This window comes from Xylella taiwanensis (genome assembly GCF_013177435.1).
Classification (GTDB): domain Bacteria; phylum Pseudomonadota; class Gammaproteobacteria; order Xanthomonadales; family Xanthomonadaceae; genus Xylella; species Xylella taiwanensis.
In genome coordinates this window covers 137672-195342 of the sequence record NZ_CP053627.1, presented here as the reverse complement: position 1 = coordinate 195342, position 57671 = coordinate 137672, and the positions used below count along the sequence as shown (strand labels likewise).

Sequence of the window (57671 nt, the reverse complement as noted above, 5' to 3'; positions counted from 1 at the left end):
CAGCGGATAAAGGAACTCATGGATCACAATCGGCTGTTTAGCATTAAAGCGCTTAGCAAAGTCATCCCGCTCAAGCATGCGTGCAACAGTGTGCTGAGCCGCCAGCTTGATCATATCGACAGCGCTCATTTTTCCGAACCATTCGGAATTGAACCGCACCTCGGTACGTGTGCGATCCAGAATCTTAAATACCTGGTCCTCATAGGTACGGGCATTAGCCAACACATCCTCATGACTGAGTGGCTTGCGGGTGACGTTTTTACCAGTCGGATCACCAATCATCCCCGTAAAATCACCAATCAGAAAAATAACTTGGTGGCCAAGATCTTGAAACTGCCGCATCTTGTTCAACAAAACAGTATGTCCCAAATGCAGATCCGGAGCAGTCGGATCAAAACCTGTCTTAACCCGAAGTGGACGCCCGCTTCTCAAGCGACGCTCTAATTCATCGGATTTAAGTATCTCGTTAGCACCCCTCTCAATGAGGGCAAGAGAATTTGCAACTAAAGACATATGCATTATTCAGCAGCAGAAGTCGTCTGGAATTTTAATGATACGTTAATAGGCGATCAATTCAGCTCAAACATAAAATTACGAATGAGGTCAATGATTTGACGAGCCAGAGACGGATGTCTATGTTAACGCTGCTTGAACTTAATTCGTAGATATCGCTCTAAGGAAATTCCATAATGCAAAATACAGAACAGAGGTGCACTCATAAACAGCGCATCCATGAGCGGCTCCATGTCCTCCATGTTTTTAACCTACATCACAAACTCAAGCATAGGTTTCCTGCTGCATTCAACCAACGGTGGACTCGACGCCACTGGATCCACGCTGCCCTATTTGCCATGATCGGAGCGTTAATCGCCACCATCATCCCGGGCTTATCCAATAATATCTCTCCCCGACTATCAAGCCTAACAACATTAGCACTACCTCTACCAACACCATACACCTCAACGACGGACACATGGCAGGTGGTGACGATTAAACCCGGACAAACACTAAGCAGCATATTCAACGAACTTCAGCTCTCCAGCAACGACATGGAACGAGTCCTGAATTATGCTGATCTACGTAAGGTCCTCACACGACTCAGTCCAGGCAACGAAATCGCCTTCGATATATCCAACGACGGCCAGTTATGCGGCATGCGTTTTAATCGTGACGAAAACTATCGCATCGAACTGACTCTCGGCAACAACACCATCCATGAACAGGTTAGCAAACGCCAAACCAGCACCCGCACTGTAGTCGCGAGTGGCGAGATCAAGAGTTCACTGTGGATGGCTGCACGTGAGGCCGGTTTATCGCCGACAGACGTGATCACACTGACCGATAAAATTTTCAAATACGATATCGACTTCGACAAGGACTTGCAGACTGGCGACCGCTTCAGTGTGGCGATGGAAGAGACTTGGCGAGAAGGCGAACGCCTACCTGGCGCCAAGATACTGGCCGCGACCTTCAACACCGGAGGAAAAATCTATTCAGCCCTGCGCTTCATGCGCGACGGCAAAGCCGAATACTTCGATATGGACGGCAGGCCACTAAAGAAAAGCTTCATCCGGATGCCAATCTCATATGCACGGCTAAGCTCCACCTTCGGCTTACGCCGCCACCCGATTCTCGGCACAATCCGCATGCATAAAGGGGTGGATTATGCCGCTCCGACCGGTACCCCAATCATGGCCGCTGGCGATGCACGCGTCCAATTTATCGGCCAACAGCGCGGGTACGGCAATGTAGTGATCCTCAATCACGGCAAAGGCTACAGAACTCTGTACGGACATATGTCCCGCTTCGGCAAGATCAGAGCAGGCCAACAGATTAACCAGGGAACGGTCATCGGCTACGTCGGCATGACCGGCTTAGCCACCGGACCACATCTGCATTACGAATTTCAGGTCAACGGTCAGCATCGCAATCCACTGTCAGTCACGATGCCACCACCAGAACCATTACGCGGCACCAATCTAATCGCATTCCGCACGCAAACAGCATCAGCACTGGCACAAATTCAACAATATGAAAAGCGATTCTACGCAGCAACCAACAAACACGACACCAAATCTGAAGAGAAAAGCACACGCAGCTGAAACACACCGGCTTCAATACTAACTATCAATACTAACTATAAGACACCGTTAGCCACTTTCAGGTCTTTGCCTGTATGCCCGTGCATGATGATCACTGCAATCCAAAATCCAGCTCCGCTCTACCTCGGTCTCATGTCCGGCACCAGCATCGACGGCATCGACGCTGCACTGGTGCGGATTAACGCAAACGCGATACCGCCTTGTAAGTTGGTTGCTGCACAAACCTCCGCTTGGGAACCTAACCTACGCACGACTCTGTTGGAACTTAGCCAAGGACAGAACACCGCATCCCTTGACCAGCTAGGCTGGCTCGATGCCCAGGTCGGACTGGCCCTCGCCGCAGCAGCCAATGCACTGATCGCAAAAACAGGAGTAAAGCATACACAGATACGTGCAATTGGCTCTCACGGCCAGACCGTACGCCATCGCCCACTCGGCGATCTACCATTTACTTGGCAATTAGGCGATGCCCACCGGATCACCGAACTCACTGGAATCACTACCGTCGCCGACTTCCGCCGCCGTGACATAGCTGCCGGCGGCCAGGGCGCACCACTCATGCCAGCTTTCCATCTAGCCATGCTCGGATCGCCAACGGAAAACCGAGCAGTGCTGAACTTAGGCGGCATTGCCAACTTGACACTGATCCCAGTGACCGGCCCGGTACTCGGCTTCGACACCGGACCAGCCAACGCACTGCTCGACAGCTGGTATCAACGCCATCATCACGGGACCTTCGATCAAAACGGTGAATTCGCCGCACGTGGTCGGATCAACCAGCAGCTACTGGCACGTCTGTTAGCCGATCCCTGGTTCACACTGCCGCCGCCCAAAAGTACAGGACGCGAACAATTCCATTTAAATTGGGTCACCAAACAACTACAACCTGCACCACCATCGCCAGCCGATGTGCAGGCAACGCTGCTCGAACTGACCGCAGTCACCGTAGCAGACGCCCTACTACGCCAACAGCCCAAGACCCATCGGCTAATGATATGCGGCGGCGGCGCACATAACCCGGTGTTGATGGCACGCCTAGCTGCACATCTGCCCAACGTGGCGGTGGAATCGATTCACACCTATGGGCTCGACCCAGACTATCTGGAAGCAATGGGTTTTGCTTGGCTAGCTGCACAAATACTGGACGGCCAACCAGGCAACCTGCCAAGCGTCACTGGCGCACGCGGCCTACGTTTGCTCGGCGCAATCCACCCAGCCTGATAGAAAATAGCAAACTGGTCCAACCGTTTCACCAAACAAAAAAGCGAAGGAACATATAAAAAAATTTCCTTCAAAACTTTAACTGCTGCTGATATCTCATTGTTTGAATTCCTGGGGCATATGATCGGCAAACAGACACTTCCCATCCTCATTCATCCTGAAGACCGATAGATCATTGCATCTATTTCGGTACGCATACGCCACGTTATCGCCAAACCCGGCACTCCCTCCAATAAAGACACCAGGAAGAACGTTTGCCATCCACAAGCATCAGCCAGCACCCCAGCAAATGGTCCAACGAAAACTCGACCGAGTGCCGCAAACGCCGAAAGCAACGCATAGTGCGTTGCGGAAAATCGGGCATTACACAGATTACTCAGCAAAGCCACGAAAGCCGCTGTCCCCATACCTCCAGCGAAATTGTCCAAACTCAGGACAAATAACAATAGGCGATCCATGTCTGTTGGCATATCAAGATGCACAATCAACACATTGAAGCTGGGAATAACCGAACTCCCCCAGAACCCAGGACCAACACGTGCCAACGCATAAAACCCCAGGTTGGACACTAATTGCATTGCACCAAACCAAAACAGTGCCCGCGACAAACGTACACGCAGTAGAAAGAAACCACCGATCACCGCACCGACGATCGTCATCAACAAACCAACCGTCTTATTAGCAATTCCAACTTCCGTTTGGCTGAAATGCGCGCCATTGATCAGAAACGGGGTAGATAAACTCAGCGCAAAAGCGTCACCGATCTTATAGAGCACCACCAAAGCCAAAAATACCCAAGCACCTGGCATTTCGAAATAAGTCATCAATGAGCGATTTAAGGTCTCGAAACGCACAAACCGGATGCAAGACAACCCTAACATCATCCCACCGGCAATCTGCCCCATGACAAACAGCAAACGGATCCATCGTTCTTTGCTCTCCGGATCCAATCCAAACACCATAAAAAGATAACGAGTCAGCAGCGCACCCACCACCACACCAATCAGCAAGGCCAAAAACCCCAACAACTCACGCACACCATCAGTCGCAGGAGCTACGAAACGTCCCGACAGACGCGGCATTAACAGTAACGCGAGCAAACCAGAACCAAACATGAGCCCACCCATCACCCGGTATACCTGCGGCCAGCTATGCCATTGCTCAGCCCAAATCAAGGCAATGCCACCAGACAACACCATTGCTAACCGATATCCGAGCACAGCGAGCGAGCCTCCGAGTCCCCGCTCATGAGGCTCAAGCAAATCTGTCCGATAACCGTCGATCACCACATCCAACGTTGCAGATAATGCCGCAACAGACACCGCAACAGCGGCAAACAACGGTAATTCGTGAACCGGAGACAACCCCGCCATAAGAAATAGAGCGCCGCCAAGCATCCACTGTATCAAGACAATCCACCCACGCCGCCGTCCCAACCAGGGCACATCGAATCTATCGATCAACGGCGCCCACAGTATCTTGAACGTATAAGGAGCCGCGACCAATACCAGGAACCCAAGCGTGACAAGATCCAACCCCTCAACCGTCAACCATGCCTGCATGGCCCCTCCAGTCAGCGCAAGCGGCAATCCCGAGACGAAACCAAGCAACAGCACCGTCAAGAAACGACGTCCATCTTGCAAAACTGCACGTACATGGAACATCTCTGAATGCTCACTCACAACACATACTCCACAATGTAAGGGGCGTGATCAGAGAAGCACTGCTCACGGTAAATCGCACAGTGCGACAGGCGTTCACGCAAGCCTGGAGAGACGAACTGGTAATCGATCCGCCATCCCACATTGTTGACGCGCGCCGCGCCACGGTTGCTCCACCAGGTGTAATCCTCACCTTGTGGATGCAATACACGGTAAGTATCAATCCAGCCGCGCCCCTGAGCCGGGTTAACCTCATCGAGAGAGTCGGCACATAGGCCATTGAGCCAATCACGCTCCAACGGTAAGCAACCAGAATTTTTCTGATTAGATTTCCAATTACGAATATCCAATGCACTGCGCACGATATTCCAATCACCACACAACACATAATCCCGACCACTGATGAGCCACTCACACAGCATCGGACGCAACCAGCGCATGACCTGGAACTTATAATCCTGGCGCCGCTCCCCTGAAGAACCCGAAGGAATGTAAAACGAAACCACACTCAGGCTTCCAAATCGCGCCTCCAGATAACGGCCTTCTTCGTCAAACTCGACCCAGCCCAACGTGGTGCGAAGTTCGTCCGGCTCACACCTACTGTAAATCGCCACGCCGCTATAACCCTTCTTAGTCGTCGCATCCCGAAAACAGGCCTGATACCCAGCCGGCAAAAAATCTGGGCCCACCAGTTGATGTTTCTGGGCCTTGGTTTCCTGCACACACAGCACATCGATCCGCTGGGTAGCAAACCAATCAAAGAAACCCTTGCTAACAGCCGATCGCAACCCATTGGCATTAAAACTGGCGATTCTCAAAAGTCACCCACATTCATGATTTTTTCATTCAATAGCAATGCATCCCTGATGCATAGCTACTTTGTCTACCAATCCGCGCAATCATCGCAATGATTACTTACCGGCAGGCTGAATGCATTATATCGGCGCCACTTGCTGGCACTGGGACACCATCGGCACATGGCTTTGGCCACCATCACGGCAACCTGTCTACTGACAACACAGGTACAGGAAACCAAATCGCACTTCGAAAGTAAGCCTGACGAAAGCAAAGATGTATTCACGCATTCACCCGGTGTATCTCACCCACAGCGCTTCTGGCAACGTTCACCATAGACGCCGCGCTCTGCGGAACCATTGAGCAGTCCGAAGACGGCCGTTACTCTCTGAACTTGGTGACTGATAACAAAATTATGGACATCCACCATCCGGCCCGGCTCACTGACATCCGAGCACACATGGACGGGCTATATTCCCCCACGCACACCCACAGCAGTAACCATGGATGTGCCCATGTGGATCTCAAGCACCCAGACTACCTTGCAACGAAGAGGAAGGTGCTATTTCAAGATCAGAACAAAACACAAATACTCGCCAACGCTCCCCTAGCCAGGGATGGTAAAAACTCACGTTATCAGTTAAGCAGATGTCTTCAACAGGCTCGACAGATCACCTGATATCCCTTGTTCTGGATCGCATCACCCACGAAAGACTTGATGACATAACATCATTTGATGGTTTTCTCCTGAACAATGACGGGCACCTGATCCATAACGACAACATCGAATGTTCGTGTTGCTTTTTGCTAACCGTTACGCCGCCGCCGTACCCATGGCACGCCCCCACCAACAACGATACAGACCTAGCCATGCTCTTGCGCAGCCAACAACAGCACTTGATGACTGCCAAGCTGGACATCACCAATATCGCATTGCATGTTCTATTCGAAACAAACATCCTCATTGCATCGCTTCGGATCTGACGCTTCCAATCTCCCTCAATGAAAAGCATTGAATCGGAATAAGCATCCGAAGCACTACTCCAACTCTGCCCTACTGCGTCACATCAATCGAGAGGGGATTCGGCAGTGAACCACCCATCCTCCATCGACACCCAAAGCATGCATAGCAAAGGTCGACCCGGCATACCCATCCATCCGTGCATTGCTCGAACTCGGTGACGTAGATGGCACGCCCATCAAGCACGTTGCATCCTGTTTGATCCGGCACACGTCACATGATTGGATGGATATCGCCAGCCTCAATCGATCCGGATCTTGAGCACACCCATCGCGATCTGACCAAAGCCACCGATCACCATCCCGTCGCGAACACCCTAATCTCAAAGCATATCGGACCTTATTTTGAATCAAACACATGACATTCCCCAGATTGCTAACTAAAACATTGAATCCGTTGCAGCGCCAAACACCAAGGAAATAGTGAAGCAAACCGAAACCTTCCTTGCTGCCATGCACATCGCCTTCATGCAAGGCCATACTTCCGCACCCATAGTCCAGTTGCTTTACACCCTGGCTTTCAGATCAGCGAACATCACCACCAGCACCATTGCATCAAGCAGCGACCGTTCCAAGTCCATCCTCTGATAAAAATCCCCAACTTCATCTAAGCATGCAGCTACCAACATGCTTCGAATGCCAATCACGTCCGCTGTATACATGACCCGCAAAGACACCTCTCTCAGCAACACTCTCCACACCCATTGACCGTACAGTGACTGATCTACCGCCAGCCGCCCCAGAACCACTATCAGAATTATGGTTCGGCATCTTGCACCGCAATCGGCCAAGCGTTGGTCTCTACCGTGATGGCACTCAATACGAACACCTCATACCCCGACACCCAGTACAGACAACACACCTGCGCAAAGCACTTGTGGCCTGATTTTTCAATCCACAACGGTTCCACTACTACCGGGAAATCTCAGCGCCAAACGTGAACGACGCCCGCTCAGACAGAATGCAAGCGATTCTGCTACCCCGATCATCATCCCTTGTCCCGTGGCGCACCCATCTGCCGGATTTCGTGCAGTACTTCGTTCGGCTGCACACACCGCACACAAAAACTGCATAAGCATTCGGCAAGGGCATGATGATGGCCCGCTCAAGCAACTCCCTTGCGGCTACCCCACGGGCAGCCTCCAGCACGACATCTGTACGATTGTTTCCTCAAACCTTAGCGGTGCGATTGATGCAATTCCGTTCCTACAACTTGATCCGAATATTCGGAATTTCGCGTTTCACAGGATATGCATTTACTTACAGTAATCATCACAAGAATCCAGAACGACGAATTCTGAAATTCCAATACAGATGCCATGACATGGTCACTACGGCATAAACACCGGACCTTGAGATCAATTCAAAGCTATTGCAGCGGCTTTATTTTCACCACCGCTTACGAACCTTAGTCCAACAGCCAAATCATCCCTGCGCAAGCGTGCTTGGGGAATAGTCGATGAACATCACAGATGATCGCCAGGACACACCAACGGACAACAAAGACCAGAACCGTATTGAGCTCACGTCATTGCATCCTGATTAATCGCATCAACTTCATGTAAAACCGCTCAATGATTGCACAACGATAAAATGATCGACCCTGCCACCAAAGCAATTACTACCATGTCTTCATCTTGAAGAGCCGGCCACGTTCATCTTCATCATGTAACGTCACCACAATTTCATTGGTAGTAAACACTGGCAGATCTTCAGCGGTTCGCTCGGGCAGATCAGAATCAATCAGCGTCACGATGGACTGAAGTCCAAAGGACGCATAGCGCCGAATCACTGCCAGCAGATTTTCCTTCTTACGGTTATCCAAAGACTCGAACACCCCATCGTGATAAACAAACCGTGGGAACCGATCGTTTGAATAAGCGCGCAATATGGCCAGATCGAATGCCATACAGAGCAGCCTGCGGTAGGTATACCCAAGATCGGCACTGGTCGCCTGACCTGCGGCGTCGAGAATGTGTGCATTGAACTCCAGATGACCGCGTTTATTAATGGTCACACTCAATGACGCACGACAGTCGATGACCTCCTCGACAATCTCCTTGAAGAAAAAACGGATAGAAGAAAAGACGCTGTCTTGCTCCAATTTTTGCTGCTTCACATCGGCTTGGATCTTCTCCTCCAAATCACGGCATTCTTCTTGCAGAACGCCAATATCATGATCGAGTGTACGTAACCTCTCCAAAGGCTCGCGCTTATATTCCAATAAATATATCTCTGCACGCAATGTAAGTATCTCATTGGACAGTGTTTTGTACTTTATGAAAACTCCAGTTTCCTTTAGAAAAGAAAGCCCCTCAAAACACTGTTTATCCAAATCATCCAGTTCCGCATCAATCCCCTTGAGTTTGATTTCAATCTCGGCCAACTCTTCTTCCAAGTAACCACGGCGTTCTGCAGTGATGGCACGATTAAAAGCGATCAACTGCTCAAAATCCTTTTTTATCTGCCCTTGGAAGAGCACTCCTGCTTCATGAAATAACCGCTGCGCCTCATCCGGGTGGAACAGGATCTGATCTTCCCGCAACGACGCTTTTACCTTCTTCAAGTTCATGCGCATAAAATAGCGCGCCTCGTTAAGTTCGGCGCTACGTTGATCGATTTGATTGACTATCTTCTCGGTGAGCGTTTTGTCCTGCTCATGAAAGTCGAATGCATCTAATAATCGCTGCTTCTCCTCGACCTCATGTTACTTGAGTAATCGCATCTCTTCGATATTGCCGAGGCTATCTATTGAGGGATCCAACGTGTTCCTTATTCCTTTTGCTTCGTTTTTCTTATGGTCAAGTTCGGCTGTTTTCTTGTAATACTCAGTGACGGGTTTTTCATTGAAACCCAACAGATGTGCAAGAAACGGCTTCCAGTCGACATCTTTTGAAACGAACTTCCCAAGTTTGAATACATCACGAAAGTCCTCCTGTGACCTTAATAAATACCCAAGCACGTTTCGGTAGGGCCAGGAGTGCAGCGCGCGCCAGTCAAGCAGACCATCAAGCAACGCACACGCACGATTGAAGGGCACATTCTGATGATCCCATTCAGCCAACGGCAACGTCGAGAAATCCTGATCACCGGTCTGGTGCTTCTTGAATGCGATTTTTGTTGCATCTTTGACACTGCGTCGCAGCGTTATGAATGCTGCAGGTTACAATTCCACTTCAAGGAAAAAAATAAAATCCTTGAACAGATCCGCTGTTTAAACAGAAAAAATTTAGGATTTCTTTTTGATAAAAAGCAAAAATCTAGCAGACGCCCCAGGGTGGTTTTCCCAAGATTATCGGTATCCTTCTGCTTATTCTCTGGCAAGCGAATCTCAGCCATGATGACATTCAGACCAGGATTGAAGTTGACCGGACAGAATATGTCATGTTGATTCGAATAGAGTTTGGATAATTTCATTTTTCCCAACGTATTCCACCGCATCTGTCTTGGTCTGGTACTCAATCAGGCCCAACAGATACAGAAAATTCAGTGCCGGCAAAAACAACACCTCACGACCCATGATGTTTTTCTTGGCCAATGCACGCAGCACATCATATTTAGAGACAGGCTGCTTTTGCAGCGTTTCTAGCAATAGCAGTGACAGATTGATGACAGTAAGATCAGGATGCGAGTGTTTAGTCGGACGCAGCATCTTTCACCTCTAAGGTATCGTAGTCTTTGCGTTTGGCGATAATGTTGAACTTAAAATCATCAATGACGCATTGGTACTTCTGCATCAACTCTCTATTTTCCGGCGCCGCCAGAAAATCACGAATCTGCGTAGTATCTTTTAGGAAACTATTCCGCCATTCTTTTGCATACTCTTCGGTCATCTTATTAAGCGTATTTTTCCTTTCATAGGCCACGCGCATCGTCGGTGAAGCATCGCGTAGCAGCACCTCTCCTCCATCTTTTTTGAAACGCGCCAGTGCTTCAACAATCTCGGCAAGCAAGTCGGAATTGACCGTCAACGGTGCATCCATCAGATACAGATGCATCTTCTCCTTATCCGCCGCTTCTGGGAAGTCATTTAAATGTCGTTCCAGCTCATCCACGCCACACAGGCAAATCGACGCCACCGGGATGTCACATTGCTTGGAAATGTATGTAGTGATGTCTTTTTCCGCAATGCCAGATAGCCGCCGGTTCGTAAACAACATGTAGTAATCAAGCTGCTGGTCAGCGCGTAACTTTTTGATACGCGGAATTTCTTTAGCAATCACCGTATGTTTGCTTTTCTCGCTGTAGAAATCTGTATCGGAACAGCTGCAATTGTAGCCATTGGTGTGCTTGGCCTGGATAATCATCGTCCCCTTCCACGGGGCGGCTTTGCTTGGATAGCACTCTGCTGTACCTATGAATTTCGCATCGCAACCGCCATCGGGACCCTTTGTAAACCCCTTGACACCAATGCCGAGCATCTCCCGGCACAAGGACACAATCAAAGCTTCAAACTGATCCGGGCTCATGTCCTCGTAACGAAACTTCATTCTTGCTTACTATCCCTGTTTGATAGTGTTATTCACACGATGATCGCGATACCTGCAGCATGAGCACGGCGCGCCAGCAGCATCACGATCTCAACGCACTGATTCAACAACACCAGCACCTGCACTCAGACAGATATTTTAGAGCTTGAAGCAACGTACCTGAAACACATTGGCCTGAGTCATACCCATCATTGCAACCGCTTTTATCGGCTGAGGCCACACTAGGCAATCAATAGCTTCAGCGTAAGTAGAAACGCGCGCGCTACCTTCACCGGCAGTTCCGCAGCATCTTTACAAGACCCACCAACACATTCTCTGGACATGACGCGTTGCCTTGACGACACCTCAAATTCTCCTACTCGCCCCGTCATAGGCCACCATTGCCTTCTGTGCTTTCCCATCCGGGGATCCCTGGAGCGGGCTCCCATTTAGGCTATATAACAATTCATGCGGTCACGCTGCCGCTCTTCCAACAGCCTCGCGATGCCGTGTCCAAAACCAATCACATAGGGCAAACCACATCCAGCCAATGGCATTGGATAGCATCACTTTTTTGCCAAGAAAAATAAGAAAAATCGATCAGGCACTAACCCAGACTCCACCTCGTTGCTTCGTGGCCCAGGATGTCTACACGGGGGTGTCACCGCCTTCATCATCGATTCAATGATGCACATCACTACCGTGGCAAGCGCTATCGCTGGTGGTGAACAGGACACAGAGAGCCACAACCACGATAGAACATCGCCACCGCGCTTGATGATCAACCCTCCAAACGGCCGCCACCATTGATGATGTCACTGAATTGGAGCGGCACTCTATCGAACCCCGCGAACCGGATATCATTGAACGAAACGACGACTTTGCTCTGTAACCGGCACAGGATTTTGGCCAGACGTCCACATTCAATTCAGAGAACGTCCACACCGTAGCCCTCAATATCCCAGTATCGCGGGTCGCAGTAAAACAGCGTGCATGGACGCTGAGATCCGCCTCAATGCGCAGCAAGTTGAACCGTGGCCCGCTACCGGTGGTCACAACGCCCAACCCCTGTTCCTGGACCTTGCCTCAAAATGCAAGAAGAATAGAAACTCGCAGCACACAGGACACCCATCAACGTTTCCGTCCACTGCATCTGGCTCACTCGTCTATCTGCTGGCTAACCAAACTCCAGCGGCACATGCCCGCAACTAACACCGCGCTGACACCATCGCTCTGGGAATACGTCAACCTAATCTATTGTGGGTGATTCGACCTCAATATGAACACTAAACTCGGCCAAACGATGATCATTGACGTCAGATCAGCGTAGACGCTGCCGTTACATTTTCCACGACCCGCATCACAGACACCAAAGAGTTTTAATGTCACTGTTTTTCACTTTCAAGTAAAAACATAAGGTTATGTGAATATTTGTTAAAGCCACCTTGGAAATTAAATCACCCTTAAATTTTATTAGGATACATTGCGATGGCAACAGTCTTGAAAAGAAGAAAAAAATCAGGGTATGGCTATATTCCAGACATAGCTGATATTCGAGATTTTTCATACACCCCAGAAGAATCGATCATATCCGCATTGCCGCCCAAGGTCGATTTAACCCCATCTTTTGAAGTTTACGATCAAGGAAGGATTGGTTCGTGTACTGCCAATGCTCTTGCTGGCGCAGTCCAGTTCGAGCGTCTCCATGATCATCAGCAACCTGAATTTATTCCATCACGACTATTCATTTATTATAATGAAAGAACCGTTGAAGGCCATATTAAATATGATTCCGGCGCCATGATCCGTGATGGCATCAAAGTCCTTCACAAACTTGGAGTGTGTCCAGAAAGTGAATGGCACTACGACGATACACCCGCAGATCCGAAAACTGATGAATTTCCACCTGGAGCTCCAGCAAGTGAAAAACCGTCAACCAAATGTTACAACGATGCCCAAAAATACCAGATCACCCACTACAAGAGAGTGAATCAAGATATTGATCACCTTAAAGCTTGCCTCGCTGCCGGTTCACCATTTGTATTCGGCTTCTCAGTGTATAAAAGCTGGGTAGGCAATAAACCGTTGCCAGTTGAAATCCCTTTGCCAATCGATAAGGATGAACTTGAAGGGGGCCATGCTGTCTTGTGTGTCGGTTATGATGATGAAAGAAAACAGTTTCGTATCCGTAACTCATGGGGAAGCGAAGTGGGCGAAAACGGATATTTCTGGATGCCTTATGAATACATGTGCAATAAGCAATTGGCGTCTGACTTTTGGGTGATTAAGACCGTGAAAGCATAAGAAATTCGGGTCACAATCGAATGGGGAATTGGCGGCTTGCCAGCCGCTTCCAGTGAGCTGGCACCGCTTTACTTTGCCTCAGCATGCTCATTCCAGAAACAACAGTAAAATACGGTAGATCCTTCGAGCCCTGATCACCACGCTTCAGTCATGAATACATACGCAAGAGATCACACATCGGTAGTCATCGTTTAACCTCATGATTCCAACTCGACAACCAGAGTTCCGATCACTCTTCACAGACGCAAGCGCGTCTGCTACATCGGCTTCATGATTTAGCTTGTGATAAAAACTTCTATTCATTAAATGGGTCTTATCCCCGAAATTTCGATCGTCGCCTGCATATTAGTCATAAAAGGCTTAAAAGCATATCTGCTCCAACGTTGCAGAACAAACCAAATTCTGAATATATTAAAATAGTGAAACCTAAAATCAAGAATATCACCATCATCCAATCCAAAATGATCTTGCCCTTGATAATGAATACTAGCGCAGTAACGATTATCATGGATATGCAAAGAATTAATTGTAATATCCATTGAATTAATATTGTGGACAGCGAGTCCAAGCCCATTAAACGTATCTTGAATCCGAGTAAACTCTGGAAATACCGTGCTTCTGAGAAGTTCAATGATATGTTTCTTGCTTTCCGATGGTAAAAAGCCTATGTCCCAATCAATATAATCATCAAGGGCTGATTTAATTCTTGATATAGAACCATTCTCTGATTTTTCATTCAGTATTAGCTCTTTGAATGCCTTATCAAGTAAAGGATCACTAAAAGGCATTCCTTTATTATCTTGAAAATTCGATATAAGACTTTGCATCGCCCCCGCGTAACAACCAAATGATAATCTTCTGGTCCAGACACGAAATTCATTAAATAACATAATGCTTGCTTGGTTATCAGAAATTCTTTTATTTTTTCTTATTATAAATTTTTCCTCATTATTGAAAGGATCCACATGAAATGAAACAAATGAGAGTCCAAAGTCATCTATTAATTGTTTCTCGGTGAGATCACCGCATTTCATATCTGGAGCCAAATAATCATCCATTGGCAGTTCACTACGAAAAGCAGTAAAAGGAAAATCCAGGGGAACGGTGGCCATATAAATACCCTAAGAGAAGCCTAATATTGCTATCTTCTACCATAAAGACAGTCTGTAATTTCGAGTATTAATCGAAACTTCGAAAATCAGCAAAACAAATTCTCTCTAAAATCCACACAAGATCGCATCTGTCACCATACACGTAGGCAACGCATCACACGCGTATATTCCGACTCCTGCTTACCAGGGACATCTCCAATGTTTCATCAGGCATCCACGGGCTGCAACCATTCCGGGGAGGATGCCTGTCTTTCACAGGAAGCAGGGTCGTTACCCTATTTGGATAAGGTGATCAGTACCACGGCTAGTGTACGTCCCCATCAGCACCACTAGCACGATGGACACGCAGATCGTGTCCGATCAACCGAGCTGCCAGCACAGAAGACCTAACAGAGAAGAAAATGGCGTTCGTGCGATCAGAAAATCTCTCTCGTATTAAAACTTGTCATGCACGTGCAGAAATTGAAATGAGAACACCATCAATAAAATGGCCCTTGGCAAGATAGGGAACATCACGCCAGTCGCTATGCTTAGGACCTTACCTTCTCCACGTTCTCAGTGATTCATCCACTCATGTCCAACCACCACCAACGTTTCCTACAGCTGGCCTTAGACTCAAACGCACTGTGCTTTGGAGAATTCACGCTCAAGTCCGGTCGCATCAGCCCCTATTTCTTTAACGCTGGGCACTTTCATTCAGGTGCAAAAATCGCTGCACTAGCACACTGCTATGCCGACGCGATCGACGCAGCCAATGTGAACTTCGACCTGGTGTTTGGCCCAGCCTACAAAGGAATTCCGCTCGCTACAGCACTGGTCTGCGAGTACGCGCGGCGTAAGCGCGACCTGCTGCTCGCATTCAACCGCAAAGAAGTCAAAAACCACGGCGAGGGTGGCACTCTGATCGGCGCGCCACTGGCCGGACGCAAGATATTGATTATCGACGATGTCATCACGGCAGGCACAGCAATCCGCGAGGCATTGGGCATCATCCACAACGCTGGGGGCACCCCAACCGGAATCGCAGTAGCCCTGAACCGCCAGGAAATCGCTTCAGAAACCAACCGCCAATCGTCCGTTCAAACGTTGATGGCCGAAACCGGGATCCCTGTGATAGCCATCGCAACCCTTGGCGACCTGTTAGCATTTGTCGAGGGGAACGCCAACCTCACTAAATTCTGCACGCCTCTGCTGGCCTACCAAGCACGCTATGGGGCCGAAGTATCTGGCTGAGTAAGCAAAGAGAGTAACATGCGATGTACACAAACAAACACCACATCTACTGGAGTACAGTTTTATGTGTTGCCGTTACCGGATGGCCGCAACTTGGCAACACGCAAACATCGAAATCTAACGCAAAAAAGCTTTACTGCTGGCATCAGAACGGACAACGTATTTGCAGCGACACGCTACCTGCCGAAGCAGTGAATGCCGCACATGAAGAATTCAGTGCCAATAACGGCATACGCAAGAACGAGGTGCAACGCGCGCCCAATGCCAACGAGCGTGCTGCCATTGCGTCAGAAGAAGCACAACGGCTTGCAGACCAGACGGCCCAAGAAACCCGCAAACGCGCTGACCAAATCATGTTGACTGCGTTTCAGACCGAAGACGATCTGCGACAAGTATTCTTAAAACGCATCGCAACCATCGACAACAATGTGACGACCGCCCGCTACAACGCAACTAACCTGCGCCAAGGCTTGGTCAACTTGTTACGCAGTGCCAATGAAAGGGAACTCGCTGGACAGAAAGTACCAGACACACTCGCCGCTAATATCCAGCAACGCCGCCAAGATCTTCTGTCGCAGAAGCGGCTGCAAACCAACTTCGAGCAGGAACGTGCAGCACTGAACGGGGAAATCGAAGAAACCCTGCAACGTTACCGGGCACTAAAAAGTGGTGATATAAATGCCTCTCTACTAGCAGAGCCCGACCCTTAATAAGGGTTAAAATATCATTCTCTGGTCGGGCAATAATGCCTGTAGCTGGGTGCGGAATGCACTCTGGATCCGTTCCAACCCAACCTGCGTGTCAGCCTCAAAGCACAATACCAATGCCGGTGCAATGTCAGAGGCGTGTACCAGGCCCCAACCATCAGCGAAGTCGGCACGCAGACCATCCACGGTAGACAGCCGGGCGCCATCGAACAAAGTTCCCTCACCGCCGCGCTGCACCTCCTCGATAAAAGACCGCACCAATGCCTGCGCGTCACCCTCAACAGGCTGCTTGAGTTCCTGGGTGGAATAAGCGTCAGGCAATGCAGCGAACACCTCGGACGGATGATCCTCATGCTGAGCCAGGATCTCCAGCAAACGCACCGCCGCATACAGTGCGTCTTCAAAGCCATACCAGCGTTCTTTGAAGAAGAAGTGACCACTCATTTCACCAGCCAATTCGGCACCGGTCTCGCGCATCTTTGTTTTGATTAAGGAATGCCCAGTCTTCCACATCAACGGGCTACCGCCGTTGCGCAGCACATAGTCAGACAGCTTGCTGGTACTTTTGACGTCATAGATCACCAAAGCACCCGGATTGCGCTGCAACACATCAGCGGCAAACAACATCAACAGGCGATCTGATAAGACGATCCTACCTTGGCGAGTCACCACACTGAGACTCCCAGCGTCACCATCAAAGGCAATACCCACATCGGCATCGGAACGCTCAACCATCTGCATCAGTTGCTTCAGGTTGTCGGGCTCGCCAGGATCAGGATGGCGATTAGGGAAAGTACCATCAATATCACAGTACAGTGACACCAGATCCGCACCAATCGCCTCGAATAGACGCGGAACGATCTCGCCAGCCGCACCGTTACCAGCATCGGCAACAATCTTCAGCGGGCGATTCAATTGCACATCATCGGCAATACGCTGAATGTAATCGCCAACCACATCACGCTCATTCAACCTGCCTGGATCGACAGACACATGTAAACGACCATCGGCAATGCGCCGATACAGATCGTTGATCGCCTCGCTGGATAGTACCTCACCACCAATCACGATCTTGAAACCGTTGTAATCCGGCGGATGATGGCCGCCAGTGACCGCAACGCAACTGCCAACGTCAAGATGGCATGCAGCGAAATACACTACCGGGGTCGGCACCAAACCGATGTTTACCACATCGCAACCAGCATGACGTAGACCATCGCTTAATGCCGCGGACAATTCCGCACTGGACAGGCGACCGTCACGGCCAATCACAATTTCACGCAACCCTTTGGCCTGCATCGCGCTGCCGATCGCTTGACCGATCAACCTCGCCGCTGCTGGTGTCAGCTCGCGAGGAACTACACCATAGATATCCCAGGTATGGAAAAGACTGGGTTGAACAACACTTGCCGAGCCGGTCTGAAGATGCAGCGACGGCGAGGATGCAGCCGTGCTTTCCTCCTTTAACACAGCCACGCGCACCTGTGCTTCCTGCTCCAGACTTTCACGTAAAGTAAGCTGTTTTGTATTGGCCACTTGCGCATCGCGGCGGCTGGGCAGCACCACATGCCCACGCACAACTAACACAAGGATCACCACAAGCAGCACACACATCCCTGTCACAATCAAAGATGGCACCAACCCAAGATCAAGTAGAACAGTTTCCAACTGGGGCAGGGCAGCAGCTACACGCAGGTCAACCCAACCCAGCGGCTTAGCCAGAACCTCACCACCGTTCGCTAAGGCGGCGTTACCACGCTCGACCACCGTGTAACTACCCTGCCGCAATGCCAAGTAAGTGCTATCGGGGACATCGATCGCCTCCAACGCACTGATCAAGCCCCCTAGCGGCAGGCACAGGTAGACCACCGCCGGAACTTGGCCAAGCTTTACCATCACAGCCATACCCAAACCAGTCTGAGTGCCGTCACGCACCACCCATGCCTTCACACCATCGCCACCAAGAGCGGCCTCCATCAGCCCAAGCCGGGCATAACCAGAACGCGCCACATCGGCATAAGCGGCGCTCAGATCATCTGGCAGAACCTGCACCTTTTCAGCACCTGGAAATTGCTCGCGAATCGCTGCAGCGGCTACCGTGGTGTTACCGCCGCTCAGCGCCTGTACGATGGCTGGGCGCTGCAACACATTTTGCAACTGTCGGACCTGGCCAGATAACACCTGACGCAATGACACGACAGCACCATCGCGCGCCTGCTCAAGTTTCTGCGCCACCACATTCTGCCGCCACTGCATGTACGCCGCCCAACCAAACACGCCCGTCAACAGCAGGCACAAAATCGCCAACAAGAATGCAATCTGGTGTCGTTTAATCGGCAAAAGCAACGCGTTTCCAGTTGTCTCACTCATCTATCTTCCTCTGTCAACGCACGCCGGTGTGACCGAATCCACCCGCACCACGCCCACTGTCAGCAAAAGTATCCACCACCTGAAGCACGACTCGCACCATCGGCAACACAACCAGCTGGGCGATGCGGTCGCCCGGCTCGATAGTGAAAGCCTCGTGCCCGCGGTTCCAGATACTCAGCAGCAACGGCCCTTGATAGTCCGCGTCGATTAAACCTGTGCCGTTACCCAGCACAATCCCATGACGATGACCCAAACCAGAACGAGGCAATACCACTGCACATAAGCTCGGATCACCCAGATGAATCGCTAAACCACTGGATATCAACTCAGCATCCCCAGGAGCTAGAATCACCGGTGCATTCAGTACGGCCCGTAGATCAAGCCCGGCACTGGCTTCGGTAGCATAGGCTGGCAGCGGCCAAACGGTACCGAGACGGGAATCCAGGATCTTAATCTGCAGGGGCTGTAAGGCGACACTCATGCTTGCATCCTTTCGGCAATCAGTGCCAGCAAGCTCTCAGCCAACTCCACCTTGCTGCAACTGGGAAAAACGCGCTCGCCGCCCTGCCAATACGCAGTGACAGTATTGTCATCGCTCTCAAAGCCGTTTCCAACAACACCGACTTGGTTGGCAATAATCAAATCCAAGTGTTTGGCAGCCAATTTACCGCGTGCATAGTGCTCAACATCATGAGTCTCTGCAGCGAAACCGACCACCAATTTCAGGGTACCCGTCTGCGCTGCCACCTCAGACAAGATATCTGGGGTACGCATCAACTCCAGGATCAGTATCTCATCAGCCTTCTTGATCTTTTGGGGCAACACCCGTCTGGGCGTGTAATCGGCCACCGCCGCTGCACCAATGTAAATATCGGCAGGGAACGCACTGAATACTGCATCGCGCATCTGCGCCGCCGAGCGCACATCCACCCGGATCACCCCCTGTGGAGTTGGTTGATACACTGGGCCAGCCACCAACACTACCTCGGCCCCATGGCACACAGCCGCAGCAGCCAGAGCGAAACCCATCTTCCCACTGCTGCGATTGCCAAGGTAGCGCACCGGATCCAAGTCTTCGAACGTGGGTCCGGCGCTGATCACGATGCGCTGCCCCTGCAGCAGACCACCCCGAACAGGAGCAGGAGACAGTCCATGAGTTAACGCAGCAACGATCACCTCAGGCTCACTCATGCGACCCAGGCCAGACACTTTTTCGGCCAACGGACCGTCTTCTGGCCCGATCACCTGCACACCACGGCTACACAACGTCGCAACATTCGCCTGAGTCGCTGGATGCAACCACATCTTGTGGTTCATCGCGGGACATATCATCAGCGGTGCGGTTGTCGCCAAACACAGCGTAGTCACCAAATCATCCGCTAACCCATGTGCGAGCCGCGCAATCACATCAGCGCTGGCAGGAGCAATCAGAACACGTTCGGCCCAACGCGCCAATTCGATATGCCCCATCGCCTGTTCAGCGTTGCCATCCCACAGCGTGGTACGGGTCGATTGCCCAGACAATGCCTGAAAACTAAGCGGGGTGACAAACTGCTGCGCACTGGCAGTCATGGCCACCTGAACTTGGGCACCAGCACCGCACAGGCGGCGCACAAGCTCAAGCGATTTATAAGCGGCAATACCACCACTGACACACAACAGCAAACGCTGTCCGTTCAATGAGCGTGGCTGATGCGATCCAGTCACGTCGGTTGATTCCTACAGTTCATCAGGACGACTAGATTAGCCGATGATCCATACCACTCTGATATCCGAAACGCATGAAACTCGCCATCCTCGACATATGCACATCAACGATTGGCCTACTCATGAACGACCACGTGAAAAGCTGTTGGCCCGGGGTGCCACCACACTTTCAGATGCCGAACTGCTCGCGATCTTCCTCGGCTCTGGTCTGCGCGGCCGCGACGCGGTGCAAACCGCACGCGACCTGCTGCACACGCATGGCCCGCTACGCGAGCTGCTGGACCGACCTCCCGCCGATCTCATGCGCCTGCCAGGATTAGGGCTGGCACGCGCCTGCAAACTGACCGCAGCACTCGAATTAAGTGCTCGCCACCTGGCCGCCGCGCTGCAACGCGGCGCAAGTATCGAGGATCCGATCAGCGCCGGACGCTACTTCGCACAGCGCCTGCGAGCGCATCAACATGAAGTATTCGCCGTCCTGTTCCTGGACAACAGGCACCGCGCCATCAGCTTTGAAGAACTGTTCCACGGCACCATTGACGGTGCTGAAGTCCACCCACGCGAAGTAGTACGGCGTGCATTGACTCTGAACGCAGCGGCAGTGATCGTCGGCCATAATCATCCATCCGGTAACCGGGAGCCCTCACCCGCCGATCGAATAGTCACTAAGCGCTTGAAAGACGCCTTAGACGTCGTCGACGTGCGCCTCGTCGACCACTTCGTGATTGGCGACGGTGCGCCGGTCTCACTTGCCGAACACGGCTGGCTATAAACCAGGAAGGCGACCATTCAGGGTATGGTGAGATGCCAAGCAGAGCACAAGCTGAACGTCAGCAAGCTTCTCATACAGACGGTCAGATAAAATTACGCTGTCTATCGCCGCACACATACACCCCACGTGAAAGCTCAACTCCGCGCCCTGATCTGCCAAGGCATCGAAGCATTGCGTAGCAACGGCACTCTGCCCAGCCATACTCTGCCACCAGATTTCGTGATCGAACGTCCAAAGACGCGCAAGCATGGCGACTTTGCAACCAACGCAGCAATGCTGCTAAGCAAAGCTACTCGCAGCAATCCGCTCCTGCTGGCACAGGCTCTGGTCGCAGCACTACCAACCAGAGCTGAGATTGCGCGGGTAGAAATCGCCGGCCCAGGCTTCATCAACTTCCATCTGCATCCAGTCGCCTACCAGCGCGAAACGATCAACGTGCTTAAACAGGGCAGCGACTACGGCCGGAATTTGTCCGGCAAGGGTCGTACCGTCGGAGTGGAGTACGTCTCAGCCAATCCGACAGGTCCTTTGCATGTCGGTCATGGCCGCGCAGCGGCCATCGGCGACTGCCTTGCACGTTTACTAGAAGCGAATGGCTGGAACGTCAAACGCGAGTTCTATTACAACGACGCCGGCGTACAAATAGAGAACCTCGTCCGCTCGGTGCAAGCACGCGCACGCGGCCTTAAGCCTGGAGACACGCAGTGGCCAACAGACGCCTATAACGGCGAGTACATCGCCGATATCGCCAAAGCCTATTTGGTCGGCGACAGCGTCAATATGGCAGGTACCGTCATCACCGGCACCAAGAATGTGGACGACACAGCAGCCATCCACCACTTCGCCGTCAACTACCTGCGTAACGAACAAAATCAAGACCTAGCCGCATTTAAGGTCGATTTCGATCTCTACTTTCTGGAAAGCTCGCTTTACAAAGATGGCAAGGTCGAAGAAACAGTGCAGAAACTGATCGACTCCGGCCACACCTATGAAGACGGCGGCGCGTTGTGGTTGAAGTCGACCGATTTCGGTGACGATAAAGATCGTGTCATGCGCAAATCCGACGGCAGCTACACCTATTTCGTACCAGACGTGGCGTACCATTTAAGCAAATGGCAACGTGGCTACGAACGCGCGATCACCGAGCTGGGAGCCGACCATCACGGCTCACTGGCACGCGTGCATGCTGGACTACAAGCATTGGAAATAGGTATACCGCCTGGCTGGCCGGAATACGTACTGCACCAAATGGTCACCGTGATGCGCGGTGGTGAGGAAGTGAAGCTATCCAAACGTTCAGGCAGCTACGTCACTCTACGCGACTTGATTGAGGAGACCAGCACCGATGCAACACGCTGGTTTCTGATCGCACGCAAGCCTGATTCACAACTGACCTTCGACATCGACCTAGCCCGCCAAAGGAGCAACGACAACCCTGTGTTCTACGTACAGTACGCACACGCCCGCGTCTGCAGTTTGCTGTACCAAGCCCATGAGAAGCACTTAAATTACGACCAGACCAGCGGCATCGATTCGCTCAATCAGCTCTCAGACAACACTTCGCTGTGGCTGATGACCGAGATATCACGCTATCCTGAAATAGTGGAAATCGCAGGCGAGCTGCTGGAACCTCACCTGATCGCACAGTATCTGCGTGAATTAGCACATGCATTCCACACGTGGTATCACAACATACCGGTACTGGTAGAAGACGCGGCAGAACGCAACGCAAAGCTAACGCTGGCCTGCGCAACCCGGCAAGTACTCGCCAATGGCCTGAACCTACTCGGCGTCAGCACCCCGGAAAAGATGTGAATCAAGCACACCGCCATGCGCAAGTAATTGGAGAAGTCGATGGCAACACGGCGCGCTAAGAGTCAAGCACGACGCAACACGGATAACAGCCCTCCAGGGTGGGTATGGCTGATTGCCGGTGCGGCAATCACAGCCGTTGTATTTCTGGCAGCACCAAGCTTATTAAAGAAAAACGACGGTAGCCTTTTACATATCGGTCCGCACCCAAACCCAAACGCGCAACCGGCACCCGTGATCGACCCAGACACCGCCATTGGGCAGTCATCCAAACCAACTGTGAAGGCACCGGACAAACCAACCACAGAACAGCCGCAATACGACTTCTACACCCTGCTACCTGGCAAAGAAGTACCCAGATCCAATGCTGATCCGACAACGAAGACAAACACCGTGAGTACCACACGCGTGGTACCCGAAGACAAAACGATCTCTCCAAAGCCGGATGCCCGAACCACAGTGGCCAGCGGCACACCAGCACCAACGACAACAAACGATCCCAAACCGTTACCGGAACCACTCTCTCCCCGTCCAACGCCGGTGCCCATCACCGTCACGCCGACACAAGCACCCCCTGCAAACACACCACCCGCAGCGATGGCGAACACCACCCGCTACATGTTGCAAGCTGGCTCATTCGGCACCTCCAGTGAAGCCGAGTCGACGAAGGCCCGGCTTGCCATGCTCGGCCTGACAGCGCGCATCGAATCCGCCAACATCGGAGGCAAACAAGTTTACCGTGTTCGTATGGGGCCATATGACACCGCCCATGAATTGGCTGAAGCCAGGGGAAAGATCGATGGTAACGGCTTGCAAGCCATCACGATCAAGGCCCATTAACAACAGTAAATGCCCCAAAACCGTAGTCGCATGCGGCCAGCCTTTGCGTTTTTGGCAGTGTCCAAGTCCGCCTTCCCAGCCACAACGGAGTCACCATGACTAAAACGATATTGATCACTGGAGCCACATCCGGCTTCGGCAGAGCCGCGGTACATCGCTTCGCCAACGCTGGTTGGCGTGTCATCGCCACAGGACGCCGCATCGAGCGCCTGGAAGCGCTGGCCGCCCAGTGGCCTGCAGGACAAATACACACCACCGCCTTCGATATGCGTCATAGCGACAAGCTGCTCACCGCGATTCAATCGCTACCCGCAGACTTTGCCGACATCGACGTCCTGGTCAACAACGCTGGCTTGGCACTGGGTACCGCGCCAGCACAACACGCTGATCTGACACAGTGGCGGGAGATGATCGACACCAACATCACCTCGTTGGTGACATTGACCCACCACTTGCTACCGACACTGATCGCACGTAAAGGAACGATCATCAACATCAGCTCGGTCGCCTCGACCTATCCCTACACTGGTGGCAATGTTTATGGCGGCAGCAAAGCATTTGTAAAACAATTCTCGCTGGGCCTGCGCTCGGATCTCCATGGCACCGGCGTACGTGTGACCAGCATCGAACCGGGGATGGCCGAGACCGAGTTCACCCTAGTCCGTACCGGCGGCAACCAAGCCGCTTCCGACGCACTGTACCGCGGTGCTAACCCGATAACAGCCGAAGACATTGCCGAGCAAATCTTCTACATCGCCACGCTACCACCCCATCTGAACATCAACCGGCTAGAGATCATGTCCGTTAACCAGTCATTCGCTGGCTTCCAAGTCGCACGGCAACCCAAATGAAAGCTCAGCCACATCAAGCGCCAGACTCACACCCAATACCACATCATCGGTAAGCGGTAGACGGCAAACGCACAACCATCCAAACAGGACGCTCCGAATCAATCATGCGCCTTTGAAAACCATATCGAGATGCCTATGTCCATCACTTGCGGAGCAACACAAATTTGGCGGAGGCGTCTTCCCGACACCCAGGATTGGGAAACTATCTTAGACATGTCTGGCTCACTACACGTATGCCATCAAAGCACATAAGCACAACATTTCACTAAGGCAATACAGCACCCGCAGTAGAAAGCGGTGTCACAACCCCACATAAGCGATCAACACTCACTGCACATGCGGTCAAGACTGCACAGCACACACTGATGTCGTGACGCCCATAGAGACTGTTACTGCCACACACCCACCGATCAACCCCACCCCACAACCATCCAACTCAATCCAGCGGCGCATCCGATAAATAGGGATAACCCGTCAGACCGGCCTCCAACATGTCGCTCAACACCGCAGATTCCGCAGCAGATATCCCCGCGGCGGCAATACGCTGCGCATAAACCCTGCGCACATCATCGAGCCCATAGCCAACATAGTCCAACATTGCGTCGGTGGTATCACCGCAACGCTGCTGGACAATACGGTAACCCTTACCGTCGACGGCAACTTCAACCGCATCAGTATCCCCAAACAAGTTGTGGATATCGCCGAGGATTTCCTGGTAAGCACCGACAAGGAAAAAACCGATCCTGTAAGCCTCACCATGACGCAACACATGCAGCGGCAGCGAACTGTCCAGACTTTCGTTTTCCACATAGTTCTTGACCATACCGTCCGAATCGCAGGTCACATCACAGACCACACCGCGGCGGGTCGGTGCCTCGTTCAAACGCTCAATCGGAACAATGGGGAAGATTTGATCGATCGCCCACACATCCGGAATCGACTCAAACACACTGAAATTGACGAAATACTTGTCGACCAACCGCTCGTTAAGCTCATCTAACACGGGGCGGTGACTCTTCTCTTCGTGACTGAGACGCTCACGTACCCCATGCGCAATCGCGTAAAACAGATCATCAATACGGGCGCGATGCACCAGATTCATTTGGCCAAGGACGTAAGCCGCCAAGCCCTCGGCATAGAAGTGCTGTGCTTCGTAAAACAGCTCTACTGCCGGACGCCCATTCAGTTCTCCATAGATCTCACGCATGTGGCGAACCACTGCCGGCTCGTCATCACACACTTCTGGGACACGCCCCTCAGGCGCGGTTTCGACCTCGGTCACGTTAGCGATGAGTACCGCGTGATGCGCCGTCATCGCACGACCGCACTCTGTGACGATGCACGGCGGCACCAAATTGTAATCCTCGCAGGCGTTTGCCAGTGGCTGCACGATGTTACTGGCATAGGCATGCAGCCCATAATTGATCGAGCAATCGCTACGCGAGCGTGTGCCCTCATAATCGATACCAAGGCCGCCACCAACGTCCACATGGGTGATCTTCGCACCAAGGCTTGAAAGCTCGACAAAGTAACGGGTCGCCTCACGCATGCCGTTGGCAATGTCGCGCACATTAGAGATTTGCGAACCCATATGAAAGTGCAGCACATTTAAACAATCGACGTACTCGGTACCACGCAACACTTTCCACACATCCAGCACCTGGCGCGGCGACAGACCGAACTTTGCCTTATCACCACCACTGTTTTGCCATTTACCGGCACCCAACGACGCCAAACGCACCCGGACACCCAAACCAGGCAATACGCCGAGCGTTTTGGCTTCATCAAGCACCATCCGCAACTCGGAAGGTTTTTCGATGACAATGAAGGTCTGCAAGCCAAGCTTACGTCCAAGCAGCGCAAGACGGATGTACTCCCGATCCTTATAGCCGTTGCAGATAATCAACCCACCCGGACGCGACAGCGCCAATACCGCCATCAGTTCCGGTTTGCTACCGGCTTCCAAGCCGAAGCCATCCCCCTGGTGACTCGCCAGAACGCCAGCCACACCGCGATGCTGGTTAACCTTGATTGGGTAAACAGCAGTGTAACCACCCGTGTACTCCCACTCGCTCTGAGCCTGAGCGAACGCCGCCTGCAATTTACCCAGACGATGCCCGAGAATGTCTGGGAAACGGACCAACAGTGGCAATTTGGCACCAGCGGCGCGTGCAGCATCCACCACCTCCGGGAGCGAGATCTGCACACCATCGCCACCGATCGGCCTGACGACCATGTGTCCAGCCTCGTTCACTTCGAAATACCCATCAGCCCAATGTCGGATCGAATACGTCTTGTGGGCGAGATCAGGAGACCACGTCATGGATAAAGATCTTAAATAAAGCGATTAAGACCACGCATTCTACAAGCCTTGGATACCAACGACCGTTAGAATGCGCGTCACGCGACGCTCTCGACCGCAAAGATGCAGATCACATCACCCCGTGTCTGAATCTCAAACAGATCATTGCCACTTTGACGCCTTCCCACAGTCCCTTGCTCCATAGCGGGGAAGGCCCCTACCAGCCAAAGATTGTCCACATGACCACCAACGACACCTGGTTCATCGAACATTTCCAAGCAACTGGCTCAGCGATCGGCTTCCGCATCACTGGCAAACTGGATGAAGTGCAATCGCCATTCCAGAAAATCGAGATCTACGCCAGCACTGACTGGGGCAAGCTGATGGTGATCGACGGCGCGCTGATGCTCACCAGCAGAGACAATTTCTTCTATCACGAAATGATCAGCCATCCGGCGCTGTTCACTCACACAGCCCCCAAGCGCGTGGTGATCATCGGCGGCGGCGACTGCGGCACCCTGCGCGAAGTTCTCAAACACTCAAACATAGAACAGGCCACCCAATGCGATATCGACGAACAAGTCACCCGCATGGCCGAGAAACATTTTCCTGAACTATGCGCCTCCAACGGTGACCCACGCGCCGAGCTGCGGTTCGGCGATGGTGTGACCTATATGGCCCATTGCCCAAGCAACACGGTGGATGTGATCATCGTCGACTCCACCGACCCCGTCGGCCCAGCCAAAGGTTTGTTCAACAAAACGTTCTACGAAAGCTGTTTCCGCGCACTGAAAAACGACGGATTACTCGTACAGCAATCGGAATCACCATTGGCACAACTGGACCTGATCAAAGAAATGCGCCATGAAATGAGCCAAGCCGGCTTCAAAGCGTTCCAGACCCTACCGTTCCCGCAGCCTTGCTATCCCACGGGCTGGTGGAGCGTCACGATGTGCAGTAAACAACCCAATGCGAACTTCGCGTTCCGCCACAGCGACGCCCAAACCAAACGCTTCGACACCCTGTACTACAACGCACATCTGCATCACGGTGTACTTGTGGCTCCGCCCTTTATGGCACAGGCATTAGGCGAGTGATCCCAAGATGGATCACGGTGCAGCCCACTGTCGCTACCATCGGCAGACCAACCAATGCTGCACCTTCTAACAACAGAACCACAGCAACGCATCTGCGCCTCGCCACGCTTCATACCCTGTTTTCAATCATGCAACCCACTCTTGCGTTTTATACGTACTTGGCTCACCTCCACAGGCAGCCATCGGGATAAGGCTGCCGGTTTCAGACGCGGTGATGCGTTGACTGAAACACTGTCTGCGGGTGTCTCGCTGCACAGTTAACTACCCCACTCACTGCCGGACAGCGTCTCAAAAACAACCGCAACCTGAGTGCAAAACTTGATGCACCATGGGCGGCTCCATTCAGGGAAGGTGAGTGGCATGTACGTCCAGCCGTGGCTTGCAATCCGTACAGTCTTGTTGTGCAGCGTCCGCTGCTGACAAAGACACAAGGCAGACACTGGGCGCAGTCGTATGCAAGATCGGGATCATGCCCTGGAAACCGGGCAACGCTTCAATGCCGATCGCAGTGTTTCATTGGCACGGCATCTGAGAGTGCACGACAGCGGTGTTTTGCGTACTGGGTACAGCGAGCAGCATGCCGTGTTCCTCGTAAACTACAGCGCTGTGAATAACCGGTATATCTCCGTCTATATCGGTGCGGATGTTACGGTCCCGCTCAACACTCAACACCACTTTAGAGCCACGGGTGCGGCGCTGCTTTTTTATATCCCTTGGAAGAACTTGACTGCACAACAATGCAAAAAATGTGCTGATACCCTGACCGATGCAGGACACATATCAATCCGTTGGAAAGCATGATGATAAATCGCTACACCGACCTTACCAAACGGATCATCCAGCAACGCGACGCTAGACAAAACCAAAATGTCCAAGAGCGCTTCCCTACGTTCATCACACTTAAGGTGTCATTCTCTGGAGTCAGCATGGCTTTACAACACGTGCTCAACATTCACTTGAGAGTACATATCGGCTCTTCTTGGGTGGGCTGGCTGCTTCGGTTACTTCGTAGGAGTGGTCGTACTCCTTGTCATTGCTCTATCTCACTCACCATTCCCTCAACTCAACGATGCTCTGAACGATCAAACCCCTTGCGTTTCCTTGGATTGGTGGCTGTTTCGGAACCATCTGCATAGCCATGTACTGGATGTTGTCCTGATCCCTATTTAAGCGTTCAAGAATATGTACAACCCAAGTACTTTCCGTAATACAGACCATGAAACACTGGTGAATTTTGTTCAAGCACATCCGTTAGGTGTGTTGATAACAAACACAAGTGAGGGACTTCTAGCGTCTAGCATTCCATTGCTTCTGTATCCCGATGAAGCTGATCATGGTGTCTTTCGTGCTCACTTAAGCAAGGCTAATCCCCATTGGAAAGCACTTGCATCTGGCCCTGAATGCTTGATCGTCTTTCAAGGTTCACACGGCTACGTGACTCCGCATTGGTATCCAAGCAAAACTGAGCACCATAAAGTCGTTCCAACTTGGAATTATTCGATAGTTCAGTGTCGCGGAACGCCTAAAGTAATTCACGATGCTGTCTGGCTTAGAAAACAAATTTCAGATCTCACTGACTTTCACGAAAAAGAGCGTACAAACCCTGCCCCATGGAAGGTTGACGATGCTCCTGCTGACTTCATCGAAACTCAGATCAAAGCCATTGTCGGTATTGAGATCCCGATCCGCTGGATCGAAGGTCAATTCAAGATGAGCCAGAACCGACTTGAACAGGATCGGCTTGGTGTGATCAACGGGATATCTGATCCGACAGATCCTCACTACAACCCCGATGTGGCCGATGTAATGAAGACACTCAGCTGATCACACTGATTCAGACCTGAGCATGTGCACTCCACTTAAAACCCGTTCGGGTTCTTTACTCAAACCAGCGTCGCTAAGAATGGCGCAGTCAAAGAGGGACCTTTGATAGTCTGAATACGACCGGATCACCAAGAATTTCATTGTTATATGTACTTAAAAACATATAAAAATCCATGATTAACCGCGAACGGAATTACTCCACCGTCACACTCTTCGCCAGATTGCGCGGTTTATCCACGTCGGTACCACGCACCAGAGCCGTATGGTAAGCCAAGAGCTGGACAGGAATCGTGTGCACCAACGGTGACAACACACCCGTGTGGCGCAGCGTACGGATCACGTGCAGCCCTTCCGATTCACTAAAGTGACTGTCCTGATCAGCAAACACAAACAACTGGCCACCACGCGCACGCACTTCCTGCATATTTGATTTCACCTTTTCCAGCAGACTGTCGTTAGGTGCAATCACCACCACCGGCATATCCGCATCCACTAACGCAAGCGGACCATGTTTCAGCTCGCCAGCCGGATACGCCTCAGCATGGATATAAGAGATTTCCTTGAGTTTGAGCGCACCTTCCAACGCAATCGGGTAATGCAAACCGCGACCAAGAAACAACGCATGCTGGCGCGACGCAAAGCACTCCGCCCAAACTGCGATCTGCGGTTCCAGAGTGAGTGCATGCTGTACGCTGCAAGGCAATTGGCGCAATTGCTCCACATAAGCCGCCTCGTGATCCGCGTCGACAGCCCCCCGCAGCACCCCCAATGCCACAGCCAATTGGAACAACACCACTAACTGAGTGGTGAATGCCTTGGTCGAAGCGACACCGATCTCCGGGCCAGCACGGGTATAGCAGGTCAACTGACTGATCCGCGGAATCGCACTATCAGGAACATTACAAATCGACAATGTGTGGCGGTGGCCCAATGCTATGGCGTACTTCAACGCCTCCAGTGTGTCGAGCGTCTCGCCAGACTGGGAGATGGTGACCACCAAGTGCTGTGGATTGACGTAAGCAGTGCGGTAACGGTACTCGCTGGCAATCTCAACATGGCATGGCAATCCAGCAATGGCCTCGATCCAATAGCGTGCGGTCAAACCAGCGTAGTAACTGGTACCACAGGCCAAAATCTGGATGCCCGTGATGCCACGTAACACCGACTCAGCCTGCGCACCAAACAACGTGGGTGGGAATCCGGCCACATCCATCGCCGCCTGCATCGTATCAGCGAGTGCGCGAGGTTGCTCATGGATCTCCTTCTGCATGAAATGACGGAACGCACCCAATTCCAACGAGGCTAACGACACATTCGACAGATGCAAGGGACGTTCCACCGCGCACTGCTCAGCATTAAAAATACATACTCCATTGCGGCGAATGTCCGCCGTATCGCCATCTTCCAAAAAAATCACCTGACGTGTTGCTTGGATGACCGCCGAGATGTCAGAAGCAACCAAGTGCTCGCCATCCCCTATACCAATCAGCAACGGGCAACCCATACGGGCGCAGACCAAACGCTCTGGTTCAGCCTGACTCATCACCGCCAACGCATAGGTCCCCGTCAGCGCCTGCACCGCACACTGCAACGCGCTCAGCAGGTCATCGCCTTGCTGCATCTGGTAATGAATCAGGTGTGCAATGACTTCCGTATCAGTCTGCGACTCAAAGACATAACCTAAGGCGCGCAGACGCTCGCGCTGCGCCTCGTGATTCTCAATGATCCCGTTATGCACCAGCACAACACCGTGACTCACGTGTGGATGAGCATTGGCCTCGGTGACACCTCCATGCGTTGCCCAGCGGGTGTGGCCAATGCCGAGCGATGCTACAACTTTCTCCTGCTGCGCTACGGCGGCCATCTCGGCCACCCGCCCGGTACGGCGCACGCGCCGGATTGACGCACCCTCAAGCACCGCGATACCAGAAGAATCATAACCTCGATATTCGAGTCGCTTGAGGCCCTCAATCAAGACAGGAACCACATCGCGATCAGCAATGGCACCGACAATACCGCACATAAGAACAGTCACAGAATGCAAACCATGCATTGTAACGATGTCCCATCCTGACCTCCGTATGGTCTTAAATCGACCAACAAAAAACCTCTTGTCCAGCACACTGCACTGAGCACGATGGAGCGATTCTGCAACCACTCAAGAGATGCGCCGTACGTCGCTCAAACCCATTCGCAGCCTACTTTCGATATGGACATCTTTTATGGGCAAGCGTTTTCTTAGATAAAGATGCCCTCGTGTTAACCTTTGTTGTATATGTGCTGCACACCCGTATCCCATGATAAAGAGATGGCGCAGCACCAAGACGAAAAAACCGCACACCATGCTAACGGTAACGTTTTACATCGCACACAGACGCAATGCGATATCACCTGGATATTGGCACTTCTCATGAAGGCTCCAGGCCAACCCATGAGATTCATCCGAATGCGGTCAGCGGCGCTTCCCCCTCCGCAGGTGGGCATATCCGATCGAAACGACAAGGGGAAATATCGCAGCAAACCTCACAGGATCACTCACTGCAACGCACTTGCTCTGACCCTCTGCATCACTGCAATCAACCAACACGAATTAGCGATGTTTGCAGAACTGATTAGATACTCAGATACATCACAAAAATATTTGTTAGCCGCCCTTAATCGCACAAAACATGCACCGCACCATCAACAGATAAATTGCAATGCCATCCACACGGGGAACGGGGAATATTAAAATGCTTGGCATGGATTCTCCTTATTCCCTACTTCAAAACCAACAGCATTAACGAATCAACCACAATTAAAGTACATAAAGAACTTTCCGTGTTCGCGCTGCTACCCGCGATGCGCTTTACGTTCTCATCTATACGCACTTGGTGCTCTACCATACAGGCACCTCCTGCCGCGAATCCGCCCATGTCCATGCGGATGCCACTCCAACCTCCTCCCTGCTGTTCCGCATCACGCATCGGCTGGCGCCTGCTAACACCCTATCCGGTCATCGGGTGCGTGAACACATGGCTCCATGCAGTCGCTGGCAATGGCTCCTGCGGCTGTGTTGCTGGCACGTGACCGGCCTTGATGCGGCCGTCAGTTGGCGCCACAGTGGACAAACGCTGAGCATACGTCCGTGGCAGCTCGTGTGATCACGACGGCTGAGCACACACCGCCCAGTTGGAGCATGCTGTGGCGACGCTACGCTGTCGCCAGGGTAGCGCTCGCTGCCATTGGATTTGGATTCTGCTTGGCGCGGCTAGATCGTGATGGCCACAGTTGGCACGACCGTGCCAGTGGAACCTGCCTGGAACGATAGCCATGCCACTGATCCACACAACGGCTCAATGCGGCTCAATGCCTGTGCCGCCGAAACAACCAATACGACATCCCCAGCATCACCAGCGGTGGCAATAAATAAACGATTTGGTAATCGAGCTTGAGCGCGCCAGCAACGCGCTCGAAAAACATCTGCAACATCCAAAAACTCAGCGCAAACAAAATGCCTAAAAACATCCGCTTGCCCATGCCACCACTCCGTAGCAGGCCGAACGAAAACGGGATCGCTGCCAAACACAGCGCCAGCACATTGACTGGATAAAACCAGCGACTCCAATATTGGCCTTCGAAATCACGCGCATCCAGATGATTACGGCGCCGGTACTCGATGCTTTGCACCAGTTCGTGCGCAGACAGATTACGCGGCTTCGTCAAGCCCGCCGCAAGCGCCGCCGGGTTAAGCCGTGATCGCCAAGGCACACTGTCGAACGTCTCGCGTTGCACCGCAAGTTCACCGAACGTATCCCGCTGCACCTGCTTCAGCATCCAGGTATCGGCGGCGTGGTGTTCGAGCCGATCGGCGATGGTGATGCTTTGCAACCGTCCGTCCGCAGCCAACTGAAACAAGCGTACGTGATGCAATATCAGCATGATGCCGCCACTGTCCAATTGTTTCTCCTCGCCACTGCGCGCATTGAGAAACACCTCACCCTCGCGCGCCCAAAGACCGGAATAGCGTGCTCCGCTCATATTGCTCTGGTACTTGGCGCTGGCTTTTAGGATGTCCGCTTGCGTTTGGCCCCAAGGACCAAGGGTCTCGCCACTGAACACCATCAGTCCCGTCCCCACCCCAATGATCACCGCCACCGATACACTCAGTCGCTTGCGTGAGATACCCAGCGCACGCAGCGCGGTCAACTCGGAGGTCGCCGCCAACTGGCCCAATCCCATCAGCGTGCCAATCACCGCTGCCGTTGGGAATAACGTATAGGCACGGCGCGGCACCGTGTAAGCCATATAGGCAATCGCATGACCAAAGCTGTAGCTGCCCTTGCCGATGTCGCGTACTTCACTGGCAAAAGCATTCACCACATCCAGACCTAACAGCACCGCCCAGGCCAACAGTACCGTGCCAACGACAGCGCGCGCGACGTAGCGATCATGCAGACATGGAAACATTTTCATCGGCTGCTCCGCCGCCACAGCATGCGGCCATCACGGGCATAGCACCACACTGCCACCAGCAGCAGCGGCAGCGTCAGCCACCACAAGCCCCACACCGGGGACATCTTGCCGTTAGCGATCCACTGAGTACCGACAATCATCAAATTGGTGCCCACCATGTAGATCAGGAAACACAGCATGACAGCCCCATACCGTTGCTGGCGTGGCGCGCTGCGCGACAACGGCAATGTCAGCAACGCAAAGGCCAATGCCAACAGTGGAGACGCGAGCCGCCAATGCAGTTGAGCCTGAGCCTCACGACGCGGATCGCCGATCAAATCGAGTGTGGATAGGATGTCTGGATGATTGCTATCACGCACCATGGAACGCTCGGGCAACAACGAATCATTGCGTGCAAACGTCAACAGACGGTAATCCAGCCCAGCACCATCCGCAGGGCCTTCGACACGGTGACCATCCTCTAGGCGCAAATAACGTCCCCTAGCCCCCTGCACATACATCGCACCACGCGTGGCGGTGACAACCGCTATCCGGCCATCCTTCTGGCTTTGCATGAACACGGCGTTGAGCTTGGTCCCATCAGACGAAAGCGAGGACAGGTAAACCACACCACCATCGGGCATTGGGGTAAACGTGCCCGCTTCGAGACCAGCCATGATAATGCTGCGGTTGGCCTGTTCCAGCAGGGTGTTGGCGGTGCGGTTGGCCCAGGGGGTCAGCCACAGCGAACAAGCACCGATCACCGCGACCACAGGCAGCACCAGCGCCAGGATCGGGGGCAGCATCCGCCCAGGGCCAACACCGATGGCGGTGATGACCGCCATCTCCGAATCCCGGTACAGCCGACCCAACGCCAACAGCAATCCCAACATCAGCGCCAGCGGCAGCAGCAATGGAAGATAGGTAATGAACTGCAAGCCGAGCTGGGACAACAGCAATGTGGCCGGAAACCGGCCATTCGTAATGCTGCCCAGGATATCGACCAACACCCCCCCCACGCCAACCACAGTCAGCACAATCAGAGTGGCCAGGAAACTCTGGGTAAAATCGCTTAGCAGATAGCGGTCGAGCTTCGACATGGTATGAGGTTGCTTTAGACTTACACGTTCGTTCGCGGCACCCGCCAAGATAGCTCCAGCGGCGGCAAGCTTCGCGATTGTAAAGGACTCGCAACAGGAATCTGAACCAATGGCCCTCCAATTTCACCTCAACCAAAACACACCCGCCACTGTCACCACCGATTGCGTGGTGGTCGGCCTCTTCACTGACAAGACACTCTCACCCGCCGCCAGCATTCTGGACACCGCCAGTGGCGGCCGCATCACGGCGTTGACGGCGCGCGGCGACCTCACCGGCAAGCCTGGCACCTCTGTATTACTCCACGACCTGAACGGCGTCACCGCACCGCGTGTCCTGGTGGTGGGCTTGGGTGAACCGGATAAATTCGGCCCCGGACAATACATCAAGGCCATTGGCGACGCCGTCCACACACTGAAAGGCACCCCGGCGACACACGCGCTGCTGACCCTGTCCGACATCCCGGTGAAAGACCGCGACGCCGCTTGGAACATACGCCAAGCGGTGATCGCTGCCGACCACACCGCCTATCGCTACACCGCCACTCTGGGGACCAGCCGCAAAAAAGCAGAGGAATCTGGGCTGATCACCCTGGCGATCCACGGCCGAGACAGCACCGCACTGGCACTGGGCCAAGCCACCGCTGAAGGGGTGGAGTACGCCCGTGCCCTGGGCAACCTGCCGCCGAACGTCTGCACCCCTGCCTATCTGGCCGAGACGGCCGCCCGCTTTGCAGCCGCGCATCCCGGCACCGCATGCGAGATCTTGGACGAGTCCCGAATGGAAGCATTGGGTATGGGTTCGCTGCTTGCCGTGGCGCGCGGCTCCGCCAACCGCCCCCACCTGATTGTGCTGAAGTGGAACGGTGGCGGTGACACCCGTCCCTATGTCCTGGTCGGTAAAGGCATCACCTTCGACACCGGCGGCGTCAATTTGAAGACCCAGGGCGGCATCGAAGAAATGAAATACGACATGTGCGGCGGCGCCACGGTCATCGGCACCTTCGTCGCAGCGGTCAAAGCACGGCTACCACTCAATCTGGTCGTGATCGTGCCGGCGGTGGAGAACGCCATTGATGGCAACGCTTACCGCCCATCGGACGTGATCACCAGCATGTCCGGTAAAACCATCGAAGTCGGCAACACCGACGCCGAAGGCCGCCTGATCCTCTGCGATGCACTGACCTACGCCGAACGCTTCAAACCAGCCGCATTGATCGACGTCGCCACCCTGACCGGCGCCTGCATGATCGCCCTCGGGCGTGCCGCCACCGGCCTGATGAGCCAACATGACGATCTAGCCAACGAGCTGCTCACCGCCGGCGAACACGTCCACGACCGCGCCTGGCGTCTGCCCCTCTGGGACGAATACCAGCCCTTGCTGGACTCGACCTTTGCCGACGTCTACAACATCGGCGGACGCTGGGGAGGCGCCATTACCGCCGGCTGCTTCCTGTCGCGCTTCACAGAAGGCCAGCGCTGGGCCCACCTGGATATCGCCGGCTCAGCCAGCAACGAAGGCAAACGCGGCATGGCCACCGGGCGCCCCGTCGGCCTGCTCACACAGTGGCTGCTGGACCGATGCTAAGCGATCACGTGTGGATGCATATCTATGGAATAGCCGCTCTCATCGTGAGCCTCTGGCCTACTTTCATGAGGCGCATTCGGCCTTGGTTAAGCATCATAAAAGGCAAGCAGAAACAGGCCATCCAGAAAGAACTGGATGAGATCGAGAGATTCGCTTCCGAACCCTTCGATGCATTGCGCTTCACAAAAGACGTCGTTGAATGCTTAACGTGCTTAGTATGCAGCGTTGCGTTCTTACTCTCGAGCATTACGCTGATAAGCCAAGGAATGACTGATGTTTCATTTCTGAATCCATGGATGAAAGTCTTTAATGCGCTGCTGTATTTCACTTCGAGTGTATTTTTCGGCTTTTCCTTTGCAGTTCTCATTGAATTACGGCGAAGACTGAAGATTAAGTTGGATCCCCAGAAAGCAGCCGCACCGCTGCGCGCCAAGCTTGAGACACTCCAGTAATGGCGCGCGCCGACTTCTATTTGATTGCCAAACCGCGCTTTCTTCACCAACCGCTGCATTTGGTCTGCGAATTAGTACGCAAAGCCTACGACACCCAGCAGCCAACGCTGATCCTGGCCCGCGACCAAGCCCAGGCCGAAGAACTGGATGACCTGCTGTGGGCGTTCGACCCGGACGCCTACATCCCTCACCAGATCGCTGGCAGCGACGAGGACGACGACATCACCCCGGTCTTGATTGCTGCCCCGGACAGCGACACACCCTCGCGTCCGCTGGTGATCAACCTGCGTGACACCGCCTGGGATGGCGCCTGCGAGCGCGTGTTGGAGGTGGTCCCCGCGGATCCCGCCGCGCGCGACCCCTTGCGTGAACGCTGGAAACACTACAAAGCACGCGGCCTGAACATGAAGAAACACGACATGTGACCACCCTGCCATCCTCTCTTCAAGGACCCAATAGATGCGCTTACTCATTGCTCTACTGTTACCGTGGCTGCTGTTTTTCACCATTGGGCGTCCGTTCGCTGGGGTGTGCTGCCTGATACTGCAAATCACCCTGATCGGATGGGTACCTGCCGCCCTCTGGGCGGTATACGCCTTGAGCCAATACCAGACAGACCAGAAAATCCAAAGCATCCTCGAACATCAAGACCGCTAATCCCGCGACCGTTCCCTGCCCACATCCGATCCCCGCCATGCCCCAGTTCACCTCCAGCTATGACCCCACGTCTTTTGAAGCGCGCTTATACGCCGAGTGGGAAGCGGCGGGCCACTTCAAACCATCCGGCGTCGGCGAGCCCTATACCATTCTGCTGCCGCCACCGAATGTCACTGGCACCCTGCATATGGGCCATGCCTTCCAACAGACATTGATGGATGCGCTGGTGCGTTATCACCGCATGTGTGGAGATGACACCTTGTGGCAAGTGGGCACCGACCACGCCGGCATCGCCACCGAAATGGTCGTCAGCCGCAATATGGCACTTGAAGGCCGGGGGGACACTCGCGACTCGCTCGGCCGCGACGGCTTTATCAACAAAGTTTGGGAGTGGAAGCAGCATTCCGGCGATATCATCGAACGGCAAATGCGCCGCCTGGGTGTCTCGGCAGACTGGTCACGCAGTACGTTCACCATGGACCCGCACCCCTCGGCGGCCGTGACAGAAGCGTTTGTGCGCTGGTACGAACAGGGGCTGATTTACCGCGGCCAGCGTCTGGTCAATTGGGATCCGGTCCTGAAGACCGCCATCTCCGATCTGGAAGTGGAGAACGTCGCAGAAGAAGGCGTGCTGTGGTCGATCCGCTATCCGCTAAGCGACGGCGTGACCTACGAACACATCGAGCATGATGCCGCAGGCAACGAACTCCTACGCGAGACCCGCGGCTATCTGATTGTTGCGACCACACGTCCAGAAACCCTGCTCGGCGACACCGCCGTGATGGTGCATCCAGAAGACAGGCGCTACACGGGACTGATTGGAACATCCGTGACACTGCCGCTGACTGGACGCCAGGTCCCGGTGATCGGCGATACCTACGTGGATCGCACCTTCGGCACTGGGGTGGTCAAAGTCACCCCAGCACACGACTTCAACGACTATCAGGTTGGCCTGCGGCATCACTTGCCAATGCTCAATGTCCTGGACGATGCCGCACGCATTGTCTCCAAGACACGGATGCAGTGGGGGATGCATCCCCACTCCACCAGCAACGATCTGGATACCACCGGCATCGCCAATCCGAATCACGAGCTTGTCATGCCAGCACATCTGGCCGGCCTGGATCGCTACGCAGCACGCCAAAAGATACTGGCGGATTTGGAAGCACAGGATCTGCTGGCCGCCACCACCCCACACCTGTTGCAGGTGCCGCGTGGCGACCGCACCGGCCAGGTCATCGAGCCCTATCTGACCGACCAATGGTTTGTGCGGATGGAAACGCTCGCCAAACGCGGCTTAGAACTCGTCGAGCGCGGCGCTGTGAGCTTCGTGCCGCCAAACTGGATCAACACCTACCGCCACTGGATGGAAAACATCCAGGACTGGTGCATCAGCCGCCAATTGTGGTGGGGCCACCGGATCCCCGCATGGTTCGACGCGGATGGCGCGTGCTACGTGGGACGCAGTGAAGAAGAGGTCCGTGCCAAGCACACCCTCGGCCCCGAGGTGACCCTGACCCAGGACAACGACGTACTGGAAACCTGGTTCTCCTCGCAACTGTGGCCCTTCTCAACTCTGGGCTGGCCCAATCCAACGGCCATGGCGGAACGCGGCTTCGAACGCTATCTGCCCTCATCGGTGCTGGTGACTGGTTTCGACATTATTTTCTTCTGGGTGGCACGCATGATCATGGCCACCGACCATTTCACCGGCAAGGTGCCGTTCCGCGATGTTTACATCACCGGCCTGATTCGCGATGCACAAGGTCAAAAGATGTCTAAGTCCAAAGGCAACGTGCTCGACCCGCTGGACATCATTGATGGCATCACGCTTGATGCGCTCATCGCCAAGCGCACCACCGGACTGATGCAACCCAAGCTTGCTGAAAAAATCGCCAAAGCGACGCGGAAAGAATTTCCTAACGGCATCGCCGCGCACGGCGCCGATGCATTACGCTTCACCATCGCTGCGCTGGCGAACCACGGCCGCGATATCAAGTTCGACCTGGGCCGCGCCGAAGGTTACAAAAACTTCTGCAACAAGCTGTGGAACGCCACCCGCTTTGTGCTGATGAACACCGAGGACTTCTCTGCCCACGCGCCCGAGGAAGACGCCGCTGGCAACAACGGAGATGACGCGCCGCGTGCACCACACCCCCGCAGCGACGCCGAACAATGGATTCTCTGGCGGCTGGCCGCTGTGACCGCCGAAGCGCATACCCACTTTGCCGCTTACCGCTTCGACTTATTAGCGCAGGCGTTGTACGAATTTGCCTGGAACGCATTCTGCGACTGGTTCGTTGAGCTGGCCAAACCAGCGCTCCATAGCGATGACACCCAAGCCGCCGCCAGCACCCGCCACACATTGCTATACGTGTTGGAGACGCTGCTGCGCCTGCTGCATCCGTTAATTCCGTTCGTCACTGAAGAACTATGGCGTCAGGTGGCCCCGCGTCTGGGCATCCAGGCAACGACGCTGGTGCTACGCCGCTACCCGCAGCCCCAGCACCTGGACACCGCGGCATTCGGCAGCGCCGCCGCTGATGTTGAATGGCTAAAAGTCATGGTCAGTGCATTGCGCCGGATACGCAGCGAACTCAATGTCCCACCCTCGCGGCGGGTGTCACTGCTGTTACAGGGAGAAGAGGAGGCCGATCGGCGTCGTATTGAGCGTTTCGCCGCTTCGCTGCGCTTTTTGCTCAAGCTCGAACATATCGACTGGCTGAGCATCGCCAGCGCCGCACCACCGTCCGCCGTGGCCATCGTCGGCACGTTGAAGCTTCTGGTACCGCTGCAAGGTTTGGTCGATGTGGACGCCGAGCGCGCGCGTCTGGATAAGGAAATCAAACGTGTTGAAAGCGAAATCGGCAAAAGCAACGGGAAGCTGGGCAACGCAGTCTTCGTGCAAAACGCGCCGGCAGCTGTGGTCGAGCAAGAACGTACACGCCTGGCGGATTGGACGGCACAGTTAAATGGACTGCGGGAGCAACGCGCCACACTGTAAACCAACGAAGCCCAAGACCCTGACCTAAGCTGCCCTGACCACGATTCCACAGCGCTCCGACAGGTTGACTGCATCCTGCATCATGGGATCACGCACCTATGCCTGTGTTATTGGCCGCGTTGCTTGATCGAACTATCCGTGGAACACAACAACGCATCCCTAAGATGCACTCCATCTGGCCTCGTACGCTCCTGGCAGTACCCCCGATCTGGTCGAAACAACTGCAAGCGCTAAGCACTGCAACGCATACAACCTCTGAGCTTCACGCCCAAACACGGGACGCTTTCAATCCATGTGATGGGCATACTCAAGCATGTGTTCCAACGCCACAAAATCCCCCGGCAGAGGACCACCGCCTGTGGCACTGAGCCATGCCATGCAAGAGATAGGCAGACATGGCCGCATCCGGGACCTGCCAAACATACGCAAGAAGCCGCCAGAGCGCCGTATTGGACAGACGTGATCGCACCGCGAATCCCCGTAAACAAGGGGCATCCCACTCCAGAACGACTCACAAAAAACGCGTTGCACAACGTTCTACCGATGCCAGAACCCAAGCTTCACACTGTTGGCATGCGCCTATCGCGTCATGCGGTCCGCTATTCGGAAACTGCCAACACGTTATCCGTCGCTCTGCGTCACTGGGTGCTGCCGTTCAAAACCACCACCGTATCCCAGCGACCAGCCGGTTTGCGTCGTCAGGCACGCCACGCCCACGTGCACGGCGTGCATGATCGCCATAACGATGTTCGCGCTCCCACCCCACATAGGGGGCAACACGCCGCGTGATCTCATAACGCAGCCGCAACCCAAGCTGCAACGTTTGGAATCCGGGCCCCAGGTCGTGATCCTGAGTCAACCCGGCAGTCGCTTGGAGGCGCGGTTGCAGGATCAGTCGCTGAGTGAATAGCAGTTCGTATTTGGCCTCAAGCATCAGCCGTACCGCACCGCCCCCCAGATACAGGAGGGCGGCATTCTCGAACTTGTACGGCGCTAAGCCCTGTACGCCAAGAGCCACCCAGGTGCGACTGTCCGGCTGCACATCGCGACGCACACCGATGAGCACATCCCACCATGGCGAAACCGCCTGCCCGTACAGCGTCTCTACCCCGGCAGATTGGAGCCGACCACCACGACGCTCACCGTCGCTGCGCAACCACAGCCGGTGAATGTCCCCGCCAATCCATGCCTGGGCTTCCCAAGCGTGGCCGCGCTCGGGATCAGCATTCCAGGCTTCCAGCCGATCGATACGAACCAGATACATCAGTGGTGAAGCGTGTGTAGTACGGCGGCGTAACGGAGGGAAGGCCGCTGCCAACGCGGCAGGGGTGGGTGTAGGTAACAAGACACGCGTTGTTTCGCCGTGGACCGCGTGATCCATCTGCGCGTGATCCATCTGCGCGTGATCCATCTGCGAGTGGTCCATCTGCGAGTGGTCCATCTGCGCGTGATCCATCTGCGAGTGGTCCATCTGCGAGTGGTCCATCTGCGCGTGATCCATCTGCGCGTGATCCATCTGCGCGTGATCCATCTGCGCGTGATCCATCTGCGCGTGATCCATCTGCGAGTGATCCATCTGCGAGTGATCCATTTGCGGGTGATCCATCTGCGAGTGGTCCATCTGCGAGTGGTCCATCTGCGAGTGATCCATCTGCGAGTGGTCCATCTGCGAGTGGTCCATCTGCGGGTGATCCATCTGCGGGTGATCCATCTGCGGGTGATCCATCTGCGGGTGATCCATCTGCGGATGATCCATCTGCGAGTGGTCCATCTGCGAGTGGTCCATCTGCGGGCGATCCATCTGCGCGTGATCCATCTGCGAGTGGTCCATCTGCATGTCATCGAAGAAGGAGTGCCCGTCAGCATTCGAAGCGACGTCCAACACCGCTGGCGTCTGTCCTGCAGGCGTGTGCGGCTGTGCTTGTAGCGGTGCAGCAAGCAGACCACCGAACACGAAGGCGAACAAAGTACGGGGGTTCATGGGAGCACCTGCACTTCACGCATCATGCCGCTTTCCATGTGGTACAGCAGGTGGCAGTGGTAGGCCCAGCGCCCCAGCGCATCCGCACGCACGCGGTAGCTGCGGCGTGTGCCTGGCGGCATGTCGATCGTGTGCTTGCGTACCTGGAACGCGCCGGTGGCGTCCTCCAAGTCACTCCATAAGCCATGCAGGTGAATGGGGTGCGCCATCATCGTGTCGTTGACTAACACGATGCGTACACGTTCACCGTAGTTGAGTCGTAATGGTGCGGAGGAGGCGAATGGGATACCGTCGAACGACCAGGCGAACTTCTCCATGTGGCCAGTGAGATGTAATTCGATCTCACGCCCGGGTTCACGTCCATCCGGATCATCAAACAGGCTGTGCAGATCGGCATATGTCAACACGTGGCGGCCATTGTCGCGCAGGCCAATGCCGGGATCATTCAGCCGCGGCTGCGGGGCGTCCACTCGCATGTCCACCAACGGATTGTGACGTTCACTGGCAGGATGCCGCGGCGCTGCTCTGTCCGCCAGGACGCCATGTGAAACATGAGGGATGGCCTGATCAGGAAGCATGCTGGTGTGGTTGGCATGCTCACCATGTGTACCAGGATGGGCCATCCCTGGCATGTCCGTCATCTCATGTGCGCTACCGCCATGCAGACCATGCGACATCCCGTGACCCATGTCTTGCATGGTTAGGCGCGGGCGCGGGTCCAGCGCCGGCGGCGGCACATGCAAGCCGGTACGCACCGCGAGGGTGCCACAGGCGTATCCGGTACGTCCCATGTCTTGGGCGAAGATCGAGAATGCATCCTGGCCGTGCGGTTCGATCAGCACGTCGTAGGTTTCGGCCAGGGCAATACGTAATTCGTCCACGGTCACCGGATGTACGTACTGACCATCCACCGCAACGACGGTCAGCTTGAGGCCTGGAATACGGACGTCGAAATAGGTCATTGCCGCACCATTGATCAGCCGCAATAGCACTTTTTCGCCAGGACGGAACACTCCGGTCCAGCCGCCGGCTGGCGTCATACCGTTCAGCAAGTAGGTATAGGTATGGGCATTGACATCGGACAGGTCTGTCGGAGTCATTCGCATCCTCCCCCACATGCTGCGGTCAGCCAGGGTGGCGCGCAGGCCATCACGACGTATGTCGTGCAAGAAGTCGCCGATCGTCCGCTGGTAAGTGTTGTCGTAAGCAGACATTTTTTTGAGCCGGCGAAACAGTGCGGCAGGCTCCATGTCAGTCCAATCTGAGAACAGGAGTACATACTCGCGGTCGGCGCGGTAGGGCGGCGGTTCCAGAGGATCGATAATCAACGCACCATACAGGCCTGCCTGTTCTTGGAACATCGAGTGGCTGTGGTACCAGTAGGTACCACACTGGCGCACATCAAAGCGGTACAAATAGTGCTCCCCTGGGGCAATGCCGTCGAAACTCAGGCCCGGTACACCATCCATGTTGGATGGCAGGACAATGCCGTGCCAATGGATCGAAGTCATGGCATCGGGCAAGGTGTTGGTAACCCGTATCTGGACCGTATCGCCTTGGCGCCAACGCAACAGCGGTGCCGGCAGGCTGTCATTGACGGTGATCGCCGGGCGAATACGTCCGGTGAAATTAACGCTGGACTGGCCGATGCGCAGTTCCAGGCTACTGGTGCGTAGCTCAAGGCGTGTTGGCGCCGGGTTGGCTGCCTGCACCGGAATACGCAATAAGCCGGTGCTGGCCACCACGCCTCCCAGCGCCAAGCCTTGTACGAAGCGGCGCCGGTCAATGCCTCTCTGCGAAGGCAAGGGAAAAGTGTTCATAGTGACTCCCATGTCCGGCGCTTTGGCGACGGGACGATAGCAGGCAAGAAACTGTGATGCGGAAGAGATAGATATGTGGGACGCGCAACGTCCCTAAGGCTCTCAGGCAATCGGAGGTCGCAGGGGGCAATACGGCACAGGGAGTCCCTGGCCAGTAGGCACTCCGGCAAGCGGCACCGCACGCCGCCCCAACGATACCGGCAGCATCAGGATTGGAAGCAACAGAGCGGCGCTGTGCTGCAAGCAATCACAATGACCGATCTTGCCGCATGGGGTTGGGGGAGTTGGTCTCCCATGACCGACGTGTGCTGCACTCCGGACGCCGGAAACGCCCACATCGTGACAGGACTGGTTCACTACTGCGACATGCATCGAAGGTCGGGCGACCGTTTGGATCATACCGACCGACGCCCAAGCACTCACGCACGCGTGAGCCATCAAGCAAAGGCTGATCAGCAGACGTAGGAGCAGAGATGACAAGGGGACACGACGCACACGTGAGGTCTGGTCAGTATACGGCGACGCCAGGCCAATATTCACACCGCTAGAGGTCACCATGCAGCACGTTTTTCCAAGCATGTCATGCCGCTTATATGAAATAGGCAGAGACTGATATGGATCATAAGGATGTGCTTCCATGTGATGGTCACTGCCGGTCAGGAAGGGCACCCTATGGGCATCGTTCAGGGACATGTCCCCAACACGCCGGGTAGCGAAGGCCACCAGATGTACGCTGGTGATAGATCCTCCAGATGATGTCTCGATGAATGTTGGATCGGGTTGAGTACGCCAGAAAAAATAGCACGTCGCAAAACACCCAATGTGTACTCGGATGGCGCAAGGTCGGTGGGTAGAATCGGCGCTTTCTCTCACTGTTGCTCTCTTATGTCGCAGCGCGAATGGGTAGCATCCGCCATCTGTAAGCTCGAAGCTGATTTCAACCGCTCAGTCGATACTCATCTGATCCCGTTGAAGCTGCCTGGTTTTCCGGATATTGATTTCTATCTCAAGGACGAATCTATCCACCCCACCGGAAGCCTCAAGCATCGATTGGCACGCTCACTGTTCTTGTATGCACTGACCAACGGGTGGTTGCATCAGGGACGGCCGGTGATTGAAGCATCTAGCGGTTCAACGGCCGTATCCGAGGCTTATTTCGCACGGTTGTTGGGTCTTCCCTTCATTGCGGTGATCCCGACGTCGACCTCGCCGGAGAAGGTGGCTGCGATCGAGTTTCACGGGGGACGCTGCCACCCGGTCACACGTGCCTGCGACTTGCATGATGCTGCACATCAGCTCGCGTGTGAGACAGGCGGCCATTTCATGGACCAGTTCACGTACGCCGAACGTGCAACTGACTGGCGTGCCAATAACAATATCGCTGAATCGATCTTCAAACAGATGGCCGATGAGCCACACCCGATCCCCGCGTGGATTGTGTGTAGTCCGGGCACGGGCGGCACTGCAGCAACCCTTGGCCGCTACGTGCGCTACCGCCGTCACGTCACCCGTATCCTGTGCGCAGATCCGGAGATTTCGGTGTTCTTCGATCACTACCGTGCCGCATGCGAGGGACGCGGTCACGAGTACAACTTGGTCGACACCGCAGGGTCTCGCGTGGAAGGCATCGGTCGACCACGCATGGAACCAAGCTTCATCCACAGCTGTATCGACGCGATGGTCAAGGTGCCCGACGCGCTGAGCTTGGCGGCAATGCGCTATGTCAGTGCCCGCTTAGGTCGACGTGTGGGTGGTTCCACGGGCACCAATATGGTCGGTGTACTGCAAACCGCGGCATGCATGCGAGCTGCAGGCATCAAAGGTTCGATCGTCACCATTCTGTGCGATGGAGGTGAACGTTACGCGCACAGCTACTATGCCCCAGCCTGGTACGCGGCACACGGCATCGACGTCTCTGGCAGTGACGCGGTGATCGCGGCTGCAGTGGCGGGTGACACGTTGCCCCTGCTCCCTTGTGCAGCACTGGAATGACGCCATACGCCATAATTCGGTAGGTATTTACGAATCTGGCGGCATGCCGAAGACACACATGAGCAATCCACTACTCGATTTCTCGGACATCCCTCGCTTCGACGCGATCCTCCCTGAGCACATTGGTCCGGCGATCGAGCAGTTGCTTGCGGAGGCTGAGGCGGTGGTCACCCACGCTGAACAAGTGACGCCGGTGACTTGGGACAGCTTCGTCGTACCGCTGGACGATGCCACCGAGCGGTTGTACCGCGCTTGGGGTCAAGTCGCGCATTTACAGGCGGTAGTCAACACGCCAGCACTGCGTGAGGCATATAACGTCAATCTTCCCAAGGTTACCCGATTCAGCAGTGCGCTAGGACAGAACTTGGCGCTGTACGCACAGTACAAGGCATTAACGTGCTCGCCGGAATGGGACCGTGATGACGCCGTGCGATGCAAGGTTGTCGACAATGCCTTGCGCGATTTCCGTCTCGGTGGTGCCGAGCTGGACGCCGCCGGGAAAGCACGTCTGGCAGATATCAAGGAGGAACTGTCGGCATTGTCAGCAAAGTTCTCGCAGAACGTGCTCGATGCAACAGAAGCATGGTCCTACACCACCGCAGATGCCACCGTGTTGTCCGGCCTGCCCGCCGAGACAGTCTCTGCCGCCCGCGCCGCCGCGGAAAGGAATGGCGTACCAGGCTGGACATTCACACTACAGATGCCCTGCTACCTGTCAGTACAAAGCGATGCTGACGACCGCGCGTTACGGGAGCGTTTGTATCATGCCAGCGCGATACGTGCCTCGGAATTTGGTGATGCGGCGTTGGACAATAGCCCGCATATCAATCAGATGCTTGCACTGCGTGCCGAATTAGCCACGCTGCTTGGTTTCTCCTGTTACGCGGCATATTCGGTCGCCACCAAGATGGCACAAGACCCGGCTGAGGTACTCGGTTTCCTGCGTGACTTAGCCGCACGTGCCAAGCCGCACGCACAGCGTGATCGCAGTGAATTAGAAACGTTCGCACGCGAGACGCTGGGGCTGGAAACCTTGAAAGCGTGGGACATCGCGTATGCCAGCGAGAAACTCAAGCAAGCACGTTACAGCTTCTCCGAGCAGGAAGTGAAGCAGTACTTCACCGAACCAAAGGTACTTGCCGGGTTGTTTGAGGTGATCCACTCGCTTTATGGACTGCGGATAGAGGAAGACTCGGCACCACTGTGGCATCCAGATGTTCGCTTCTACCGTCTCATTGATACGAACGGGCAACTCGTCGGCCAGTTCTATTTGGATCTGTATGCACGCGAGGGTAAACGTGGGGGCGCATGGATGGATGATTGCCGTAACCGCCGTGACAAACGCGAAGGCGTGCAAACTCCGGTGGTCTATTTGGTGTGTAATTTCGGCCGTGGTAGTGATGGTGTCGTCCCCACATTCCGCCATCAGGAGGTCATTACCTTATTTCACGAAATGGGTCACGGGCTGCATCAGCTGCTAACCCGGATCGGGGAACTGGGCGTGACGGGTATTAATGGTGTGGAATGGGATGCGGTGGAGTTGCCCAGCCAGTTTATGGAAAACTTTTGCTGGGAGTGGGAACGCATGCAAGCGATGACGGCACACGTGCAAACCGGGGCACCGCTCCCCCGCAACCTGTTCGACCGGATGGTCGCCGCACGCAATTTCCAGAGCGGGATGTTCACCGTGCGCCAACTTGAGTTCGCGCTGTTCGACATGCTGCTGCATAGTGACTTCGATCTAACACAGGACAGCGTACTGGGGCTGCTGGAACGGGTCCGTGATGAAGTGGCGGTCAACCGGTCACCGGCGTGGAATCGTTTCCCGCATCAGTTCAAACATATTTTCGCTGGTGGTTATGCAGCGGGATATTACAGTTACAAGTGGGCCGAGGTACTCAGCGCAGACGCTTATGCTGCGTTCGAGGAGGTACCGGATCAATTCGCCGAAATGGGGGCACGCTTTCTCGACGAGATCCTGGCCCGTGGTGGCAGTCGCAGCGCAGCAGAGAATTTTCACGCCTTCCGCAAACGCGCCCCTCGGATTGATGCGTTGCTGCGGCGCAGTGGCATGACAGAGTAAAGGTGGTGAGACGCTCAATGCGGCTTTTCTAGATGCCGTCCATATTCGCTATTGCTGGTAGAAAACGTTAAAAGCATTCCTGCTGCGTTTTTCTGTATAGGAGGATTACTCGTGACACACACTGGACATGCTGTGTGCCTTTCATTGTCTATTAGAAATCGGCGCAAGTCAGGAGTCGACGCATTAAAACCACTCGCAATAATCTGTTAAACGGCAATATGGCGATGAAAAATGCGTGTTTGGTTATGCTTGCATAAGAACACTCTGTCACTCGTATTCGGAACCTCCTCACTACTTGCAAGAAAGCTCCATATCCCTTAATTACGCATTTACACTCAAGTCATTACAACGCAAGTTGTATTCGTACATACGAATACTTGAACAAGAGGAAACAAGCATAAGGTGGGTCAAATAATTTTTTGGCCATGTCAAAGTTAGGCTTCACACCTTAATAGGGATATAACTACTATCTCAGCCAATCAAACAAATTTTTTCTATTCCCTTTGTCAACATAGATAACAAAAATAAACCCTATGAGGGTAGTCAACATCTGCAATTTGGAATATCCAATAAAATGTCGACCAAGCCGAGATTCTTTTACAGTTACATTAAATGAGTGCCATATCACGTAACGCAAACACCATGCTCACGTCCAAAGTAGCAATTATCCTGCTATATCTCTAAGGTAAACAGGACTCAAGCACAACATCACTTCGACATTACGTTAGGCACCGACGACCTGAAAAACGGTAGAAACACCCACTCAGGTGTAGCTTCAGAAAAACACCCTGATTACAGGCATAAGAAGCAACCACGACACCAAAGAAACCGTTTTAAGGCGCCATTTATCAAAACTTGGGGATCCACGAAATCTTCAAACGTCGCCAAGAGGCTTTCACCGTTAAAAGCCTCAGCATACGAAACCCTGAAATAGGCATCTGAATATTAAGGAACAGAAAAACCTACTCAAGGCATTGAGCGCACAGCACTTCTCGGTAGTTGGCGGAGTGAGAGGGATTCGAACCCTCGATAGAGTTTTTGACCCTATACTCCCTTAGCAGGGGAGCCCCTTCGGCCTCTCGGGCATCACTCCGGGTACCAACCACCTCTTTGGCGGATAGGCTTGTGAAGGATACCTGCCAACCCAAGACGACGCAAACACCATTTTAATTAAAGGGAAGAGCCGTTATTTCCCCGCGTTCCAGAAGAACACTCAAGCTCGTCACCACGCTGGATACGATTATAAATTTCTTCACGATGCACTGCGACATGCTTTGGCGCACTGATACCAACACGCACTTGATTACCCTTTACACCAAGCACCGTCACGGTGACTTGATCACCGATCATCAACGTTTCACCAGAACGACGAGTCAGGATCAACATTTTAAGAATCTCCAAAGGGCTGAAAGCTTATCAGCCAGGATGAACGGTCCACAACTGAACCGACCTACATTACCTGGATTATTAGAGAGGATGGTAACGGGTCCTTCCTCCGTCAATCAAGGTGCAATGAAAGAAGCGTTCAGTTCAGATGCTGCTTGACCCAGGTAGCAACACCGTCAAGGGCGGAACTAAGGGAAGGTCCATCCTCTCCACCGCCCTGAGCGAAATCCGAACGTCCCCCTCCCCTGCCATTGATTTGACTAGCAACATGCAAGAGTAGTTTCTCCGCCTTAACCTTACCCATTGCACTACCATTGACAGCAGCAACCAGAGCCACCTTGCCACCAATACACCCCGCAAGGATGATCACGGCATCACTCAGCTGCAATTTGAGTCTATCAAGCGCCTCACGCAGCGCTTTGGCATCCAAACCATCAAGTCGTGCAGCAACTACTTTTACATCGGCCACATCGACTGCTGTCCTAACTAGATCGGTCATAACACCAGAGATGAGCTTGCCTTTGAGCATCTCAAGTTCACGCTCCAATGTCTTCTGACGATACACTAGTTGGCCAATATTATTGACCACATCGTTCGCGTTACTACCGACAAGACCAGCCACTTCGTACAGACGATACTCCCCAGCTAAAACATGATTTAACGCAGTTTCACCAGTTACCGCCTCGATACGACGCACTCCAGAGGACACTCCACACTCGGAAACGATCTTAAACAAACCAATGTCGCCAGTACGATTGACATGCGTACCACCGCAGAGCTCGACCGAAATACCCATCATTACCACGCGTACACGTTCTCCATATTTCTCTCCAAATAGCGCCATAGCACCAGACTCGAGCGCAGCTTGCATGTCCATCTGCTCGATCATTACCAGATGGTTAGCACGCACTGCTTCGTTGACCATCTGTTCAATCCGTGCAATCTGTGCAGCCGCAATAGGTTCAAAATGCGAAAAGTCGAAGCGCAGGCGATCCGGCGCAACCAACGAACCTTTTTGCGCCACGTGGGTACCAAACAAGCTGCGCAACGCGCTGTGCAACAGGTGAGTCGCTGAGTGGTTAAGAGCAACCATTTTTCGGCTAGCAACATCAACACTGGCAGACAACACGTCGCCAACCTTCACTCCACCTTGCACGATACGGGCCACATGGCCGTGGAACTGGCCCATTAACTTTTGCGTATCAGTCACATCCAGACGGACACTGTCAGGTGCCATCAATATCCCAATATCACCCACTTGACCACCAGATTCAGCGTAAAAGGGGGTACGGTCAGTCAACACAATGACCTCATCACCCACCGAAGCCGAATCCGTCAATTGCCCACCAGACAGCAACGCAACGACTTTCAGTCCATCGGCCTGGAGCTGGTCATAGCCCAGAAACACGGTCGGTGACAACGTGGCCACCCGTTCAGCTGGCAATTGCACGCCACGCCCAAACTTACCTGCCGCACGCGCAGTCTCGCGTTGCTGCATCATGGCGGCCTCGAAACCAGCCATGTCCACACTCATACCATGTTCACGCGCGATATCAGCGGTCAGGTCGACAGGAAAACCATAGGTATCGTACAAACGAAATGCATCGCTGCCCGGGATTACGCCATTAACAACCTTAGCCGCCACCTCGTTGAAGATCTTCATACCAGCATCCAAGGTCTCGGCAAAACGTTCCTCCTCAACCAGCAGCGTATGCACCACGGATTCGGCCGCAGTCTGTAGCTTAGGATAAGCATCACCCATCACTTCAACCAAGGTAGGCACCATTTTGTTGAAGAACGATTGACGCACACCCAGCATCCAACCATGACGCAGCGCACGGCGGATGATCCGACGCAATACATAACCGCGACCTTCATTGGAGGGAAGGACACCATCGACGATCAAAAACGCACAAGCACGAATATGATCAGCAATCACGCGCAACGACTTGTTCTGTAAATCCACAACGGCAGTCAATTCGGCCGCCTTGAGGATCAGGGTCTGAAACAAATCAATCTCATAGTTGGTATGCACATGCTGCAAGATAGCCGCCAAACGCTCCAACCCCATACCGGTATCCACACATGGCGCCGGCAGAGGTACCAAAGTACCGTCGGACTGACGATCAAATTGCATGAACACCAAGTTCCATATCTCGATGAAGCGATCTCCATCCTCATCTAACGAACCCGGAGGACCACCCGGAATGTGATCACCATGGTCGTAGAAGATCTCTGTACATGGGCCACAAGGGCCGGTATCGGCCATTTGCCAGAAATTATCCGAGGCAAACGGTGCTCCCTTGTTATCGCCAATACGCACGATTCGATCTTCCTGCACACCCACCATGTCACGCCACAATAGGTAGGACTCATCGTCAGTGTGGTAAACCGTAACCAGTAGACGTTCAGCGGGTAGAGTCCAGACACGGGTCAGCAGCTCCCAGGCCCAAGCGATCGCTTCCTTCTTGAAGTAGTCACCAAACGACCAATTACCGAGCATCTCAAAGAAGGTGTGATGGCGTGCGGTGTAACCAACTGAATCTAGATCGTTGTGCTTGCCACCGGCACGTAAGCAACACTGCACATCAGCGACGCGGAGATCTTTACTCTTCTCTGCCCCCAGGAATATGCCCTTGAACTGGACCATACCGGAATTAGTGAACAGCAGCGTTGGATCGTTACCAGGCACCAACGGCGCGGAAGGTACGATCCGGTGACCTTTATCCTTGAAAAATTCGAGAAAATCGCTACGAATCTTGGAAGTGGTGAATTTGTTAGGTGTATTCATCTAAGAGTAACCGTAGGCGGGTAGCGCAAACGCGCCAATTTCATGGAGCGGGGGGATGGACGTAGATCAAGTTAAAGGTAACAGGCATTGGAGACTCAATCCTCAGCGTTATCACCAACAACACAGCGAATGGCCACAATGCGGAAACCACACCAGACCAACAAAATTACCAACCTTGCGCCGTTATAACGGATATGCAACCCCGTCATCATCGACACGGTGCACGATCAGATCCGTGATATTTTGCAACCAGTTTTCCGCAAACAACGCCATCCCAAGAACAAAGATATCAGCCTGCAATCCATGCCCTGCAGTTCGGCGCGGATATACAACAGTTGGTAGCTCACCGTGGCATTGATGCGCATCAACGATTCGGCGAATTGAAATGCCCTCCTACCAGCTTCCACGACCAAGCATGACCAGCATTTCATCCGTCACTTCAGGCTCGATATCACGCATTGGTCATTTTACGGACCAATGCCTTACGTGAATATTCACACTATGACAATCATTCCAATACCTGCCAGATTTGGGTTTTCTTCCTGGCACTGCGGCACTTGCAAGCACGGCACAACATGAATGTAGGAATCGTGCATCTCTCTACATCACCCAAATTCGTTTGTAACGCTTTCTGTACTCACATTGTGTATTTAAAGCAGCGCATCACCACGGGAAACAGCAACACTAATCCTGCTGTCATCCGCGATAATGAATTTCAACCTTCCAGCGCCTCTTCGTCACCTTCTTCTCGAGAAAGTTCAGCCGGCTGAAATTTCTCGCGCAGCTCAGCTTCAAGCTTGGCCGCAATCTGCGGATTTTCACGTAAATATCCGCGAGCATTATCTTTCCCTTGGCCAATACGCTCACCACCGTAGCTGTACCACGCGCCCGCTTTCTCTACCAGCTTGGCATCCACACCCATATCGATCAACTCCCCCTCACGACTAATGCCCTCACCATACAAAATCTCAGTGACGACTTGCTTGAAGGGAGGCGCCAATTTGTTCTTGACGACCTTGATTTTGGTTTGATTACCGATAATTTCGTCGCCCTTCTTGATCGCACCAATGCGGCGAATATCCAAGCGCACAGAAGCATAGAACTTCAGCGCATTACCACCCGTAGTGGTTTCAGGACTTTGACCCGGCATCATGACTCCAATCTTCATACGCAACTGGTTGATGAAAATCACCAGCGTATTGGAACGTTTAATATTGCCTGTCAATTTGCGCAGTGCCTGGCTCATCAAGCGAGCCTGAAGACCGGGCAACTGGTCTCCCATCTCGCCTTCAATCTCTGCCTTTGGCGTCAGTGCCGCAACGGAGTCGATGACCATGACATCGATCGAACCCGAGCGCACCAGCATGTCAGCAATTTCCAATGCCTGCTCACCAGTATCCGGCTGAGACAACAACAAATCATCAACATTCACACCTAACTTGGCCGCATAAATCGGGTCCAGTGCGTGCTCAGCATCAATGAAAGCCGCAGTCCCGCCCTTCTTCTGACACTGAGCGATAGCCTGCAAAGTCAATGTGGTCTTCCCTGAAGATTCTGGCCCATAGATTTCCACGACACGTCCCTTTGGCAGACCACCGATACCCAGGGCCAAATCCAACATGAGTGAACCCGTCGGGATTGCCTCTACGGCTTCGATCACCCGATCCCCCATACGCATCACAGATCCCTTGCCGAACTGTTTTTCAATCTGGCTTAAAGCGACAGAAAGGGCACGTTTCTTGTTCTCGTCCATCCAAATAGTCCTCGTCGTATTAATAGAAACATGATGTGGAAAGCTCACCAAGCGCACATCACATAGGCTGAAAAAATGGATGGCGTCATCAGTTTAAGTCGCCAAGGCAAGTCACGTACAACAGCATCGCCAGAGCGACAACGTCAGAAAAAGACAACGTGTAGATTGAGACAAATCTCATCACCGATTCGGACGCAGCAGGCCGCAATATAACCCCTCAATGGCAAAATCCTGATCCGGCATCACCTCGATCGGTGCAAAGTCGGGATTGCGTGGCAGCAAACGAATCCGGTCCTTACTGATCTTCAACAGTTTGACGGTGATCTCCTCATCAATGCGCGCCACCACAATTTGTCCGGAATGCGCATCCCGTGTGCGATGTACGCCGATCAAATCACCGTCGAAAATCCCTTCATCGCGCATCGAATCACCTTGAACCTTTAACAGATAATCCGGTGCCGGCGAGAAGAACACCCGATCCAGCAACACAACATCATGCTCACCAATGTCAGGACTGATCGGTTGACCAGCCGCAACGCGCCCAAGTACCGGCAACCGCAACACATCAGCGGTATCTGGCACCAACGCAGCGGCACGAACCTCAGTAAGATGCACCAGCCGGATTCCACGTGCCTGTCCAGGCACACGGCGGATAGCACCCGCCTGCTCCAACACCTCAAGATGGTGCTGAACAGCACGAATGCCTTTGAAGCCGAATGCACGAGCGATCTCAGCCTGCGACGGCGGCACGCCGTCAGCGTTGATATGGTCGGTAATCAATGCCAGGATCGCCTGCTGGATATCGGTCAAACGCATAATTAGTATTATTACTACTAATTAGGGGAGACACAAGCGACCTCTCTAGAATGCGCCACATTCAAGTGTATATAGCCAGATGGAGCACAGCGTTCAAGCACCCCACGCGGTGACGCTGACAATACACGAACACCCATCGATAACAACCCGCTGCCAGTGATGGAACCTCTCTGTTCATATGCCCCTTTAGACGTGACTGATGCGCCATCGCTCGACCAATGTGTGATTGGATTTCACAATCCAAAGATGTGGAAACTCACCCTGAACGTTCTGAACGTCTGGTTCCTGAATTCACCTGTCTCCTATCAAGCAGGACATCCAAACTAGAGAAAGTAAACCCATGACCATCACCAATATAGCCTCCATCCAATGGCTTTCAGGACTGCGCCACGGCCCTGGGTGTGCGGTGCATTGGCGATCTACTTAACTCTCTGTCACGAAGATCTACACCTCAAGAACATCAGCAACCACGGCACCACCCAGCCTACCTCAAGCGTGGATTGAACCGTATGCAGAAGCGCCACGATAATCTCCTTCTCCAGCGTCAGGAACGGGCAGCAATCCACTCTTTCATGAGCACTCCGCTTAAACATGCCAAGCACAGCCAGAATTTCAGTTCCTAGCACAGCCCTCCGCAGTGATCAAGACACCACTCGCATCAGGATCGACACGGCGCATCTACACGCATTCAATCATCAAGCAATGCAGCTAAGCTCCTCGAAAAGGAAGTCACAGATCAGTTGAGCACTTCTTATCATGAGTAAAGCTCCACTTTCTCGATAACCGTAATCAACTTTGCTCGATTGTCATGGCTAACCTCTCTAGGGAGACACACACATGCGGTCGATGCACGAGGCCGAGCTGTTCAACAATCGTAACAGCGACACGAAGGTTGCCGTGACGCAAAAACAAACCCCACAACACCTATCACCGTGCCGACAGCGCAGCCGCTTTACCAACATCACCTGTTTGAGCGGCGCTGATGATCGGTAGCGCCAACTCAAGCAACGTCCCGGTAATCGTGGAATATCAAACACAGTAGCCAACGTTGCAATCAGTCGCACACAATGTGTCCACTGGAACATTTGCGTGATATGCATCGGGAAATGCCGTCACACGCGTATAACGTAAGTTGCCATCGACACGCGAGGCAGTTCAATCGAAACGGCATTAAGCAAAGCAGCCATCGCATGATGCCGAGCATCTGTAAAAATGCTGTGCTTGGTCGTTGAGTGAGCGTACGCCACCAGAGGTACGGACAACGCACGCCTCGTGTCCTCAAACACCGATACAGGTCATCTGGGGTCAACGCTTGATACGACACCAACAGCCCACCCTCAGCAAGATCGGCGCGTTGAGCGTCCTCGACAAGCACAATAACGCTTGATGCGTAGCGCCTAATCCCGATCAGCACCGGCACCACAGCAGCGTGTTTGAGGACAAGACGCACATGCCTGCATCGCGGACCAGGAATATGCAGGAGATCAGTCGAACTCAGCGCCGTGATCGACACTAAGCCTCGTTACCAACCTCACTAAGGCATTCTCATCGATACAACGTGCGTCGAATGGAATCAGCAGAAAGACGCTGCAACCAGAGAACATAGGTAAAAATCGCC

At 53.6% G+C, this 57671-nt stretch carries 46 protein-coding genes and 1 tRNA gene (1 of these 47 cut by a window edge); 22 read left to right on the top strand and 25 right to left on the bottom strand.

Annotated features, from left to right (window positions below; translation table 11 throughout):
* Positions 1 to 513 carry the 5' end (the start) of a tyrosine--tRNA ligase gene (tyrS, locus tag PLS229_RS00735; RefSeq protein ID WP_038272327.1) on the bottom strand. It extends 708 nt beyond the left edge of the window, so the window shows 513 of its 1221 coding nt (coding positions 1–513); the start codon lies at positions 511 to 513; the stop codon falls past the left edge of the window.
* A gap of 176 nt (positions 514 to 689) precedes the next feature.
* Between tyrS and PLS229_RS00730 the strand changes: the two genes are divergently transcribed.
* Together PLS229_RS00730 and PLS229_RS00725 are read left to right on the top strand one after the other, a co-directional pair.
* Positions 690 to 2102 carry a M23 family metallopeptidase gene (locus tag PLS229_RS00730; protein ID WP_038272330.1) on the top strand — a complete coding sequence of 471 codons (1413 nt, stop codon included), beginning with the start codon at positions 690 to 692 and terminating at the stop codon, positions 2100 to 2102.
* 87 nt (positions 2103 to 2189) lie between these two features.
* Positions 2190 to 3323, top strand: coding sequence for an anhydro-N-acetylmuramic acid kinase (locus tag PLS229_RS00725; RefSeq protein ID WP_038272403.1), 1134 nt, complete (start codon positions 2190 to 2192; stop codon positions 3321 to 3323).
* 152 nt (positions 3324 to 3475) lie between these two features.
* On the opposite strand, the gene PLS229_RS00720 is transcribed toward PLS229_RS00725, so the two are convergent.
* Together PLS229_RS00720 and PLS229_RS00715 are read right to left on the bottom strand one after the other, a co-directional pair.
* Positions 3476 to 5005 carry an MFS transporter gene (locus tag PLS229_RS00720; RefSeq protein ID WP_038272331.1) on the bottom strand — a complete coding sequence of 510 codons (1530 nt, stop codon included), beginning with the start codon at positions 5003 to 5005 and terminating at the stop codon, positions 3476 to 3478.
* On the bottom strand, positions 5002 to 5802 hold the full coding sequence (locus PLS229_RS00715; RefSeq protein ID WP_038272332.1) for an exodeoxyribonuclease III: 801 nt from the start codon (positions 5800 to 5802) through the stop codon (positions 5002 to 5004). The genes PLS229_RS00720 and PLS229_RS00715 overlap by 4 nt, the downstream gene beginning before the upstream one ends.
* Positions 5803 to 6427: 625 nt before the next feature.
* On the opposite strand from PLS229_RS00715, the gene PLS229_RS00710 reads away from it, so the two are divergent.
* Positions 6428 to 6763 (top strand): hypothetical protein, encoded by a 336-nt coding sequence (locus PLS229_RS00710; protein WP_152536654.1) that lies wholly within the window; start codon positions 6428 to 6430, stop codon positions 6761 to 6763.
* A 542-nt stretch (positions 6764 to 7305) separates the two neighbouring features.
* On the opposite strand, the gene PLS229_RS11865 is transcribed toward PLS229_RS00710, so the two are convergent.
* The 6 genes from PLS229_RS11865 to PLS229_RS00690 all read right to left on the bottom strand — a co-directional run bounded on the left by PLS229_RS11865 (position 7306) and on the right by PLS229_RS00690 (position 11268).
* On the bottom strand, positions 7306 to 7470 hold the full coding sequence (locus PLS229_RS11865) for a hypothetical protein (RefSeq protein ID WP_216651944.1): 165 nt from the start codon (positions 7468 to 7470) through the stop codon (positions 7306 to 7308).
* Between the two features lie 950 nt (positions 7471 to 8420).
* Positions 8421 to 9377 (bottom strand): DUF2326 domain-containing protein, encoded by a 957-nt coding sequence (locus tag PLS229_RS12065; protein WP_230428147.1) that lies wholly within the window; start codon positions 9375 to 9377, stop codon positions 8421 to 8423.
* Positions 9378 to 9506: 129 nt separating this feature from the next.
* A complete protein-coding gene (locus PLS229_RS12060; protein WP_230428146.1) occupies positions 9507 to 9869 on the bottom strand; it encodes a hypothetical protein in 363 nt (120 codons plus the stop codon).
* 77 nt (positions 9870 to 9946) lie between these two features.
* Positions 9947 to 10138 (bottom strand): hypothetical protein, encoded by a 192-nt coding sequence (locus PLS229_RS12055; protein ID WP_233450839.1) that lies wholly within the window; start codon positions 10136 to 10138, stop codon positions 9947 to 9949.
* Positions 10139 to 10181: 43 nt separating this feature from the next.
* The gene (locus PLS229_RS00695) at positions 10182 to 10451 is read right to left on the bottom strand and encodes an ABC-three component system middle component 8 (protein WP_038272337.1); all 270 of its coding nucleotides are present in this window, start codon (positions 10449 to 10451) and stop codon (positions 10182 to 10184) included.
* Positions 10435 to 11268 carry an ABC-three component system protein gene (locus tag PLS229_RS00690; protein ID WP_230428145.1) on the bottom strand — a complete coding sequence of 278 codons (834 nt, stop codon included), beginning with the start codon at positions 11266 to 11268 and terminating at the stop codon, positions 10435 to 10437. Before PLS229_RS00690 ends, PLS229_RS00695 begins: the two co-directional genes overlap by 17 nt.
* Positions 11269 to 12756: 1488 nt before the next feature.
* Here PLS229_RS00690 and PLS229_RS00685 point away from each other — a divergent pair.
* Positions 12757 to 13572 (top strand): C1 family peptidase, encoded by an 816-nt coding sequence (locus PLS229_RS00685; protein WP_038272339.1) that lies wholly within the window; start codon positions 12757 to 12759, stop codon positions 13570 to 13572.
* Positions 13573 to 13874: 302 nt separating this feature from the next.
* On the opposite strand, the gene PLS229_RS00680 is transcribed toward PLS229_RS00685, so the two are convergent.
* A complete protein-coding gene (locus PLS229_RS00680; RefSeq protein WP_038272342.1) occupies positions 13875 to 14684 on the bottom strand; it encodes a YPO3983 family protein in 810 nt (269 codons plus the stop codon).
* A 573-nt stretch (positions 14685 to 15257) separates the two neighbouring features.
* On the opposite strand from PLS229_RS00680, the gene pyrE reads away from it, so the two are divergent.
* Together pyrE and PLS229_RS00670 are read left to right on the top strand one after the other, a co-directional pair.
* Positions 15258 to 15917, top strand: coding sequence for an orotate phosphoribosyltransferase (pyrE, locus tag PLS229_RS00675; RefSeq protein WP_038272344.1), 660 nt, complete (start codon positions 15258 to 15260; stop codon positions 15915 to 15917).
* A gap of 23 nt (positions 15918 to 15940) precedes the next feature.
* On the top strand, positions 15941 to 16627 hold the full coding sequence (locus tag PLS229_RS00670; RefSeq protein WP_038272347.1) for a hypothetical protein: 687 nt from the start codon (positions 15941 to 15943) through the stop codon (positions 16625 to 16627).
* Positions 16628 to 16633: 6 nt separating this feature from the next.
* Here PLS229_RS00670 and PLS229_RS00665 read toward each other — a convergent pair whose 3' ends face one another.
* From PLS229_RS00665 to coaBC, 3 genes are read right to left on the bottom strand one after another with little or no spacing between them, the layout of a single operon-like run.
* A complete protein-coding gene (locus PLS229_RS00665) occupies positions 16634 to 18994 on the bottom strand; it encodes a phosphomannomutase/phosphoglucomutase (RefSeq protein WP_038272350.1) in 2361 nt (786 codons plus the stop codon).
* 13 nt (positions 18995 to 19007) lie between these two features.
* A complete protein-coding gene (gene dut / locus PLS229_RS00660; RefSeq protein ID WP_038272353.1) occupies positions 19008 to 19475 on the bottom strand; it encodes a dUTP diphosphatase in 468 nt (155 codons plus the stop codon).
* Positions 19472 to 20701 carry a bifunctional phosphopantothenoylcysteine decarboxylase/phosphopantothenate--cysteine ligase CoaBC gene (gene coaBC, locus PLS229_RS00655; RefSeq protein ID WP_038272355.1) on the bottom strand — a complete coding sequence of 410 codons (1230 nt, stop codon included), beginning with the start codon at positions 20699 to 20701 and terminating at the stop codon, positions 19472 to 19474. The genes dut and coaBC overlap by 4 nt, the downstream gene beginning before the upstream one ends.
* Positions 20702 to 20798: 97 nt before the next feature.
* Here coaBC and radC point away from each other — a divergent pair, with 97 nt between their 5' ends.
* The 4 genes from radC to PLS229_RS00635 all read left to right on the top strand — a co-directional run bounded on the left by radC (position 20799) and on the right by PLS229_RS00635 (position 24976).
* Positions 20799 to 21473 carry a RadC family protein gene (gene radC / locus PLS229_RS00650; RefSeq protein WP_038272357.1) on the top strand — a complete coding sequence of 225 codons (675 nt, stop codon included), beginning with the start codon at positions 20799 to 20801 and terminating at the stop codon, positions 21471 to 21473.
* A 126-nt stretch (positions 21474 to 21599) separates the two neighbouring features.
* Positions 21600 to 23288 (top strand): arginine--tRNA ligase, encoded by a 1689-nt coding sequence (gene argS / locus PLS229_RS00645; RefSeq protein ID WP_038272360.1) that lies wholly within the window; start codon positions 21600 to 21602, stop codon positions 23286 to 23288.
* 39 nt (positions 23289 to 23327) lie between these two features.
* Entirely contained in the window at positions 23328 to 24125 is a 798-nt protein-coding gene (locus PLS229_RS00640; RefSeq protein WP_038272365.1) for an SPOR domain-containing protein, read from the top strand.
* 95 nt (positions 24126 to 24220) lie between these two features.
* Positions 24221 to 24976: an SDR family NAD(P)-dependent oxidoreductase gene (locus PLS229_RS00635; RefSeq protein ID WP_038272367.1), complete on the top strand. Its 756-nt coding sequence runs from the start codon at positions 24221 to 24223 to the stop codon at positions 24974 to 24976.
* 436 nt (positions 24977 to 25412) lie between these two features.
* Here the strand turns inward: PLS229_RS00635 and speA are convergent, their stop codons facing one another.
* The gene (speA, locus tag PLS229_RS00630; protein WP_038272368.1) at positions 25413 to 27299 is read right to left on the bottom strand and encodes an arginine decarboxylase; all 1887 of its coding nucleotides are present in this window, start codon (positions 27297 to 27299) and stop codon (positions 25413 to 25415) included.
* A 218-nt stretch (positions 27300 to 27517) separates the two neighbouring features.
* Between speA and speE the strand changes: the two genes are divergently transcribed.
* From speE to PLS229_RS00615, 3 genes are all read left to right on the top strand, one after another.
* Positions 27518 to 28375: a polyamine aminopropyltransferase gene (speE, locus tag PLS229_RS00625; RefSeq protein ID WP_038272371.1), complete on the top strand. Its 858-nt coding sequence runs from the start codon at positions 27518 to 27520 to the stop codon at positions 28373 to 28375.
* A 453-nt stretch (positions 28376 to 28828) separates the two neighbouring features.
* A complete protein-coding gene (locus tag PLS229_RS00620) occupies positions 28829 to 29176 on the top strand; it encodes a hypothetical protein (protein ID WP_038272374.1) in 348 nt (115 codons plus the stop codon).
* Positions 29177 to 29602: 426 nt separating this feature from the next.
* On the top strand, positions 29603 to 30199 hold the full coding sequence (locus tag PLS229_RS00615) for an FMN-binding negative transcriptional regulator (protein ID WP_230428144.1): 597 nt from the start codon (positions 29603 to 29605) through the stop codon (positions 30197 to 30199).
* Positions 30200 to 30392: 193 nt separating this feature from the next.
* Here PLS229_RS00615 and glmS read toward each other — a convergent pair whose 3' ends face one another.
* Positions 30393 to 32222, bottom strand: a complete 1830-nt coding sequence (glmS, locus tag PLS229_RS00610; protein ID WP_038272409.1) for a glutamine--fructose-6-phosphate transaminase (isomerizing) — start codon at positions 32220 to 32222, stop codon at positions 30393 to 30395.
* Between the two features lie 850 nt (positions 32223 to 33072).
* Here glmS and PLS229_RS12620 point away from each other — a divergent pair.
* The gene (locus tag PLS229_RS12620; protein ID WP_152536655.1) at positions 33073 to 33342 is read left to right on the top strand and encodes a hypothetical protein; all 270 of its coding nucleotides are present in this window, start codon (positions 33073 to 33075) and stop codon (positions 33340 to 33342) included.
* 202 nt (positions 33343 to 33544) lie between these two features.
* Here PLS229_RS12620 and lptG read toward each other — a convergent pair whose 3' ends face one another.
* Positions 33545 to 34654 carry an LPS export ABC transporter permease LptG gene (lptG, locus tag PLS229_RS00600; RefSeq protein WP_038272383.1) on the bottom strand — a complete coding sequence of 370 codons (1110 nt, stop codon included), beginning with the start codon at positions 34652 to 34654 and terminating at the stop codon, positions 33545 to 33547.
* Positions 34651 to 35733: an LPS export ABC transporter permease LptF gene (lptF, locus tag PLS229_RS00595; RefSeq protein ID WP_038272386.1), complete on the bottom strand. Its 1083-nt coding sequence runs from the start codon at positions 35731 to 35733 to the stop codon at positions 34651 to 34653. The genes lptG and lptF overlap by 4 nt, the downstream gene beginning before the upstream one ends.
* A gap of 109 nt (positions 35734 to 35842) precedes the next feature.
* Between lptF and PLS229_RS00590 the strand changes: the two genes are divergently transcribed.
* The 5 genes from PLS229_RS00590 (at position 35843) to PLS229_RS00570 (ending at position 41431) form a co-directional block, all read left to right on the top strand.
* Positions 35843 to 37318 (top strand): leucyl aminopeptidase, encoded by a 1476-nt coding sequence (locus tag PLS229_RS00590; RefSeq protein WP_038272389.1) that lies wholly within the window; start codon positions 35843 to 35845, stop codon positions 37316 to 37318.
* A 65-nt stretch (positions 37319 to 37383) separates the two neighbouring features.
* A complete protein-coding gene (locus PLS229_RS00585) occupies positions 37384 to 37770 on the top strand; it encodes a hypothetical protein (RefSeq protein ID WP_230428143.1) in 387 nt (128 codons plus the stop codon).
* Positions 37770 to 38195, top strand: coding sequence for a DNA polymerase III subunit chi (locus PLS229_RS00580; protein WP_038272394.1), 426 nt, complete (start codon positions 37770 to 37772; stop codon positions 38193 to 38195). The genes PLS229_RS00585 and PLS229_RS00580 overlap by 1 nt, the downstream gene beginning before the upstream one ends.
* Before the next feature lie 34 nt (positions 38196 to 38229).
* Complete coding sequence (locus PLS229_RS00575) at positions 38230 to 38427, top strand: YqaE/Pmp3 family membrane protein (protein ID WP_038272397.1); 198 nt, start codon at positions 38230 to 38232, stop codon at positions 38425 to 38427.
* A 37-nt stretch (positions 38428 to 38464) separates the two neighbouring features.
* On the top strand, positions 38465 to 41431 hold the full coding sequence (locus PLS229_RS00570) for a valine--tRNA ligase (protein ID WP_038272400.1): 2967 nt from the start codon (positions 38465 to 38467) through the stop codon (positions 41429 to 41431).
* Between the two features lie 655 nt (positions 41432 to 42086).
* Here the strand turns inward: PLS229_RS00570 and PLS229_RS12525 are convergent.
* The 3 genes from PLS229_RS12525 to PLS229_RS00555 form a co-directional block, all read right to left on the bottom strand.
* Positions 42087 to 43412 carry a copper resistance protein B gene (locus PLS229_RS12525; protein ID WP_275895309.1) on the bottom strand — a complete coding sequence of 442 codons (1326 nt, stop codon included), beginning with the start codon at positions 43410 to 43412 and terminating at the stop codon, positions 42087 to 42089.
* Positions 43409 to 45232 carry a copper resistance system multicopper oxidase gene (locus PLS229_RS00560; RefSeq protein WP_038271792.1) on the bottom strand — a complete coding sequence of 608 codons (1824 nt, stop codon included), beginning with the start codon at positions 45230 to 45232 and terminating at the stop codon, positions 43409 to 43411. The genes PLS229_RS12525 and PLS229_RS00560 overlap by 4 nt, the downstream gene beginning before the upstream one ends.
* A 102-nt stretch (positions 45233 to 45334) precedes the next feature.
* Entirely contained in the window at positions 45335 to 45925 is a 591-nt protein-coding gene (locus PLS229_RS00555; protein ID WP_230428142.1) for a CopL family metal-binding regulatory protein, read from the bottom strand.
* A 192-nt stretch (positions 45926 to 46117) separates the two neighbouring features.
* Here PLS229_RS00555 and PLS229_RS00550 point away from each other — a divergent pair, with 192 nt between their 5' ends.
* Both PLS229_RS00550 and PLS229_RS00545 read left to right on the top strand, forming a co-directional pair.
* The gene (locus PLS229_RS00550) at positions 46118 to 47224 is read left to right on the top strand and encodes a PLP-dependent cysteine synthase family protein (protein WP_038271794.1); all 1107 of its coding nucleotides are present in this window, start codon (positions 46118 to 46120) and stop codon (positions 47222 to 47224) included.
* A gap of 58 nt (positions 47225 to 47282) precedes the next feature.
* The gene (locus tag PLS229_RS00545; RefSeq protein ID WP_038271796.1) at positions 47283 to 49307 is read left to right on the top strand and encodes a M3 family metallopeptidase; all 2025 of its coding nucleotides are present in this window, start codon (positions 47283 to 47285) and stop codon (positions 49305 to 49307) included.
* A 1000-nt stretch (positions 49308 to 50307) separates the two neighbouring features.
* On the opposite strand, the gene PLS229_RS00540 is transcribed toward PLS229_RS00545, so the two are convergent.
* From PLS229_RS00540 to lexA, 5 genes are all read right to left on the bottom strand, one after another.
* A tRNA-Ser gene (locus PLS229_RS00540) sits at positions 50308 to 50400 on the bottom strand.
* Between the two features lie 77 nt (positions 50401 to 50477).
* The gene (gene csrA, locus PLS229_RS00535; protein ID WP_038271798.1) at positions 50478 to 50693 is read right to left on the bottom strand and encodes a carbon storage regulator CsrA; all 216 of its coding nucleotides are present in this window, start codon (positions 50691 to 50693) and stop codon (positions 50478 to 50480) included.
* 139 nt (positions 50694 to 50832) lie between these two features.
* Entirely contained in the window at positions 50833 to 53484 is a 2652-nt protein-coding gene (gene alaS / locus PLS229_RS00530; RefSeq protein WP_038271800.1) for an alanine--tRNA ligase, read from the bottom strand.
* A 715-nt stretch (positions 53485 to 54199) separates the two neighbouring features.
* Positions 54200 to 55237 carry a recombinase RecA gene (gene recA / locus PLS229_RS00525; protein ID WP_038271801.1) on the bottom strand — a complete coding sequence of 346 codons (1038 nt, stop codon included), beginning with the start codon at positions 55235 to 55237 and terminating at the stop codon, positions 54200 to 54202.
* Positions 55238 to 55417: 180 nt separating this feature from the next.
* Complete coding sequence (gene lexA / locus PLS229_RS00520) at positions 55418 to 56053, bottom strand: transcriptional repressor LexA (protein ID WP_038271803.1); 636 nt, start codon at positions 56051 to 56053, stop codon at positions 55418 to 55420.
* 837 nt (positions 56054 to 56890) lie between these two features.
* Between lexA and PLS229_RS00515 the strand changes: the two genes are divergently transcribed.
* Positions 56891 to 57046, top strand: a complete 156-nt coding sequence (locus PLS229_RS00515) for a hypothetical protein (protein WP_160165196.1) — start codon at positions 56891 to 56893, stop codon at positions 57044 to 57046.
* Positions 57047 to 57671 lie beyond the last annotated feature (625 nt).

Bases quoted from the DNA above. Each gene is read 5' to 3' on its own strand.
- PLS229_RS00560 (WP_038271792.1), bottom strand. From the start codon at position 45,232: ATGAACACTTTTCCCTTGCCTTCGCAGAGAGGCATTGACCGGCGCCGC.
- PLS229_RS00695 (WP_038272337.1), bottom strand. From the start codon at position 10,451: ATGCTGCGTCCGACTAAACACTCGCATCCTGATCTTACTGTCATCAAT.
- speA (WP_038272368.1), bottom strand. From the start codon at position 27,299: ATGACGTGGTCTCCTGATCTCGCCCACAAGACGTATTCGATCCGACAT.
- lptG (WP_038272383.1), bottom strand. From the start codon at position 34,654: ATGAAAATGTTTCCATGTCTGCATGATCGCTACGTCGCGCGCGCTGTC.
- speE (WP_038272371.1), top strand. From the start codon at position 27,518: ATGACCACCAACGACACCTGGTTCATCGAACATTTCCAAGCAACTGGC.
- PLS229_RS00685 (WP_038272339.1), top strand. From the start codon at position 12,757: ATGGCAACAGTCTTGAAAAGAAGAAAAAAATCAGGGTATGGCTATATT.
- PLS229_RS00635 (WP_038272367.1), top strand. From the start codon at position 24,221: ATGACTAAAACGATATTGATCACTGGAGCCACATCCGGCTTCGGCAGA.
- PLS229_RS00555 (WP_230428142.1), bottom strand. From the start codon at position 45,925: ATGTCCCTGAACGATGCCCATAGGGTGCCCTTCCTGACCGGCAGTGAC.
- PLS229_RS00725 (WP_038272403.1), top strand. From the start codon at position 2,190: ATGATCACTGCAATCCAAAATCCAGCTCCGCTCTACCTCGGTCTCATG.
- PLS229_RS00730 (WP_038272330.1), top strand. From the start codon at position 690: ATGCAAAATACAGAACAGAGGTGCACTCATAAACAGCGCATCCATGAG.
- PLS229_RS00590 (WP_038272389.1), top strand. From the start codon at position 35,843: ATGGCCCTCCAATTTCACCTCAACCAAAACACACCCGCCACTGTCACC.
- PLS229_RS00690 (WP_230428145.1), bottom strand. From the start codon at position 11,268: ATGAGCCCGGATCAGTTTGAAGCTTTGATTGTGTCCTTGTGCCGGGAG.
- PLS229_RS00550 (WP_038271794.1), top strand. From the start codon at position 46,118: ATGTCGCAGCGCGAATGGGTAGCATCCGCCATCTGTAAGCTCGAAGCT.
- PLS229_RS12525 (WP_275895309.1), bottom strand. From the start codon at position 43,412: ATGAACCCCCGTACTTTGTTCGCCTTCGTGTTCGGTGGTCTGCTTGCT.
- dut (WP_038272353.1), bottom strand. From the start codon at position 19,475: ATGAGTGTCGCCTTACAGCCCCTGCAGATTAAGATCCTGGATTCCCGT.
- PLS229_RS00515 (WP_160165196.1), top strand. From the start codon at position 56,891: ATGCGGTCGATGCACGAGGCCGAGCTGTTCAACAATCGTAACAGCGAC.
- PLS229_RS00570 (WP_038272400.1), top strand. From the start codon at position 38,465: ATGCCCCAGTTCACCTCCAGCTATGACCCCACGTCTTTTGAAGCGCGC.
- lexA (WP_038271803.1), bottom strand. From the start codon at position 56,053: ATGCGTTTGACCGATATCCAGCAGGCGATCCTGGCATTGATTACCGAC.
- glmS (WP_038272409.1), bottom strand. From the start codon at position 32,222: ATGTGCGGTATTGTCGGTGCCATTGCTGATCGCGATGTGGTTCCTGTC.
- radC (WP_038272357.1), top strand. From the start codon at position 20,799: ATGCACATCAACGATTGGCCTACTCATGAACGACCACGTGAAAAGCTG.
- csrA (WP_038271798.1), bottom strand. From the start codon at position 50,693: ATGTTGATCCTGACTCGTCGTTCTGGTGAAACGTTGATGATCGGTGAT.
- PLS229_RS00670 (WP_038272347.1), top strand. From the start codon at position 15,941: ATGTACACAAACAAACACCACATCTACTGGAGTACAGTTTTATGTGTT.
- PLS229_RS00665 (WP_038272350.1), bottom strand. From the start codon at position 18,994: ATGAGTGAGACAACTGGAAACGCGTTGCTTTTGCCGATTAAACGACAC.
- recA (WP_038271801.1), bottom strand. From the start codon at position 55,237: ATGGACGAGAACAAGAAACGTGCCCTTTCTGTCGCTTTAAGCCAGATT.
- PLS229_RS00640 (WP_038272365.1), top strand. From the start codon at position 23,328: ATGGCAACACGGCGCGCTAAGAGTCAAGCACGACGCAACACGGATAAC.
- pyrE (WP_038272344.1), top strand. From the start codon at position 15,258: ATGTCCAACCACCACCAACGTTTCCTACAGCTGGCCTTAGACTCAAAC.
- PLS229_RS12055 (WP_233450839.1), bottom strand. From the start codon at position 10,138: ATGGCTGAGATTCGCTTGCCAGAGAATAAGCAGAAGGATACCGATAAT.
- PLS229_RS00580 (WP_038272394.1), top strand. From the start codon at position 37,770: ATGGCGCGCGCCGACTTCTATTTGATTGCCAAACCGCGCTTTCTTCAC.
- PLS229_RS00575 (WP_038272397.1), top strand. From the start codon at position 38,230: ATGCGCTTACTCATTGCTCTACTGTTACCGTGGCTGCTGTTTTTCACC.
- alaS (WP_038271800.1), bottom strand. From the start codon at position 53,484: ATGAATACACCTAACAAATTCACCACTTCCAAGATTCGTAGCGATTTT.
- PLS229_RS00545 (WP_038271796.1), top strand. From the start codon at position 47,283: ATGAGCAATCCACTACTCGATTTCTCGGACATCCCTCGCTTCGACGCG.
- PLS229_RS00585 (WP_230428143.1), top strand. From the start codon at position 37,384: ATGAGGCGCATTCGGCCTTGGTTAAGCATCATAAAAGGCAAGCAGAAA.
- PLS229_RS12065 (WP_230428147.1), bottom strand. From the start codon at position 9,377: ATGCGCATGAACTTGAAGAAGGTAAAAGCGTCGTTGCGGGAAGATCAG.
- lptF (WP_038272386.1), bottom strand. From the start codon at position 35,733: ATGTCGAAGCTCGACCGCTATCTGCTAAGCGATTTTACCCAGAGTTTC.
- PLS229_RS00620 (WP_038272374.1), top strand. From the start codon at position 28,829: ATGCAAGATCGGGATCATGCCCTGGAAACCGGGCAACGCTTCAATGCC.
- PLS229_RS00710 (WP_152536654.1), top strand. From the start codon at position 6,428: ATGTCTTCAACAGGCTCGACAGATCACCTGATATCCCTTGTTCTGGAT.
- PLS229_RS00680 (WP_038272342.1), bottom strand. From the start codon at position 14,684: ATGGCCACCGTTCCCCTGGATTTTCCTTTTACTGCTTTTCGTAGTGAA.